This window comes from Dongia deserti (assembly GCF_003574735.1).
GTDB classification, from domain to species: Bacteria; Pseudomonadota; Alphaproteobacteria; order Dongiales; family Dongiaceae; genus Dongia_A; species Dongia_A deserti.
Map to the genome: position 1 here is coordinate 54,897 of NZ_QORW01000008.1, position 54,200 is coordinate 109,096.

A 54,200-nucleotide genomic window follows, 5' to 3' on the forward strand; every position below is an offset into this window, starting at 1 on the left:
GAACGACTGGCGGGCCGACAACGGCAACCGCCAGGTCAACAGCTCGCGCTCCGCGAACAAGGACTGCGTCACGTCGACGATCACCCCCGCCACCAACGTCAAGTCGACGATCGTGGGTGCGATCAATGCGCTTAGTGCCGGAGGCAATACACTGCTTCCGACCGGCGCCGTCTGGGGTTGGCGGATCTTGTCTCCCGAATGGCAAGGCAAATGGGGCGGCACTATGAATGCCAACGGGCTGCCACTCGACTACGAGAACGACCTGATGGACAAGGCCATGGTCTTCATGACCGATGGTAGAAACGAGATGCCTCCGTGCGCGCCAAGCAACAGCGATGGTATTCCTTGGAACCACAGTGTCATCATGACCGCCTATGGCACGCTTTGTCAGGGGAACCTGGGCACGACGAATCAAACAGCGGCAAACAACGTGCTCAATGCGAAGACGGCAGAAATCTGCGCCGCGATGAAAGAAAAGGGCATCATCATCTACACGATCGTGTTTGGCAGTGGGTCGAGCACCGAGGCCAAGGAGCTCATGGAGAACTGCGCGAGCAAGAAAGCCTACTACTATTACGCCGAGTCGGCTGCGGCCCTTGATGGTGCGTTCAGCTCCATCGGTGATTCGTTGTCGAACCTGCGCGTCAGTAAGTAGCGACGGGGCGCACAGTAACTCAGCCAGGCGGCGGCCTTCATCGGCTGCCGCTCTCTACTCACTGCCCCACACGCGCACGCGGTAGCGCAGTTCGAGCGGGTCTTCGGGGCCGGGCTGCACCGTCTGCGGCTGATCGGGAAGGCCGACGAAATCCACCTTGCGCCATGCGCTCCAGCCTTGCTCCGGGTCGGGCTTGGCAGCGAGTTCCGGGCGGAAGAGGCGATCGCGCCCGTCGGGAAAGCGGAACACCAGGAATCTCTGCGACGTGCGGTAATAGAGCTCAACCGTGCCGGACAGCACCTGCCAGTCCTCATCCAGATGCGGCGCCGAGTCATTCCAGATGCCCGGCTGCTGGTTGAGGTCGGTATCGAGCGTGATGTCGATCGCGCTCGCTTCGGGCATGGCAAAGCTCGCCGGTGCGCGCAGTTCGAACTCGAGCGAGGCGCCGGCCTCGTCATACTCCAGCCTGTGCGGAATCGAATAATACTGGATCGCCAGGCCAGCGCCCGCGATCGCCAGAATGGCAAGTAGCGCAATGCCGGCGCGCCTCAGCGTCCGTCCAATCGGCTGTTTGCCGCCGAGCCGGAGGCCAAGCCAAATGCCGCCAATGAGACCGGCAAGCCCGCCGATCGGGCCGAATCCGAAGACGGCCGCCATGCCGCGGCCACCCTCGAAATCGGAGACGCCATACCAGCCCATGACGATGTTCGAGAGAAAGGCTGCAGCGAGATATCCGACGACTGCACCGATGATACCGCCGACAATGGCCCTGAGAATGGACATGGAAGGAGTGGACTACCTCTGATCGAGCTTGATCTCGATGCGGCGGTTCCTGCGGCGGCCTTCTTCGGTGTTGCTGGTGTCGATCGGACTGAACTGGGCAAAGCCGGCCGCCGCCAGGCGGTCGGTCGGGATCCCGCGGCTGGCCAGATACTTCACCACTGACACTGCTCGCGCAGTGGAGAGCTCCCAGTTGGACGGGAATTGGGCTGAGCGGATCGGCCGGTCATCGGTATGGCCGTCGATCCGCAGCACCCAGTCGATGTCCTTCGGAATCTCCGGCAGCAGCAGAATGAGCGTGGTCGCCAGCGCGTCAAGCTTATCGCGGCCTTCCGGGCCGATCTCAGCCGAACCGCTTTCGAAGAAGACCTCGGACTGGAACACGAAGCGGTCGCCGACGATCTGGATGTCTTCGCGACTGCCCAGGATCTCGCGCAGCCGGCCGAAGAACTCGGAGCGATAGCGCGCCAGCTCCTGCACCTTGCTGGCGAGGGCGGTGTTGAGGCGCCGGCCCAGCTCGGCGATCTGGACGCCCTGGTCGCGCGCCTTGGTCTCGGCGATGTCCAGCGCCTCGCTGAGCGCCGCGATCTGCTGCCGCAGGGCCAGGATCTGCTGGTTCAGCAGCTCGACCCGTTTCTGCGCTTCGGCGGTGAGCTCCTCCTTCTCGGTCTCGTAGGTGCCGATCTTCTTCATCAGTTCGTCGCGCAAACTCTCCAAGGCGGCGACATCGGTCAGGAGCGCATTGATCTTCTCCCTGTCGGCCTCGATCGCCTTGTAGGCCTCTTCCAGCTTCTTCTGCGCTTCCGCCGTGAGGGCCTGCTGAGCCGCCGTCTGCTCCTGCGACGATTTCAACTGTCGCTGCAGATCGCCGACCTGCGCCTGCAGGGTATCGCGCTCGCCGATCACGACCACCAGCTGGTTGCGCAGCTCGTCGCGCTCGGCGGTCGATTTGGTCAGGGCGCCGGACAGCTGGTCCACCTGGGTCTTGAGGGCGCCGGTCTCTTGCTCGCGCATCGACAGGATGTCCGACAGCTCGGCGATCTGTCGGTTCAGCCTGGCCAGAGCCTCGTCGCGGCCGCTCAGAGCTTGGCTCAGGAACAGCTGGCCGATGACGAAGATCATCAGCACGAACACGATGACCATCAGCAACGTCGACAGGACGTCGACGTAGCCGGGCCAAGCCTCAACCCCGCGGTGCCGGCTTCTCGAGAGCGCCATCGGCGGTCAGTTCCTTAGTCTAACTACGCTGCTGTTCCATGCCCGCAGCAACGGCGATGGTGCGGGTCAGCAGCTTGATCTCGCTGCGCAGCTCCTGGACCGCGTTGTGGCGGCCGGCTGCGATATCGTCCGCCATGCGCGCGAGCAGGGCGTCAATGTTGCGCAAATGCGTGCGGCTGTTGGGATCGATGCCGAATCCGCCATGCTGCGCCACGTCGGCCAGCTTGGCGATCACGCTGCGCATGTCGGTCTGCGTCTCCATCAGGCGCTGCACCACCTGCTGCTGCGCGCGCAGCTGGTCGGTCAAGGCGATCATGTGGTCGGCGAGCACCTTGAAGTTGTTGCTCGCTGCCAGCCGGTCCGCCTCGGTGCGCGAGATGGTGCGCTGCAGATTATCCAGGCTCTCCGCGGTCTGCTCCAGGAGGGCTTGGATGTAGGCCGGCACCGGTTGGTCGCCTTCGATCAGCGCGCCGCCGCCGGTGAGGCGCGTTTGGCCGGAGAGCCAGTCCTCCACCTCGCCGAAGAAGCGGTTGTTCGCTTGTCCGGCCTGGAGGTCGAGATAGCCCAGCAGCAGCGAGCCCGAAAGGCCGAACAGCGAGGCGGAGAAGGCTGTCCCCATGCCGTCCAGCGGACCCTGCAGACTGTTCTTGAGGTCGTCGAACAGGGCTGCCGGATCGCTGCCCGAAAGATCGAGGCCGTGGATCGCCGCGGCAACTGCGCCGATGGTGCCGAGCAGGCCCCAGAAGGTGCCGAGCAGGCCGAGCAGGATCAGCAGCGTGATGAGATAGCGCGAGATCTCGCGGTGCTCGTCGAGCCGCGCCTGGATGCCGTCCAGCACGGAGCGCAAGGTCGTGGCGGAAAGGTTCAGGCGATTGTGATGTTTGTCCTTGACCATCGCCGACAACGGCGCCAGCAGGCGCGGATGCGCGAAGGATCCGGCGTGGCCGCCGCGCTGGAAGCTCTCGGCCCAGTTGATGTCGGTGGTGAGGCGAGCGACCTGGTAGAACACGAAGATGATGCCGACCAGCAGCACCATCAGGATGCCGCTGTTGAGCGCTGGGTTATGCAGGAACGCGGTGACGATCGGCTCCCGCAGCAGGAACACCACGCCGCCTGCCGCAATCAGGCCGACCACCATCCACAGCAGCTGCGTCGTCGGGCGGCTCATGCGCGTCCTCCCATCCCGACCTTCCCCCATAAGGGCGGAAGGGGATCTTTGAAGGGGGTCGGCACTGTCTGTCGCTCGTGGGCGCAGCCCAACTGCGATTTCCTTGTGTCGTTGTGAAAAATTGACGCGACGCCGGTCACGAATTCGCCGGAACGATGTCGACACGGTCCGCCGGCTGCCCTTCGGACTTCAGGCCGAGCGCGCGCACGTCCATGCGCGTCGTCCTGATGTCCTTCTTGAACAGGTACTGGCGGATGTTGATACAACGCTGCAGCGCCTTGCGCCGCGCCTTGCTCTCCGTCTCCTCGTTGCCGCTGGCATAGCACTTGATCTGGATCCGCATCTCCTCGTCGGCTTGCATCTGAGCCGCCAGATCGTCAAGCGCCGCATTGGCCTCGACCGGCACGTCGTTGAGGTCGACGGGGAACACGATGCGGATGCCGCCCTGCGGAATGGGCGGAGCAGGCTGGCTGTTGTCTGGATCCGGCTCGGGCGCGGCAGCGGTCTCCTCGATCGCCTGATCGTCAGTCTCCGCACTGGCTGCGTCGTTTTCGGCCGGCGGTGTCTCAGCTGGCGGCGTCTCGGCGGGCGGCGTCTCAGCAGCGGCTGTCTCTGCGGGTGGAGTCTCAGCGGGCGGTGTTTCGGCGGGCGGCTCCTGAGCCGCCTGCTCTTGCGCCGGTTGCTCTTCAGCCGGCTGCACGACTGCTTCTTCTGTCACCGGCGGTTCGGACACTGGCGGTTCGGACGCTGCCGTCTCGGCGGGCGGTATCTCTTGCGCCGGCGCCTCGGCGATGTCGGGTGGCGCGGGAGTCTCAACGATCGGCGATTCGGTCGGCGCATTCGCGTTCACGCCCGGCGCCGGCGCGGGCGGCGTCGGATCGGGCATCGGCACCGTCTCGGGCATTTCGGACGGCTCGGTCGGTGGGGTCACGGCCGCCACCTTGCTGCGCGGGGTTCTAGGCTGCATGAGTTGGATCGGGGCGAGCGGCCGACCATCGGGCCCGACGGTCGTCAGCACGCTGGTCGGTGCGCCGGACGGCAGTGCTGCGTAGGGTGCGACAGGTTGCGGGTGGCCATAAGCTCCGTAAGGCGGCAGGGCCGTCGTGACGCCGTAAGCACCGGCGGGCGGTGCATAGCCGGGTATGAATTGCGACTGCGGTTGTCCGGGGGGTAACGCTTGCGCACCATTTGGTGCCGGCTGGCCGGCAAGGGTATTCAGCGCACCATAGTCCACAACGACGTTATTGGAGGCGCCGGAATAGGTCTGGGCCACGGCGTCCGAGCCAGCGGCATCCCATAGCAGGCCCACGGCCGACAGCAGCGCTGCGGACAGAATCGGTAGGCCGCCAGCAGCGTGCCTGCGCCAGTTCCGGTTCATCGTGTAACCCCTGGACATTTATATTTAATTCAGCCTCACCCGAGCCGCAGTGCGACAGCCGACGGACTATACCCGATCAGAAAACGCTCCCACAACCGGCTTTGGTCCCTGGTTTTGGGCGTCAATGCGGCTTCAACAGGCTCTGGATCGGGGCGTGCAGCAGACCATTGGTGGCCAGAATCGAGCGGCCGTGTAGCATGGTCTGCCCGCCCTTCAGGTCGGACACATAGCCACCGGACTCGCGTACCAGCAGGATGCCGGCCGCGACGTCCCAAGCGGCCAACCCTTCTTCCCAGAACGCGTCGTATCGGCCCGCCGCGACATAGGCCAGGTCGAGCGCCGCTGAGCCGAAGCGGCGAACGCCGGCGGTTTCGCGCATGGCGAATTCAAGCTGCCGAGTGAAGATCGCAGGATCGCCATGGCCGCGGAACGGGATGCCGGTCGCCATCAGGCTGTCGCCCAGCGCCTTGCGGCCGGACACGCGCAGGCGCCGGTCGTTCATGAAGGCACCGCCGCCTTTCTCCGCCACGAACATCTCGTCCTTGATCGGATCGTAGATCACGCCCGCGATCACCTCGCCAGCCTTCTCCAGCGCGACCGAGATCGCGAAATGCGGCAGGCCGTGCAGGAAATTGGTGGTGCCATCCAGCGGATCGATCAGCCAGCGATGCTCCGGATCGGTGCCCGCATGGGCGCCGCTCTCCTCGGCCAGGAAGCCGAAGGTCGGACGGGCCTTCGACAGCTCCTCGCGCAGGATGCGCTCGGACTTGTGATCGGCGTTGGAGACGAAATCGGACGGGCCTTTCTGCGAGACCTGCAGCTGCTCGACCTCCCCGAAATCGCGCTTCAGGGCACGTGCCGCCTTGTCGACGGCTTTGGTCATGACGTTGAGAATGGCCGAGCGCGGCGTCATTCGAAGATCCAGTTCAGGCGTTCAAACAGCAGAAAGAAAGGAAAGCGCGTTCAGTCCCCAGGGTTAGTCCTTGGCGCGCTCGACGTATGTGTTATCGGCGGTATTCACCACGATACGCGTGCCGGACTCGATGTGCGGCGGCACCATCACGCGTACGCCGTTCTCCAGCTTCGCCGGCTTGTAGGAGGACGAAGCGGTCTGTCCCTTCACCACCGCATCGGCTTCCACGATGGTCATGGTGACCGTCTCCGGCAGCTCGACCGAGATCGGGGAGCCTTCGTAGCTCTCGAGCGTGACGACCATGCCCTCCTGCAGGAACACCGCCGGATCGCCGATCAGATCCCCATTGAGCGTGATCTGCTCGAACGTGTTCTGGTCCATGAAGGTGTATTCATCGCCCGAAGAGAACAGGAACTGATAGGGATGCTCGTCCAGCCGCACGCGCTCGACCGTCTCGGACGAGCGGAACCGCTCGTTCAGCTTGGTGCCGTCGCGGATGTCCTTGAGCTCGACCTGCAGATAGGCGCCGCCCTTGCCGGGCTGGGTGTGCTGCGTCTTGACCGCGCGCCAGAGCCGGCCCTGGTGCTCGATGATATTGCCGGGCTTAATGGCGTTGCCGTTGATTTTCATGGGATGAACCCGTCGGACCCTTCATGAGTGTGGGAAAAATCGGCGCGGAACCTAGCAAAGCGGCCGGGCAGAGTAAACCCGCTGCCGGTCTGCGGGCCCTTCGGTATGCTGGCTCGGATAGGCTTGTATTGTCAGCGACTTACCAGCCGTATCATGTCGGGTGGGCATTTCGCGCGCCAGCGCCCCCGCAGTTCCGCATGCGGGAGCGTTCGTCTCATCGCGCAGCCCAGCGTAGTAGTCTCGGGCCGATCAGGCCTCCAAGTGCCACGAACAAGGCGGCTGCGCCGAGATTCCAAACCAGGATCATGATGGTCGCGTCGATCTCATGAAACAGCGACAAAGCTGTCGCGGTGATGGCCGCGACTGCCAGACTGCCCATCAGCGCAGTCGCCCCGGGTCGCAGAGGCGCGGCATGCCGCAGCATCATCCCCAGCACTAGCGAGAGAGGTAGGCTGGTCAGCGCGAGCGTGGCAAAGCATCGCGCCGTTTCGCCCAGCGCGATGCCCCCGGGGCCAAGATGGACCCAGTCAGTCAAGCACTGATAGCCGATGGTCGAGAACCAGAGGACCACGGCCGGCGCCGGCAGGAGCGGCCAGAAGCGCGACCGGTCCGGAAGGCTCACCATGAACGCCGAGATCGTCGCCAATATACCGGTCAGCAACGTCGCAGCTATTGCAATCGCGAAGATCGGATCGCGCAGCCGTTCCAGGAGGTCGTTGCGGATGCCCTGACTGACCGCGAGCAGGCCGACCACAAGAGCAGCGACCAGCAGCCAGAAGGCCGCGCGGGTCAGCGGCGGGCGAAGGCGCCGGACGGGCGTCGCGCTTGCGGCGAGCGCGTTGATCAGGTCGGGCGTCGCAATCATGCGTCCTCGCTCCGACCAGCGAGAATCCGGCGCAGGCCTTTGAGCGCCCGGTGGGTTGCCACCTTCAGGGATGCTATCGACGTTCCGCTCACGGCCGCCGCTTCCTTCAAAGACATCTGCTGGAGCTTCAACAGCTTGATGGCTTGGCGCTGCGCCGGAGGGAGGCTCTCGACAGCCGCCCGCAAGGCACGCCTGTCGGAGCTTGCCTCATCGATGTTCGTTGGACGTGCCGGAAAGGTTTCATGCCTTGGCTCCATGGCCGTTTCGCGGGATCTGGTACGCCCTCGGCGACGCAGCCAGTCGACGATCCGCCGATGGGCAATGGCAACCAGCCAAGGCCCAAAGGGCCGGCGTGGATCGTAGGTATCGCGGATCGCATGAATGGTGAGCAATACGTCCTGGACGGCTTCCTCGACGTCGCTTGGATCGCGTGACATCCGCACGGCAAGGGAGCGCACGTAAGGCGCGACTTGCTCCAGGAGCCGCCGGTACGCTCCGCTATCGCCTGCCTGTGCCCGCGCCATGAGGTTGGACCAGTCGCTTTCCTTGGCAGTCGCCTCGGCACCCGAGCCGAACTGGGAGCGCCCTAAATCCTGCCCGGCGGACGGCGGGGATTCTACAAGAGCAAGGGGCGGGGGACGACGACTCCGTTCCGGAGGCATTCACGCAGCTCCTTCTTGCGGAACTGACCTCATTTTCCCACTCCGACGGTCCCTGGGACATCAACAAAGCGTGACATCAATAGTTGGCAGGTCCCGTAACCTTCCTCTTTGCCGTGTCGAAGCTCTGGGAGTCGGTCTCAATTCGAGACGTGTAGCAAGGGAGGAATGTCATGAATCGTCGCGCATTCGCTACGTCCGTACTCTCGACCGCCGTCGGGCTCGCCTTGACCATGCAAGCGCTTCCGGCCCACGCGCAGGAGTCGGGCGATGTGCCACAGGTCGTCAAAGACAACATGGCCCGGATGGAGGCCCAGAACCTCGAAAAGTGCTATGGCATCAACGCGGTCGCAAAGAACGACTGCGCCGAAGGGACGCATTCCTGCGCCGGCCAGTCCACCCAGGCGCGAGACCCCCAATCCTTCGTCCTGCTGCCTGCAGGCACTTGCAGCAAAATCGAGGGCGGCAAGACGTCGGCCAGCTAGGCACGAGAACGCGGTTGGTTGCTCGAGCAGCCATGAGAGACCTGAAACGCAACTCGATTCCCGCCGGGGCGGGGATCGGGTTGCGATTTCAGCACCACCAGGCCGTGCTGAACGACCGGCCAGATGTCGCCTGGTTCTGGCGGAGGACGATTCCGCACACGCCCAAATCGATCTGAGCGCCAGAGCTGTCTGGCTGCTGGTGGAGCGGCTCGTCACAGGCGTCGAGGTCACGCGCATGGAAGAGCCCGCATGGCGCTTCCTATCGGCGCTCTGCGCTGCTCGGCCGCTTGATGACGCGATCAAAGCCACGCGCGGGATCGAAATGAGTGGTGCATTGGCCGAGCATTTGGTTGCCGGGCGCTTCGTCGGCTTCGCGTCGAGCGATCGGGCGTGCACAGTTCATCCATTGGAGGTCACCCCATGAACAACTCGACCGCATCGATATCGCGGCGCTCGTCCCTGCTTGACGCCGGCAGGCGGGTCGTGAACTGGCTCGAAGCCATCCCCTACGCGCTGCTGGCGATCCCGCTGCGCGTGGCCGTTGCGACCGTCTTCTGGAATTCGGGGATGACAAAGCTTCCGAACTGGCACATGACGGTCGCCCTCTTCACGGATGAATACAAGGTTCCGCTGCTGCCGCCGCAGGTGGCGGCCTACATGGCGGCGACGATCGAGTTGACGACCCCCGCCATGCTGGTCCTCGGCCTTTTCACACGACCGGCAGCGGCCGTCCTGTTGGGCATGACCGCTGTCATCCAGATATTCGTCTATCCGATGGCCTGGCCGACACACATTCAATGGGCAGCCATGCTCTTTGTCCTGCTTGCGCGGGGTCCGGGGAAACTGTCGCTTGACTGGCTGATCTGGCGTCACCTGCTTGGGCGCACCTGATGCAGGGCGGTCGCGACCTTTCTGTTACCGGAAATGCGGATCGCGCTGGAGAGGCGGCGTCTCTTCGGACAGCGCGGCCTTGACACCCATCAGCTTGGCAGGCTTGAGCCCGATGCGGCGGCAAATGCCGAGCGTCAAGTCGGCGCGGTTCAGCGTGTAGATGTGGAACTCGTTGATGCCCGAGGCCTGCAGCGCGCGCATCTGCTCTGTCGCCACCATGGCAGCGACCAGGCGGCGGGTGTCTGGATCTTCGTCCAGTCCATCGAACAAATCGGCCAGCCAGTCGGGCACGCCGGCGCCGCACATCGCGGCGAAGCGCGTCATCTGCGCGAACTGCGTCACGGGGAGGATGCCCGGCACGATCGAGCCGTGCACGCCCGCCGCCGCTGCGCGATCCAGGAAATCAAGATAGGTCTGATTATCAAAGAAGAACTGCGTGATGGCGCGATCCGCGCCGGCGTCGAACTTGCGCTTCAGATTCTCGATGTCGGAGTGCGGCGAGTTCGCCTGCGGATGAGTCTCCGGATAGGCCGCGACGCTGATCTCGAAATCCGCGATGCGCTTGATGCCGGCCACCAGCTCCACCGCGTTGGCGAAGCCGTCGGGATGCGGCTCGTAATTTCCACCGGCCGGCGGATCGCCGCGCAGTGCCACGATGTGGCGGATGCCCGCCGCCCAGTAGCGACGCAGCAGATCCTCGATCTCCACCCGGCTCTGGCCGACGCAGGTGAGGTGCGCGGCGGGACGCAGATGGGTCTCCGCAAAGATGCGCGTGACCGTCTCGAAGGTCTTGTCGCGTGTGCTGCCGCCGGCTCCGTAGGTGACCGACACGTAGTCGGGTAGCAAAGGCTCCAAAGCGCGGATCGCCGCCCACAACTGCGCCTCGGCAGCCGGCGTCTTGGGCGGGAAGAACTCGAAGCTGACGGCCGGCCTGGGCGCCCGCGGCGACGTCATTCTGTGCACGGCCTCCGGAACCGTTCAGACTGCGGTCCTAGAAACGGCGAGCTCAAGGAAAAAACCGTCGCTTCCAGGCTGATCGCTTGGTAGCGGAATTAGCAGCCCCTGACAACGCCTAAACCCAGGACCGATGAGCGCCTGAAGGCGACTCAGAATCCTTGGGGTCAGCGGGCAACAGTTCCGATCAACAGCGCCGCCACCTGTCGGGACGGCAAGGGAATCGGCGGCAGTACTGGCCGGCAGCGCGCAGTTCACCGGCGTGGGTTTGTCATCGTCGCCGTGGAGGTCACGTGCTGCATAGCAATGCTGTATTGTTCAACCTAGTGCGATCGATATACCGGAAAGGAATAAGTGCTCTTCCAAGGTCTACAGCCCTATCTAAGGTTATTACTTTGCAGCCCCACCATACTTCAGTATTGGTGCGTAACCATCCGACTATTCAGCGTTCCTTAACATCATCACCACAGACTTCCCCATACGGGACGCGCTTACGTGTTCGCTCCCGAAATGAGGGACCATCATGCACAACATCTCACGTTCAAGCTTGATGATCGGTGGTGCGCTCAGCCTCTGCTGGGTCGCGGGCATGGCGGCAGCGGATACGCAACTCGCCGCGACTGATGCGGCCGGTGGCGATCTCGCCGCGATGAAGAAGCTCTATCAACGGCCGACCGAAATTCCGTTCCCGGCAGACAATCCCTACACGCCTGCGAAGGCGGAGCTTGGCAAAACCTTGTTCTTCGATCCGCGCCTGTCGCGCTCCGGCGTGCAGGCCTGTGTCTCCTGCCACAATCCCAGCTTCGGTTGGGAGGACGGGCATACCACCGCCGTCGGCGAGAACATGCTTGTCCTGGGCCGCAACTCGCCGACCATCATCAATCGCGCCTGGGGCGAGATCTTCTTCTGGGATGGCCGGGCCGCGTCGCTGGAGGAGCAGGCAACGGGTCCGATCACGGCACCGGGCGAGATGAATATGCCGATGGACGTGCTGATCGAGAAGCTGAAGGGTATTGCCGGCTATCAGCGGAAGTTCGGGCAGGTATTCCCGGGCGAGGGCATCACGGAAAGGAACATCGCCGCCTCGATCGCGACGTTCGAGCGCACCGTCGTTTCTGCGGAAGCGCCGTTCGATCGCTGGATCGCAGGTGATGAGAAGGCGATCAGCGAGGATGCGAAGCGCGGATTCATCCTGTTCAACACCAAGGCGAACTGCGCCAGCTGCCACTCCGGCTGGACGTTCACCGACGACAGTTTCCACGACATCGGTTTGCCGGCGACCGACGACATCGGCCGCGCCAAGATCGTGCCGGGCGTGCCGGAACTGGAATACGCGTTCAAGACGCCCGGCCTGCGCAACATCGATCAGCGCGCGCCTTACATGCATGACGGATCGATGACGACGCTGGAAGAGGTTGTCCAACACTATGTCGATGGCGGCATCCAACGCCCGAGCCTCGACCCCGATATGAGGCCGATCGCGCTGAGCGATCAAGAGGTCAAGGAGCTGGTCGCCTTCATGCACACCCTGACCGGGCAGGATCGGCCGATGACCCTGCCAGTGCTGCCGTAAACCACACCAAGAAGACAGAGGATGAGCCTCATATGAGACTGACCGCCATCATACTCGCTGCTCAGGCCGCGCTGTGCGCCACCGCGATCCAAGCGTCGGCGGAGGAAGTCGCCGTCGGGCAGGCCGGCAAGATGTTCAATCCCGACACCTTGCAGATCAAGGCCGGAGACAGCGTGAAGTTCACCAACGACGACAAGGTCGCGCACGCGGTCCTGGTCGAGGGACCCGTCGTCACCAATGTCGGCCAGATCAAGATCGGCGAGGCGAAGTCGGTCAGCTTCAGCCAAGCCGGCACCTATGAAGTGAAGTGCGCCATCCATCCGAAGATGAAGTTGACCATCACCGTGCAATAGGTCGAAGCACGAAAGGCGTCGCCATGTCCATCCGCATCAAACTGCTGATTGCCTGCCTTGTCCTGCTCGGCGTGTTCGTCGGGAAAGGCTTCTATGCGCAGCAGACGGTCAATTCCCTCGGCAACCTCGCCGCCGACATGTATGACGGGCCGGTCATGTCGGTGAACTATGTCCAGCTCGCCGCGCGCGGGTTCGAGGCCGCCAGCGATTTCCTGAAGACGACCACGCAATTCGACAACCGCGTCGATTGGCAGCAGGCGGCGCCGCAATTCAACACCCGGATCAACGAGCTGCTGGAGAATCTCTCCGTAGTGAGGGAACGAGCCGTCTCGGCAGAGTCGCGCATCAAGGTCGACGAAGCGACCGGCATCATCAGCCAGTGGCGCGACGCCGCGATCGCCCGCCTTGGCGGAGAGGGGAACGGCACCACCAAGATCCTCGACGATAATCATATGGCTGCGCTGCAGGACAAGGCGACGGCGACGCTCGATGAGCTGACGGAGATGATCCTGGCCGATGGCTATTCCGCGCGCGAAGCCGCAACGAACACCGTTGCGCTCGCGGCCCGAGAGGAATGGATGATCACCGGTGGCATTGCGGTGGCGATCCTCGCTGTGTCGTGGCTGCTGGCGGCGATGATCCTGCGGCCCCTGAAGAAGGCCATGGATGCCGCTAAGACGATTGCGGCGGGCAACCTCGACACGGAGATCAAAGCCCGCCTCAACGATGAATTCGGCGCGCTCCTGAATGCGCTCGAGGCAATGCGGGCCGAATTGCGCAAGCAGCGTGACCAGGAAACCGAAGCCGCGCACCGGCAGGCCACCGACGCTGCCGCCAAGGCCGAGCGCCAGCAGCGCATCGACAGCATGAGCGCCACCTTCGCTGAGCGCGTCGAGCAACTGATGCAGGGCGTTTCCAAGGCTTGCACCATGCTCAACGAGACGTCGCAGCAGATGGACGGATTGGCGAGCCGCACCAGTACCATCGCAGTCGACGCCAAGCAGAATGCAGAGCAGGCGAGCGGCAGCGTCGAAGTCATTTCCAACGCGACCGAACAGCTCTCCGGCTCGATCGACCAGATCGCCGATCTGGTCGGCAAATCCGCCAACATCAGCAACGAGGCGGTGTCCCGGATGAACGAGACCTCGAAGACCGTGAGCGCGCTCAATGATATGTCCCTGAAGGTCGGCGAGGTGGTCGTCCTCATCCGCTCGATCGCAGAGCAGACCAACCTACTGGCGCTCAATGCGACGATCGAGGCGGCACGCGCCGGCGAGGCGGGACGGGGCTTTGCCGTGGTGGCGCAGGAAGTGAAGGCGCTGGCGACCCAGACCGCGCGGGCGACCGAAGAGATCGAGGCGCAGGTCCAATCAATGCAGGCCGCCTCCGGCAGCACCAACCAGGCGTTCCAGAACTTTGTCGAGATCGTGGGGAAGATCAGCGCGATGGCAGGCGATGTGTCCCGCGCCGTCAGCGAGCAGAGCCAGTCGACCCGCGAGATCTCGCAGAACGCCACCACGACCGCGAGTGGCGCCAACCAGCTGTCCGCCACCATCAGCGATCTGGGCGAGGCCTCCCAGCAGACCGGTCAGGCCTCGTCCCGCGTCATGAGTGCGACGCGCGAAGTGTCCGAGCAAACGCGCCTGATCAACGACGAGATCATGCGCTATGTGCGCGAGATGCGGTCGGCTTAGGACGCAGCACCGACCTTCGGGACTCCCTGTTCGTCATGGTTGTGCATGGCACGACCATCCACGAGTTTGCTTCAATTTGCTGGGTTCTTCCCCACAAAACCTCGTGATGGTCGGACCAAGTCCGACCATGGCGGTTTAATCTAGGATGCCGGCGGCGAAATAAAGTCCGCGTACGCTCGCAGCCGCTCAGCCTCGATCGGCGCACCCATCAGCGCGACGATCGGCGTCGTCATCATCTCGAACCACCAGCCCAGCAGGCCCTCGGCCGCTTCGAGATTGTCGGCGCCGACGTGCACGGCGACGTAGTCGGCACCGTCCTCCGCCGCCACCATGCAGGCGTGGCGCTCGAGCGGACACTCGGCGCCGAGCACCAGACCGTCCCCCAGTTTCGCGCGCGCGGCCCGCACGCGCGCGGCATCGGTCAAATGCACGCCGTCGGCTTGCAAGGCTGCGCGACGGTCTACGTCATCGATGATGAGAGCCGGGCGATCCGCAGCCTGGATGCGCTGGACCGCGGACCGGGCGATCGCGTCAGGCAAGCCGGCGGGCAGCAACAGGCTCGCTGTCTCCGGATCCCTGAGCGCGCTCATGAGCGCATCCTCGAATCCAGGTCCCGCCGGCAAGCGGACGAACAGACGGCACTTGTGAGGCTCGCTCAATCCTTGCTCTGATAGATCTTGATCAGGCCGTCGAGCAGCTTCAGCGCTTCGCCGCGCGGGCGCTGGAAGGTGTTGCGGCCGATGATCGAGCCGTTGCCGCCGCCATCGCGGATGGCGCGCGCCTCTTCGAAGATGCCTTCCTCGCCCTTGGCGGCACCGCCGGAGAAGACGACAATGCGCCGCCCATTGAAGCAGGCCTGCACGACGTGGCGGATGCGGGCCGCGGCGCTCGCAATGTCGATGCGCTCCTTTTCATAGATTTTTTTCGCTTCCGGCTGCTCCAGGAAGTCCGTCGGCGGCTTCACCTTGATGATGTGGGCGCCGAGCAGTGCCGCCATATGCGCGGCATAGGCGCAGATGTCCATCGCCGTCTCGCCTTCCTTGGACAGGGCTTCGCCGCGCGGGTAGGACCAGATCACCACGGCGAGGCCGACGGACTTCGCTTCCTCGGCCAGCTCGCGGATCTCCTGCATCATCTCGAAGGCATATTCGGAGCCTGGATAGATCGTGAAGCCGATCGCCGAGCAGCCGAGGCGCAGCGCATCGCCGACTGAGCCGGTGATCGCCTGGTCCTTCGCCTTGGCGAGGGAATTGGAGGAATTGACCTTGAGGATGGTCGGGATCTGCCCCGCATAGGTACCGGCGCCGGCTTCTATCATGCCGAGCGGCGCGGCATAAGCATTAAGGCCCGCTTCGATCGCCAGCTCAAAATGATAGTGCGGATCATAGGCCGGCGGATTGGGCGCAAAGCTGCGCGCAGGCCCATGCTCGAATCCCTGGTCGACCGGCAGGATGACCAGCTTGCCCGTGCCGCCGAGGCGCCCCTGCATCAGGATGCGGGCGAGGTTGGCCTTGGTGCCGGGGTTGTCGCTCTCATAGTGCGAGAGAATTTTCTGAACTGCGGGGGTGAGCTTCATGAAGGATTCCTCGTAAGGCCAAAGGCGGATCTAGGGCGTATCCGGGGCATATCAACGCTCGAAGTGCGGAAAGGGTTCATACCGCACCCGCGGATGGCTTTTCAATGCAGCCTTGCAGCGCCCCAAAGCTCTTGCCAGGATGCGGGCGCGCTGCGGCCAGTCGCACGCAAAACGTTGGGGAAAAAGGAAATATTTCCATGACGCGTGCGATTCGCGTGGGGCTCGTGCTGGGCTGCCTGCTTGTGACAATTGTGACATCCGTTGCGGCGCGCGCGGACGATGCAGTCCTGCTTTTCACGGGCAAAGTGCCGGGCGGCGAGGTAACGCTGACACGCGATGACATCGCCAAGCTTCCCCAGCGCACGCTGACGGAGCAACCGACCAGCTTTCCCGAGCCCATCGCGTTCAAGGGTCCCTCGCTCGCCGATGTGCTAGCTCTGGCCGGGGCGACCGGCGGATACATCACGCTGACGGCCGCTGACGATTACCAGGTGGACATTACCGCCGACGAGATGAAGACGTTCAATCCCATCCTGGCCATCGAGAAAGAGGGAGTCCGAATGGCGCCGGACGATTTCGGTCCGTTCTTCGTAATGTGGCCGTTCAAGGAGAAGCCGGAGATCGACAACGAAGCGTTCCAGGCCAAGGCGATCTGGAGCGTAGTAAAGGTCGAGATCAAATGAACGATCAAAGCTGGCGTTGGATCTGGCTGCCGGACCTGGGCGAAGGGGTGGAGCAGTTCACGTTTCACTCGAGTCCTGTGGGATACGATGCGCGCGGGAGTGTTGCTGCGACGCTGGAGGGTGCGGCGCTCAACGCCAGATATCTGGTTGAGACCGATGTGGCATGGCGCACACGCCGCGTTCGCGTTGCCATAAAAGGCGGGAGGCTGCTCGAAATATTCTCCGACGGCGCGGGGGATTGGTCCCGGGGAGATGGCGAAGCGTTGCCGGAGCTCGATGGCTGCCTAGATCCGGACATCTCGATGACGCCTTTCACCAACACGCTGGCGATCCGCCGCCTGGGGCTAAAGATTGGTGAGTCGGCGGAGATCGAGGTCGCCTACATCCTCGTCCCTGAACTAGGCTTGCGCGCCGCGCCGCAGCGCTACACCCGCGTCGCCGACCGGCTATGGCGGTTCGAAGGGCTCGACATCGACTTCACAGCGGATATCGCCGTGGACGAAAGCGGGTTCGTGGTGGATTACCCTGGGCTATTCAAGCGCAGCGTATGACCGCAGCCGAAAGGGAAACCTAGCGCCCATCAAGGCCTGGGTTGCGCTTCGCCTTTGCCCGGCTGCCCTCAACAGTTTAAAAAGGAATATAAGCGCGCCGCATGTCGCGGCCGGCTTGGGGGCACAGTGGTCATTTCAATGGTAAAGCCTAGCGCGCCGATCAGAGCGTGGATTGCCCCAGTGGGCATCGTGATTATCGGTGGGCTGCTGTCCTGCCTGGCTTTCTGGTTCGCCGACCGGGCCGAAGATCGGCGCGTCATGGCCATGCTGGAGTTCCGCGCCGATTGGCGGGCGCGCGATCTGGAGGCCAAGGTGCGGCTAGCCGGAAACCCGGTCGAGAATATCGCGATCGTGATGGCCGCGAACCCGGTGATAGGCCCCGACGAGTTCAAGCGCGTCGCGGTCCGCGCGCGGCATGACCTGGAGCATGTGAATTCTTTGCAATGGGCACCGCGCGTCGAACGGGAGAGGATCCCGTCGTTCGAATTGGAGGCGCGCGCGCTCGGTCTTTTGGATTATCGCGTCTTCGACGTCACACCGGATTTTCAGCCGGAGCCTATCTCGGACCGTCCAGAATATTTCCCGGTGCTGTTCGATGAGCGGTTCCAGGGCAGCCGGCACGTGCTTGGCCTGGCGCTTGGCAAGCACGCAGGCCGGCGCATCCCGATGGAAAAGGCACGCGATGAAGGGCGCCCGATCGCGACCTTGCCGGTTCGACCCGTGGGGCCCATGTCCGACAAGCTTGTGTATCTGATCTTCTGGCCCGTCTACGACGGCATCACCGTGCCCACGACCGTCGAGGAGCGTCGCGTCAATCTGCGCGGCTACGCGATCGGGAACTATGATCTGGTTGCCTTCCTGACCGCAGCCCTGGACAACACGCCGGCCCTGATCGCCGATCTGCATTTCGTTCTGCAGGGTGAACACCGGCACGGGGCTCCGGAGGAGGCGTCGGCCCACTATTCGATCAACCAGGGAAAGATCACACTGGGCGCGGGAGAAAGTCCGCCGGAGCCTGCGGTGCGGTTGGTGCGGGAGTTCACGGTGCTCGACCAGCACTGGGATATCATCTTCGATTTCGCGCCCTCTACCGTTTCAAATCTCCGTTCCGCGGACCCCTTCGGCTGGTTGCTTGCGGGACTGCTGCTGACCGCCTCCGCGGCATTCTACGTCGCGCGCGAGAAGAACCGCAGGCAGGTGATCGAGGAGCTGGTGGCACAGCGCACCGCCGAACTGCAGCGTACCAGCGAGCAATTGCACCAAGCGCAAAAGATGGAGGCCATCGGCAACCTGACCGGTGGGATGGCCCACGACTTCAATAACCTGCTGGCAATCGTGATCGGGAATCTCGATCTGCTGCAAGACCGTGTGAAAAATAACCCGGAGGCGATGGCGCTTTCCGAGGCTGCGCTGCAGGCCAGCCTGCGCGGCGAGGAGCTCACGCGCCAGCTGCTCGCTTTTGCGCGGCGCCAGCCGCTTGAGCCGCGCGTCACGGACGTCAACCAACTGGTCCTCGGGATGACGCGCCTGCTCGAGCGGATACTCGAGGAGAACATTGAAGTCGTAGTCACGACGACACCGGATGTCTGGCCAGTCCTCATCGATGCCGCGCAGCTCAACGCCGCGATCGCCAACCTGGCGACCAACGCGCGCGATGCGATGCCCAAGGGTGGCCGCCTGACCATCGAGACGAAGAGCGCTCACTTGGATGAGGACTATGTCGCCCTCAACCCAGACGTCCAGCCTGGTGATTATGTCTTGATCGAGGTCTCGGACACCGGCGTCGGCATGTCACCTGAGACCCTGTCCCAGGCTTTCGAACCCTTCTTCACCACTAAGCCAGCGGGGCATGGCACTGGCCTGGGACTGAGCATGGTGTTCGGCTTCGTGAAGCAGTCCCGCGGGCACGTCAAGATCTACAGCGAACCGGGGCAGGGAACGACCGTGCGGCTCTATCTGCCGCGAGCCGAAGGCAGTCCTGCGGTCGCCCAGGCGCCGGCGCCTGAGCCGGCGACCCAGTCGGAGAGGCGCGAAACCATCCTGGTCGTCGAGGACGACGCCGACGTTAGGCGCGTCGTAATCCGCCAGGTGTCCGAACTCGGCTACGCCGTTCTCGAGGCGGCCAACGCGCAGGCGGCGCTGGCGATCCTGGGAGACCAGGACAAGGTCGTCGACCTGCTCTTCACCGACCTAGTCATGCCGGGCGGAATGAACGGGGTTGAGCTCGCGCAAGCAGCGAAGGCACTTCGGCCAGGCCTTCGGGTGCTCTTTACCTCGGGCTACACCGGCAACACGCTGCGCAGCAGCGACCGGATTCCGGACGATGCGCCATTCCTGAGCAAGCCCTACCGGAAGCACGAGTTGGCAGAGAAACTCCGACAGGTGCTGCCGGCTTGAGGTGCGTTATCCGAGGGCACCAGCTTTGCGGATGACATTGTTTCCCCTAATTGGCCGTGAGCTCGGCACCGACCTGTTGCGCAATGTCGCGGAGCGCTTTCGCAGATTCAGGATGGCCGCTGAAGCGGATGCGCTGGACCCCTTCGACCAAGGCGGCGTGTGCCAGGTCGGCGCGCGAACCGCAGTCCAGCGTGAGCGTGAAGGCAACGCCGGGAAATTCCGCCTTGAGGGTGCGATTCAGCTCGGCGAACCACAGCACGCCATAAATGCTTGCGGCGTCGGGCGGGCTTTCCAGCTCCACCACGACGCCGCTTGATCTTGCCGCTTCGAGGGCGGCGCGTGCTTCGGGCAAGGATGCGATGACGATGGAAGTCATCGCATCCCCGTTGCTTATCCGAGCTTGCCCATCGCGACGGCCGTGTCGGCCATGCGGTTGGAGAAGCCCCACTCGTTGTCGTACCAGGACATCACGCGCACGAAGGTGCCGTCGATCACCTGGGTCTGCAGCAGGTCGAAAGTCGAGCTGCTGGGATTGTGGTTGAAGTCGCTGGAGACCAGCGGTTGGTCGTTGGTGGCGAGGATGCCCTTGAGCGGGCCGTTGGCCGCCTCGACGATCGCCGCGTTGACCGCTTCCTTGGTCACGCTCTTCTTCGGCACGAACTTGAAATCGACCAGCGAGACGTTCGGCGTCGGCACGCGGATGGAGGTGCCGTCCAGCTTGCCCTTGAGCTCCGGGATCACGAGGCCGATCGCCTTGGCCGCGCCGGTGGTGGTGGGGATCATGTTGAGCGCCGCGCCGCGGGCGCGATAGAGATCTTTGTGCAGCGTATCCAAGGTCGGCTGGTCGCCCGTGTAGGAGTGGATCGTCGTCATGTAGCCATGCTCGATCCCGAAGGCGTTGTGCAGCACGTGGACGACCGGCGCCAGGCAGTTGGTGGTGCAGGACGCGTTGGAGACGACGGTGTGGCCCTTCTCCAGCTTCTGGTGGTTGACACCATAGACGACAGTGAGGTCGACCTCCGTGCCGGGCGCGGAGATCAGCACACGCTTGGCGCCGGCAGCGAGATGCGCGGCGGCCTTGTCCTTGCTGGTGAAGAGGCCGGTGCATTCCAGCGCGATGTCAACGCCGAGATCTTTCCACGGCAGCTTGGAGGGATCGCGCTCGGCGGTCACCTTCATGAAACCGCGGCCGACATCCATCTGCTCGCCCTTGGTCTTGACCTCGCCGGGGAAGCGTCCATGCACGGTGTCGTAGCGGAAGAGATGCGCGTTGGTCTCGACCGGACCGAGGTCGTTGATGGCGAGCACGTCAATATCCTTGCGGCCGCTTTCGATGATCGCGCGCAGAACCAGGCGACCGATGCGGCCGAAACCGTTGATGGCGACTTTGACTGTCATGCCTTCCTTCTCCTGATTTGGCCTAGAGCTTCGCCTTGACGGCGTCGACAATTGCTCCAGCGGTAATTCCGAAATGCTTGTAAAGTTCCGCCGCCGGTGCTGAGGCACCGAAGCCGGTCATACCGATGAAAATGCCAGCGCTGCCGATATAACGCTCCCAGCCGAAGGAGGCCGCCGCCTCGATGCCGACACGCAAGCCGTCGCCCAGCACCTCGCGGCGATAGCTCTCCGGCTGCTCCTCGAACAACTCCCAGCAGGGCAGGGAGACGACGGCGGTGCCGATGCCCTGCGCTTCCGCCATTTCGCGCGCCTCCACCGCGACCGACACTTCCGAGCCGGTGGCGATCAGCGTCACCTTGCGTGCGTTCTTCGCTGGGCGGATGACGTAGCCGCCGCGCGCGCAATGATTAGCGACAGCGGCGTCGGCGCGCAGATGGGGCAACGCCTGGCGCGTCAAGGCGAGGATCGAGGGGCGATTCTTCTGGCTCAGCGCCAGGGCCCAGCATTCAGCCGTCTCCATCGTATCCGCCGGGCGGAACACCAGCAGGTTCGGCATCGCGCGCAAGGCGGCGAGATGCTCGATCGGCTGGTGCGTCGGCCCGTCTTCGCCGAGGCCGATCGAGTCATGAGTCATCACGTAGATGACGCGCTGATGCATGATCGCGGCGAGCCGGATCGACGGCCGGCAATAGTCGGTGAAGACGAGGAACGTGCCGCCGAACGGAATAATGCCGCCATGCAGCGCGAGGCCGTTCATGGCCGCCGCCATCTCGTGCTCGCGGATGCCGTAGTAGATGTAGCTGCCGCCGTAGGCGCCGGCCTTGATCGGCGCCGCGCTCTTGGCCTTGGTGTTGTTGGAGCCGGTCAAGTCCGCCGAGCCGCCGATCAGCTCCGGCATAATTGGCACCAGAGCCTCGATTACCTTCTGGGAGGATTGGCGGGTGGCGATCTTCGGCGCTTCCGCCGCGATCGCGGTCTTCAGCTCATTGACCGTGCTCGCGAAATTCGCGGGCAGTTCGCCCGTGATGACGCGATCGAACTCGGTGCGATGCGCGCTCGCATCGTGGCGCTTGGTCCAGGCAGCATAATCGGCGGCGCCGCGCTGGCCGGCCTTGGCCCAGGCCGCGCGGATCGCATCCGGCACCACGAATGCCTCATGCGGCCAGTCGAGCTTCTGCCGCGCGCCCGCAACCTCGTCCTTGCCGAGTGGCGAGCCGTGGGTCGCAGCGGTGCCGGCCTTGGCCGGCGCGCCGTAGCCGATGGTGGTCTTGCAGGCGATCATGGTCGGCCGGTCGTGGGTCTTGGCCGCAGCCAGTGCCGCGGCGACGGCGTCCGTGTCGTGGCCGTCCACCTGCAGGGTCGCCCAGCCGGCGGCCTGGAAGCGGGCGATGTGGTTCTCCGAGGTGGAGAGCGAGGTCGGTCCGTCGATCGAGATCGAGTTGTCGTCCCACAGCACGATGAGCTTGTTGAGCTTCAGGTGCCCGGCGAGGGAGATCGCTTCCTGGCTGATGCCTTCCATCAGGCAGCCGTCGCCCGCCAGCACATAGGTGTAGTGATCGACCAGATCGTTTTCGAAGCGGGCGTTCAGAATGCGCTCCGCCAGCGCAAAGCCGACCGAATTGCCCAAGCCCTGGCCCAGCGGACCGGTGGTGGTTTCGATGCCGGCGGCAAAGCCGTATTCCGGATGGCCTGCCGTCTTGCTGCCGAGCTGGCGGAAACGCTTCAGCTCATCCAGCGTCACTTCCCGATAGCCGGTCAGATGCAGCAGGGAATAGAGCAGCATCGAGCCGTGGCCGGCCGACAGGATGAACCGGTCGCGGTCCGGCCAGTGGGGATGCTGCGGATCATATTTCAGGAATTGTGTGAAAAGGACGGTCGCCACATCCGCCATGCCCATCGGCATGCCGGGATGGCCGGAGGCGGCCTTTTCCACCGCGTCCATGGAGAGGGCGCGGATGGCATTCGCCATATCCCGCAGCGATACCTCGGATTGCACCGAACTTGTAGCGGTGGCAGCGTCCATTTTGGATCCCAAAAGCTGGCGAAAGTGCGGCGCACCATGCCGCCCAGCCGTTCCCTGGTCAACAGCAGAAACCCCTGCGAGTCCCCGCTGCGCTGACATGACGCGAATCCAAGGATTTGGCGCCTTCCATTGACGTTCTGCGTGATCGCGGGTTTAATTTCCCCAAAGCGTGCCGGGATACCAGGTCGAGTCTGGCTAACCGGCATTTCACACAGGGACATGAAAGAGGCCGGCACGATGAGCCAGCTCGATCTCGCAATCAACCGCCTGGACGCCGCCATGGCGCGGCTCGATGCGGCAGTGGCCGAAAGCGCGGCGCGCGGCGCCAAGGACAAGGAGCTGCTGGAGCACGAACTCGCCATCTTGCGCCAGACCTATGACCTGCTGCAGACCGAGGCGCGCATCGTTGCCGATCAGCTGGACGACGTGATCGATCGGTTGGGCGATGTGGCCCAGGTCGAAGCCGTCGGCCAGAGCTAAGCCATTCGAGGTGGAATCCATGCCGACTGTCACCATCCTGCTGAACGGCCGAAATTACGACATCGCCTGCGGCCCCGGCGAAGAGGCGCGGGTACAGGAAGTCGCGGAGCGGCTGCGCGACCGGATGGAGGGTATTTCCCGCTCGCTTGGAAATGCCCAGGAGAATTTCCTGTTCGCGGTGACCGCCCTCCTGCTAGCAGACGAGCTGGAGCAGCGGGAGAAGGAGCTGAACACTGCCCGCGAGCAGCTCAGGGACGCCGCCCAGCACCGCGAGATCAACCTGGCCAGCACGCTGGAGCGTCTGGCCGGCCGGATCGAGGCTATTGCCGCCCGGCTGGAAGCCGCCTAAATAAACCCCGGGCGGATTGCTGCCGGGTGCGACAGGACCAAGTATCCCTGGGGCCATACGTCACCTCTAGGGAGCTGTCCCTACCGAGATCGTGGTCTCGGCACACGGCACCCACCTGCTGAGTGCAGGCCTTAGAGGATCATGCGTGCCATCGGCCCATGTGGCACCGCCCACCCAACCCGGACTGTCAGGACTTTCTCGATTGATCGATGCCGCGGAGACCCAAGCGCTGAAGGCCAACCTCCGGCGCGAGGCAGCGGCACGCAGGAAGCAGGCGCACGTCGCGCATCCCCAGGCCGGCCTCGCTCTGATGCAGCATTTCAAGACGTCGATCGACGTGCCGACTGGGGCGGTGGTCTCCGGCTTCTGGCCGATGGCCGAGGAGATCGACGTGAAGCCGCTGCTGGCGCAACTGCATGCTTCGGGGCATTTGATCGGCTTGCCGGTTGTGGTGAAGAAAGGCGAGCCGCTGATCTTCCGCCAATGGCATCCGGGCATGGCGCTGGTGGGCGGCGGGTTCGGCACGGAAGTTCCGCCGCCGAGTGCACCGGAGGTGGAACCGGGGGTGCTGATCGTGCCCCTGCTGGCATTCGACGGAGAAGGCTACCGCCTCGGCTATGGCGGGGGCTTCTATGACCGTACGCTCGACAAGCTGCGGACGGGCAGCGCGGCCGATCCGCTGGCCGTTGGCGTCGCCTTTTCCGCGCAGCACGTCGTGCGGGTGCCGCGCGATGAATACGATCAGCCGTTGGACTGGATCGTAACAGAAAGGGCCGCGCATCATTTCGCGAGCATTCCTGCAGAGATGATCGCCGCCATGAACCGGGTGTACTAGCGCCATGCGACTGCTTTTCTGCGGCGACATTGTGGGCAGGGCGGGGCGCGACGTCGTCATCGAGCGCTTGCCGGGCATCAGGCGCGACCACGCGATCGACTTCGTCGTCGCGAATGGCGAGAACGCGGCCGGCGGCTTCGGCATCACCAAGAAGATCTGCGACGATCTCTACGCGGCCGGCGTCGATTGCATCACCACCGGCAATCACGTCTGGGACCAGAAGGAGACGGTCGGCTTCATCGGCAACGATCCGCGCCTGCTCAGGCCGTTCAATTTCCCCGCCGGCACGCCTGGCAAGGGTGCCGGCATCTTCCCCACGCCCAAGGGCAAGAAGGTCGGTGTCATCAATCTCATGGGCAGGCTTTTCATGGACCCGCTGGACGATCCGTTCCAACAGATCGAGCAGCTCTTGAACGGCCATCGCCTGGGTGGCAATTGCGATGCCATCATCCTCGACTTCCACGGCGAAGCGACCAGCGAGAAGATGGCCATGGGCCACGTGGTCGATGGCCGCGTATCGCTCTGCGTCGGCACGCATACGCATGTCCCGACCGCCGACCACATGATCCTGCCCAAGGGCACGGCCTACCAAACTGATGCCGGCATGTGCGGCGACTACGATTCGGTTATCGGCATGGACAAAGCGATGCCGATCGCCCGCTTCACCCGCAAGATGCCGACCGAGCGTTTGTCCGCCGCGAATGGGCCGGGCACCCTGTGCGCGGTGCTGGTGGAGACGGACGACGGCACGGGGCTGGCGAAGAGCGTGCAGCCGGTGCGGCTGGGAGGGAAGTTGAGTCAAACAAGCGTCGTTACCAGCTGACCACCACCCGTCATCACCAGGCGAGGAGCGTAGCGACGAGAACCGGTGATCCAAATTTCTCTGCGGCGATGAACTTGGATTGCCGGATCATCCGCTTCGCGGCTGTCCGGCAATGACGGAAAGGGTGTGCTTCACTCATCCATGCTTCACGCGCGAATCCTTGGGTGCCTCCGCTCTGCTCTCCATGCCATAGTCGCGCAGCACGCTCGCGACGCGCAGGCGGTAGTTGGCGAAAATCCCGCCGCGGCCCTTGGCCTGGGCGGCGCGGTGCTGTTCGAGGTTGCGCCAGTGCGCCACCGCCGCTTCGTCGCGCCAGAAGGAGAGGGAGAGGATCTTGCCCTTCTCTGTCAGGCTCTCGAACCGCTCGACCGAGATGAAGCCGTCGATCTCCTGCAGATGCGGGCCCAGTTCGGCGGCAATGTCGAAATAATCGTTGCGATGATCGGCTTGCGGCCAGACCTCGAAAATGACGGCGATCATGCGGCGCCTCCGAACAGGGGAATGCGGCTGTTGACGGATCGGCGATATTCTACCGGACTGGCGAGGGAAGCGACATCCAGGCCATGGGTCAGCAGCGCCTGAATGCCGGCTGCCGTTATGCCGATGGCGATCGTCTGTCCGGTGCAGGCATGTGGCCCGGCGCCGAAGGTGAAGCTGCTGCGGTCGGGCCTGTCGGGATCGAATACGTGGGCGCGGGCGCAATGCGTCGGATCGCGGTTGGCGGCGGCGAGCACCACCAGGATCTGATCGCCCGCCCTCATCGCTTCGCCCGCAACCATACCGTCCTGCGCAACGAAACGACGCGTGTTGTGGATCGGCGGATCGTAGCGCGCGACCTCCTCGATCATGCGACGCAGCAGCGCGTCATCCCCGGCCGCGCGGGGACACAGCGCGGCATCGCGTGCCAGGGCCAGCAACGTATTGCCGATCAGGCCGGCGGTCGCCTCGTAGGTCTGGGACATGAAGCCGATGAGATTGGCGAGAACAGCGTCCAGGTCATCGATGCCCAAGCTTTGCAGCCGTTCGGCATGCATCGCGAGGCCGCCGTGCTGCGGCCGTCGCAGCTCGTCCCGCAGCACCTGCAGTAACGCGGCTGCCGCCTCGTTGCTGCGCTCGATCTCGGCGGGGCTGCTGAGTGGCGAGAGGCAGCGCACGAAATCGCCGGTCAGCGTTGCGCAGCGGGCCGCGATGTCGGGCGGCAGCCCGGTCATCTGCGCGATCACCTGCACCGGCAGAGTGAAGTTGAACCGGTCGAGGCTATTTCGCTCCGCACTGATCAGATCGCGCGCCAGCGCAGCGGCCTCGCGGCGCGCGACGGCAGTCAGATGCGCCAGGTCGAATCCAGCAAGGCAGGCGCTGACCGCCGGCTTCGCCTTGGCATGGAAAGGCCCGTCGTTCATCCGCACCAGGCGCTTGAAGACATTGCCGGCCGGCGCGCCCGCGATAGCGGCCGGCACCGGCTCTGCCACCGGCCGCACGCGGCACAGCGCGCTCGACAGGACTTCCGAAACCGCCTGGGCGCCGAGCGCGACCCACAGATTGAGCCTATGCTCGCGATAGATCGGACGATAGGCCAGCAGCGCCGCGTAGTACGGATATGGGTCCGGATGCGCGGCGGCAGTCAGGACGCTCTCGGGAAACTGGGGTGACTCGGATGGCGTGAACATGATGCGGCTCGTCGGTGATGGCACGACGCATTGTCGCCGCATCCTGGCGCGCGGTCACGGAAGGACAGTTTGGTCCCGGCAAAACTATTGCAGAGACTCAGTGAGGAGCGATCTTCAGCTCCTTCAGATCATTGGGCGAGAGCCCGACCGATTCCAGCTGGTTCAAAGTCTGCCAGCCTTCTCCGAAATCCACCACGCAGCTCATTCCCTTCGGCGTCGTCTTGATCACCGTGAAAGTGCCGGTGGGCGAGAGGAAGATCTCCACCAATGTGCCGTCGCTGGAGACGCCGCGGCCCAGCACCTTCTCGCCGAACTCCGCGCGCAGCTTGTCATCTGCGCTGTCGTGCGGCAGGCAGCTTCGGGCCTCTCCGGTTCCCACAGCGGGCGGTGCGGTTTCACCCGGTCGCTGGGTCAGTTGCACGGGCGGGTCCGCAACAGCAGCGCCCAAGCCCATGATGTAAAAGAAAGCTGGCGCCACAATCACGCCACAAGTCTTTGCAGGGATGCTCCGCATCGGCACCTCCACGACATTTGCTCCCGGATAAAAACGCCGGGGCCGCGGAAAGAGTTCCGGCCTGGAAACGAGTTTCCAGCATGCCCTGCGCTCGGCGCATGCCTCACTTGATACGGTTCGATCTCCTGCCATAGTTTGGCGCGGAGCGAACTATGATCTCTTGTTCCTGACAGGATGAGTTTCTAGGCTCTGGTCATGACAAAACTGGAATCCGGCGAAGCGGGCCTCGAGAGCTTCGCGAAGATCATCGGCGACGCGACGCGCATCCGCATGCTGCAGCTGCTGATGGAAGGCCGCGCGCTGACCGCGAAGGAACTCGCCTACGGCGCGCGCGTGGAGCCTGCGACCGCCACGCAGCATCTGCGTCGCCTGCAGGAAGGCGGGCTGGTTTCCATGAAGGCGCAGGGGCGGCACAAATATTTCAAGCTGGCCTCCGCTCAGGTCGCGGAGCTGATGGAATTGCTCATGGTGTTGGCGCCAGCCCGTAATGGCCGATCGGTCGAGCCGCGCATCGAGGAGCCGTTGCGCCGCGGTCGCATGTGCTACGACCATCTGGCGGGAGAACTCGGCATCGGCATCACTGAAGCGCTGGTGAAACAGGGCGTCCTGCGCCAGGAGACGGATGCTTTCGTCCTCACCAGGCGCGGCGGCGCCTGGTTCGCCGCGCTCGGCATCGATGTGGAAGCCGCCCGCGCGTTGCGCCGCAAGTTCGCGACCTCGTGCCTCGATTGGAGCGAACGCCGCGATCACCTGGGCGGCGCGCTCGGCGCAGCCTTGGCCGAGCGCCTGGTCGACCTCGGCTGGATCGCCCGCAAGCGCAACAGCCGCGCCGTGACCGTGACGGAAGCGGGGTGGCGCAAGCTCGCGGAGCACTTCCCGAACGCGTTTGACGCCTAAGGCCTCGCGCACAGCGCTGCATCCTTGACAAGCAACTATATGGTTGCCTATTATGCTGGCGCATGGGCATGGACCTGGTGTTCAAGGCGCTGGCGGATCCGTCGCGGCGCAAGTTGCTCGACCGATTGCGGGCGAGGAATGGCCAGACCTTGAGCGAGCTTGGGTCCGGGCTCGATATGACGCGGCAAGCGGTCGCCAAGCATCTGGCCCTGCTGGAGGCGGCCAACCTGATCGCCACCCGAAAAAGGGGCCGCGAGAAACTGCATTACCTCAACCCGGTGCCGATCCAAGGGATCTACGAGCGCTGGATCGGAAAATTCGAGCGCAATCGCCTGCGGGCGTTGAGCGATCTCAAGAAGGCACTGGAACAGGGCGACGATTGACTCTCGCCAAGCGGAGACAGCGATGGCCAAGCATGAGAAGCCGAGCTTTGTCTATGTGACCTACATCGCGACGACGCCGGAAAAGCTGTGGAAGGCGCTGACCGACAGCACGTTGACGCGGCAATACTGGTATGGCCGGCGCGTCGCGTCCGATTGGAAGGTCGGATCGCCGGTGACGTTCTGGTACGAGGCGGACGGCGGCGAGGCGGTCAGCGATCGCGGCATCGTGCTGGAGAGCGATCCGCCGCGGCGCCTCTCCTATACCTGGCATGTCGAGTTCGCAGAGGAACTGCGCGACGAGCACCCATCGCGCGTGACGTTCGAGATCGAGCCGACCGGCAAGGAGGTCAAGCTCACCTTGATCCACGACGACTTCGCGCCCGGCAGCAAGATTCTCGAAGGCGTGCGCTCCGGCTGGCCGGCCATTCTGGCAAGCCTCAAGACCATGCTCGAGACCGGCAAGCCGCTGACCGGCACATCCGCGGAAGCCGCGGCGGCCGCTCAGGCAGAGGTAGCAGCAAGGACCAGGAAGGCCTAGCCCCTCGCGCGCCAAAAAGTCACATCTAACAGGCTGTGGAATCGAACACCTTGCACTTGCCCATGGGCAGAGCCGATGTCTCGGCCCTTCGTCCCGCGCTTAATTGTTCGCGCAGATGATCTGCTCGAATACCTTGCACTTCTTCTTGCTGCAGAATTTCCCGTCGAGGGTCTCGGCCTTTACGTTCTTGCTGTCGACCTTGACGTGGCCCGCGCCGTGGAAGCCTTCCTTTTCGCAGAAGGCGTCGGCGATGGTCTGGTAGTCGAGCTTGCCGCAATCGTCGCCGTTCAGCTTCTCGCACGCGAACAGGCGGTTGCCGCTCATGGTCAACGGCGGCTTGTAGGGCTTGGAGTCCTGGGTCGTTGTGCCGGAATCCGTGCTCACCACCGTCATGCCAGGCTGTGGGGTCACACGATCGGGCGGCAGTTGCCTTGTGGGTGGCGGAAACACGTGCAGAGTGTTGCCCGCAATTGCATAGACATGGCCCTTCGGGCCGATCGCGGGCTGCGATACGCCGCCGCCGGTCCAGAGCACGCGCGAAACCTCCGAGAGCGTGGCCGGGTCGAAGGTCTGGAACGCAGATGCGGTCCAAACAAAGATGTGCGTTCGTGACGCCGACACGGACGTGTACGAACGGTCGAACAGAGAGAGATTCTTGACGACGTTGCGGCCATCGAGCACGACCATCTCGGGCTTCGTCATACTCTGGAGCAATACTGTCCGCCCGTCGGCCAGCCGCGTCGGCGTGTGTGAGATCGCTTGCAGGCCGGTGACCGGCGCCAGCTTGTTCATGTTGGGACCGGAAAACACCACACCGCCCCTGCCGGTACCCTGGGGTCCATAAGTGCTGTCCCGCTTGACATCCTGAGTGCCGATGATCGTGTGCCGGTCGGGGAGGATGGCCGGCGCCGACCGCATGAAGCGGTTTTCATCATGGACTCGGAACAGCTCGATGAATGAGCCGGCGGACAGCACGAAGCCAACCAAGTCGTAGCGGTAGTCGGACAGCAGAATGGTGGGTGTTCCGCCGAGCGGGTTGGTGTAGATGCCAACCGGCGGGAGCGGTGGTGCCTCATCCCGCCTCGGCTGATACCCGCCAGATGCCGGAAAGTCCCACGGAGGTCAACACGTCACGGTTGGATGTGTTGGAAGCCATAATACAGCTGTGGTGGTTACCAATGCAAGTCGTGCGCGTGGAAATCGCTGATTTTGCAACCGAAGGTGCATTCGCGCAAACAAAAAGCCCGCCCCAACCGGGGCGGGCCAGCGAGGAGGCTGGAGATGCGAAACTAGTGGCGCTGGCCGCGGGCGACCTTCATGAAGCGGTCGATCTCGCCCTGCATGATGCTAGCGCGGGCCAAGACGTGGTTGGCGATGTCGCGGACCCGGTCGGGGGTCTCCATCGTCCGGTCGGCCGCAACCGCTAGGGCAGAGCCGATGCCCTCCAGCGCCGCCTGACGCGTCGCCTCGCAGACCATGTCGGCCATGCGGGCCACCTCGGCCTGCAACTCGGCGACGTCCCGGTTACGCTCTAACTTCAATGCCTCGGACATGACAGTTCCCCAACGCTCTAGCCTGTTAGCACCGTGCTAGCTTGCGCCGGGAGCCGTAAACGAATGGTTAACCCGGTCGCTGTATGACACTGGCAAGTGCTTGGCGGGCCTAGGATTTGTGCTATATGGGCGCCCAATTCCTGCCATATTCGCGGCCTAACTTGGTCAACTGGTCCTGGCCGGACCCGCTAAATATGGTAGGTTTTCCCGCAACGTTCTCAAAGGTTTGGGTCCCGGAGTCTGGGTCATGGCCGGTCATTCGCAGTTCAAGAACATCATGTATCGCAAGGGCGCGCAGGACGCGAAGCGCGCCAAGATCTTCACCAAAATCATCCGCGAGCTGACGGTCGCGGCCAAGACCGGCTTGGCCGATCCGGCCGCCAATCCGCGCCTGCGAGCGGCCGTGATCGCCGCACGCGAAGCCAACATGCCCAAGGATACGATGGAGCGCGCTATCAAGCGCGGCGCAGGCGGCGGCGACGACACGGCCTTTGAGGAAGTGCGCTACGAAGGTTATGGCCCGGGCGGGGTCGCGCTCATCATCGAAGCGCTGACCGACAATCGCAACCGGACCGCCGGCGAGATCCGCACCGCCTTGACCAAGCATGGCGGGAATCTAGGCGAGACCAATTCCGTGTCCTTCATGTTCGAGCGCAAGGGCGTGATTCTCTACCCGGCAAAGGCCGCGAGCGCGGAAGCCATGTTCGAGGCCGCGCTTGAAGCCGGCGCGGACAATGTCGAGAGCGACGCCAATGGCCATGAGATCACGACCGCGCCGGAAGATTTCGCGGGCGTGCGCGACGCGCTGGAGGACAAGTTCGGCCCGGCGCGCGAAGCGAAGCTGCAATGGCGGCCGCTGAACATAGTGCCAGTAGAGGGCGATGCGGCGGGTTCGCTGCTGAAGCTGATCGATGTCCTGGAAGACAATGATGACGTCCAGGTCGTCAGCGCGAACTTCGAGATGTCCGACGACACGCTCGCCAAATTGACGGCGTGATCCTCGATGAGACTGCTGGGCCTCGATCCCGGACTGCAACATACCGGATGGGGTGTGATCGAAGCGGAGGGTTCGCGCCTCAGCTTCGTCGCGGCGGGCACGATCCATTCGAGCAGAACCCGCGCGCTGGCCGAACGGCTGGTGGAGATCCACGACGGCTTGCGCGAGGTGATCGATCACTATCAGCCGGCCGAGGCCGCGGTGGAGGAGACCTTCGTCAACAAGAACCCGACTTCGACTTTGAAGCTGGGTTTGGCGCGCGGCGTGGTGCTGCTGACGCCGGCCCTGTTCGGGCTCAAGGTGGCGGAATATCCGGCGAACCTCATCAAGAAGTCGGTGGTCGGCGCCGGCCACGCGGCGAAGGAACAGGTGCAGATGATGGTGCGTGTGCTGCTGCCCGCGGCCAGTACGGAGACGGCCGATGCTGCCGACGCGCTCGCAGTGGCGATCTGCCATGCGCATCACCGCGCGTCGCTCGCCAAGTGGGGCGCCAGGGACTTCCGCGAGGTATTGCGGTGATCGGAAAGCTGACCGGCACGTTGGATTCGATTTCGAGCGACGCGGCTTTGATCGACGTCAACGGCGTCGGCTACGTCGTGCATGCCGCCAGCCGCACCTTGTCGAAGCTTGGGCCGAACGGCGCGCCGGTCAGCTTGCTGATCGAGACGCATGTGCGCGAGGATGCGATCAACCTCTACGGCTTCTGGGACGCGACCGAGCGCGATTGGTTCCGCTTGCTGACGACGGTGCAAGGCGTTGGTGCGAAGGTGGCGCTGGCGATCCTTAGCGTGCTGGCGCCGGACGATCTCTCCCTGGCGATTGCGGCACAGGACAAGGCGATCATCACCCGCGCGCCCGGCGTCGGCCCGAAGCTGGCGCAGCGCATCGTCTCGGAACTCAAGGACAAGGCCGGCGACATCGCCCTCGGCGCCGGCGCCGTCACGCCCGCTGTTGCGGTGAACGGCAGCGGCAAGGCATCGGGCGGACCGGCGGAGGATGCGATCTCCGCCCTGGTCAATCTCGGTTACCGCCGGGCAGAGGCCTATGGCGCCGTTGCGAAAGCAGCGCGCGATCTGGGCGAGAAGGCAAGCCTCGATGCGCTGATCCGCGCCGGGCTTAAGGAGCTCAGCCAGTGAACCAGCAGCCGTTCGATCCGGCACAGCGCATCACCGACGCGGTGCGGCAGCCCGACGACGCGAACGAGCAGTCGCTGCGTCCGCTGGTGCTCACCGATTTCATCGGCCAGCAGAAGCTGCGCGAGAACCTCGCCGTTTTCATCGAAGCTGCGCGCGGCCGCGACGAAGCGATGGACCACGTGCTGTTCTACGGCCCGCCCGGCCTCGGCAAGACGACGCTGGCACAGATCGTGGCGCGCGAGCTTGGCGTCGGGTTCCGCGCAACCTCCGGTCCCGTCATCACGCGGGCAGGGGATCTCGCCGCGCTGCTTACCAACCTGCAGCCGCGCGATGTCCTCTTCATCGACGAGATCCATCGCTTGAGCCCGGCGGTCGAGGAAGTGCTCTATCCCGCGATGGAGGATTTCCAGCTGGATCTTATCATCGGCGAAGGGCCAGCCGCGCGCTCAGTGCGCATCGACCTGCCCAAGTTCACGCTCGTCGGTGCTACCACGCGGCTCGGCCTCATCACCACACCGTTGCGCGAGCGCTTCGGGATTCCACTGCGCCTCAATTTCTATGAGCCGAATGAGCTCGATCTCATCGTGCGGCGCGGTGCGCGCGTCGTGGGTCTCAATCTCGACGATAGCGGCGCGATGGAGATCGCGCGCCGCTCGCGCGGGACGCCGCGCGTGGCCGGACGCCTGCTGCGCCGCGTGCGCGATTTCGCCAGTGTCGCGAAGACGAAGGTCGTGGACAGCGGGGCGGCGGACGCGATGTTGAAGCGCCTGGACGTCGACGACATCGGGCTCGATGCGATGGATCGCCGTTATCTGCGCCTGATCGCAGATCACTATGGCGGCGGGCCGGTCGGCGTCGAGACGCTGGCGGCCGCCCTCTCCGAGCAGCGCGATACCATCGAGGATGCGATCGAGCCTTATCTCATCCAGCAGGGCCTGCTGCAGCGCAGCCCACGCGGCCGCATGCTGACCCTCACCGGTTATCGCCATCTCGGCCTGACACCACCGCGCAACCAGGCGCAGCTCGACCTGTTGGCGACGCAGGCCAACGAGGGCGCTGATGAATGACATAGGGAGAATGGCGATGCCGCAGGCGCCGATGGCGACCCACCGGCAGACGATCCGCGTCTATTTCGAGGATACCGATGCGGCGGGCATCGTCTATTACGCCAATTATCTGAAGTTCGCGGAACGGGCGCGCACCGACATGCTGCGCGACCTCGGCATCTCCCATGCGGAGATGATGAAGCGCGACGGCCATGTGCTGGTCGTGCGTCGCTGCGAGATCGATTATCTCAAGCCCGCCAAGCTCGATGATCTCCTGACCGTCGAGACGGTAGCAATGAAGCTCGGCGGTGCCTCCGTCGAGCTCCGGCAGCGCGTGCTGCGCGATGGCGACGTTCTGGCGGAACTGAAGGTGCTGGTGGTGTGCATCGGCAACGATGGCCGGCCCGCCCGCATCCCCGATTACGTGCGCGGTGCAATTCCGCGCGCCAACCAATCCGAATGACACAGGTGTAGAGAGATGGAGCAACAAGCACCCCAGGCACTGCCGGTCGCGCCGGTCGATCCCGGCCAGGCGATGGAGCAACTGCAGGGCGCGGCCGCCACGACCGGCCCCGGCATCGGTGTCGCCGCCCACGACCTTTCGGTCTATGGCCTGTTCATGCAGGCCGACTGGATTGTGAAGGCGGTGATGATCCTGCTGCTGCTGGCTTCGATCTGGAGCTGGGCGATCATCATCCACAAGCTGATCCGCCTGCGCAGCCTGCGCACCCAGGCCAAGCAGTTCGAGGATGCGTTTTGGTCCGGCGGCTCGCTGGAGGAATTGTTCGACCGCATCTCCAACCGGCCGACCGATCCGATGGCATCGATCTTCGTGGCGGCGATGCGCGAATGGCGCCGCTCCGCCGCCAGGGGACTGCTCGGCAACGAGGCGCTGCGCGAGAGCCTGCGCGACCGCATCGAGCGCGTGATGAACATTGCGTTGGGGCGCGAGATGGATCAGCTCGAGCGCTACATGACGTTCCTGGCTTCGGTCGGCTCCGCAGCGCCGTTCGTCGGACTGTTCGGCACGGTCTGGGGCATCATGAACTCGTTCGCTGCGATCGCGGGCTCGAAGAATACGTCGCTTGCCGTCGTGGCGCCCGGCATCGCCGAGGCCCTGTTCGCGACCGCGCTCGGCCTCGTCGCGGCCATTCCCGCGGTGCTCGCCTTCAACAAGCTGAACAGCGACATCACACGCTACAGCAACCGGCTGGAGGCGTTCGCGGGCGAGTTCGGCGCCATCCTGTCGCGGCAGCTTGAGGAGAAGCACTGACTATGGCGATCCGGCTCGGCGCGCGACCGCAACGCGGCATCCACCGCCGCAGAACGCATCCGATTTCGGACATCAACGTGACGCCGATGGTGGACGTCATGCTGGTACTGCTGGTCATTTTCATGATCACGGCACCGCTGCTGACGGTCGGCGTCCCGATCGATTTGCCGAAGACCAAGGCCGAGGCGATCCAGGATCCGGACGAGCCGCTGGTGGTCACCATCAACAAGGAAGGCAAGATTTTCCTTCAGGAATCAGAGCTTAGCGCCGAGCAACTTGGCCCAAGAGTCGCCGCAATCTCGAATAACAATCCGGAGGTGAAGATTTTCATCCGCGGAGACCAGGCGGTGAATTACGGCAAGATCGCCGAAGTGCTGGGCCAGCTGGTCTCGGCCGGCTTCCGGCACCTGGCGCTGATTTCGGACTCGGCAGCGCCAGCGAACGCTCCGGCCCCTGCGGGCGAAACCGAACAGCAGGCGCAGTGAGAGAGTGCGAGCGAAGAGAGCGTGACCCCTTATTCGCAACATGTCGGCTCGAAGCAGGGCGAGCCACCATTCGCCAACGGGAGCTCCGGTAACGGAAGCACGGGCGCATCCCTCGGCGCCGGCGTCCTGCTGAGCGTCGCGCTGCATGCGGCCCTGGTGGGTTTCGTGATTTTCGGCCTGCCGATCTTCTGGCACCCCGAGCCGCTGCCGGAGGCGATCGGCATCGAGCTTGCGCAGCTCTCCGACATCACCGCTGCGCCCAAAGTGCAAAAGGAAGGCAAGCCCAACAAGCAGCCCGAACCGCAGCCCGAGGTGCAGAAGCAAGCGTCGAAAGAGGAGACACCGCCGCCACCGCCCAACCCGCCGGCCGCCGCCGCGCCGCCACCACCGCCGCCGCCCGAGGAGGAAGAGGTCGTCGAACCGATCCCCGATCCGGAGGCTGAGAAAAAGAAGGAAGAGGAACTGAAGAAGAAGGCGGAAGAGGAGAAGAAGAAGAAAACCGAAGAGGAAAAGAAGAAGAAAGAAGCGGAGCGGAAGAAGAAGGAAGAGGAGTTCAAGAAGCAGCAGAAGAAGGACGACAAGGCCCTCGACACGCTGCTCGCCAACGTGCTTCAGCAGAAGCCGGCGCCGGAGCCTGAGAAGAAGCCTGCGAAGAAGGCCGAAGCCAAGCCGGTCGAGCCGAGCACGGGCCCGCAGACCGAGAATGTCTCCGAAATCCCGCTCACCGCATCGGAGGAGGGCATGATCAAAGGGCAGATCGAGCGCAACTGGAACCTGGGTAGCTTGGCGGGCGCGTCAGATCTAAGCATGATCATCGAAGTTCGCATTACGCTCCAGCCAGATGGCACCGTCACGCGCGCGCAGGTCGTCAATTCCGGCACTAGTCCTTTGTTCAGGCAGGCATCAGAGGGGGCAGTTCGCGCCGTGATGCTGTCGAGCCCGTTGAAGCTACCGCCCGGCAAGACGTACAGCACTATGCTCCTCCGCTTCGATCCGGCCCAGGTGGTGCAGTAGCCGTGAGACAAACGAGGGAGTTTGTGCTGTGCGTACTGTGTTGCGCCGCTTTGACCAGCTGCGAAACCTCAGGGACAGCGTCCACCGATGGTGCGAGGCAGGAACTCGTTTCCGAGATTCCGATGAGCGAATCCGAAGAGAAGGGCATTCGCAATCAGGTCGAGCGAAACCGGAATCTAGGTAGCCTCGCCGGTTCGCCTAATCTCGAAAACATGGTCATCAAGCTGCGTATTGAACTGCTGCCGGATGGAACCGTCACTAGAACCGAACTTCTGAATAGCCAACCCAGCACCCCTGATTTTCGTAAGGCGGCCGAAAGCGCGATCCGCGCTGTGATGATCTCCAGTCCGCTGAAGCTGGTGCCTGGCAAAACCTACGAGTCCATGATCTTGACGTTCCATCCGGGCGAGGTGGTGCAGTAGCTAGCCCAATAATTGCCATGATCTTGCGGCAGGAACCTGTCTGAGCTTTGTTCATTCCTGCCACAGGTCCGGTAGGCAAGGCTGCAGGGGACCAGTATAAATCTCCGATTCGGCGAGTTCTAAGAACGAAATCCAAGAACTGAGGCATGATGATGATTTGGACGGTACGGAGTGCTGTAACCGCAGTCCTGGCGGTCACGATCCTGGGCGCGAGCGTGGGGATGGGTTCGCTGCCCGCACGATCCGAGCCGGTCATCGACATCACCAAGGGCGTGGTCGAGCCGATGCCGATCGCGGTTCCGACCTTCGGCGGGGCCAACCCGGCGGACGACCAGCTGGGTGCCCAGATCGCGCGCGTGATCGCCGCCGATCTCGAGCGGTCCGGCCTGTTCGCGCCGATCGACGAGCGCGCCTTCATCCAGCGGGACGTCACGTCCGACACGCTGCCGCGATTCCAGGATTGGCGCCTGATCAACGCCCAGGCACTGGTGGCCGGCTCGATCAAGGCGGGAGCCGGCGGCAAATACAGCGTCGAGTTCCGATTGTGGGACGTGTTCGGCGGCTCGGAGATGTTCGCCCAGTCCTACAATTTCACCCAGGACATCTGGCGCCGCGCCGCCCATATCGTCGCCGACGACATCTACAAGCGGATCACGGGCGAGGAGGGCTATTTCGACACGCGCATCGTCTACATCGCCGAATCCGGCCCGAAGGATAACCGGCAAAAGCGCCTGGCGATCATGGACCAGGATGGGGAGAACCATCAGTTTCTCACTAACGGCGCGGACCTGGTGCTGACCCCCCGGTTCTCGCCCGCGGCCCAGGACATCACATACATGTCCTATTACGGGAACAAACCGCGCGTTTACCTCTTTAGCATCAGCACGGGGCAGCAGGAGGTGCTGGGGGACTTCCCGGGTATGACCTTCGCACCGCGCTACTCGCCGGACGGGAACAGCGTCATCATGAGCTTGGCGCAAAGCGGCAACACCGACATCTACGTGATGGACGTTCGCACCCGGCGGTCCAAGCGCCTGACGGACCATCCCGCCATCGATACCTCGCCGTCCTACTCCCCGGATGGAACGCGCATCGTCTTTAACTCGGATCGGGGCGGGGAGCAGCAACTCTACGTCATGAACGCCGATGGTTCGGGCGTGGCCCGCATCAGTAAGGGCCCGGGGCGCTATGCCACGCCCGTCTGGTCTCCGCGCGGCGATCTCATCGCCTTCACCCGAATCTACCAGGGCAGCTTCTATATCGGGGTTATGCGCCCGGACGGGTCAGGCGAGCGCATGTTGTCCCAAGGCTGGCTGGTGGAGGGGCCGACCTGGGCCCCGAACGGGCGGGTCATCGCCTTCTATACCCAGGACCAGAGAGGCCGTACACAGCTCCATTCCATCGATCTCACAGGGCACAATGAGAGGGTCCTGAAGACCCCCATGGATGGCTCTGATCCGGCTTGGTCTCCCTTGCTGAGTAAGCAATAATGCTCTATGTTCCGCGCGATTCCGGGGGTTCTGAGGGCCCGGCGACGAGCCAAACCATCAGTTGCGGAATTTCCGAACAAGCCGGCGTCCTTAGTACCTTGGTAGCGGGGCTGGGGGCTGCGCACGGTTTGAGACAAACAAAGAGGATGAGAGGACAAAATGCGTCTTAAGATGATCTCGGCGATGGCTGCAGCGCTGCTGCTTGCAGCTTGCGCCTCTGATGAAGCCGCCACGACCGGTGGTGCCAGTGCGGGTGGCGGGACGACCGATACCGGCGGTATTACTCAGGGCGCCGTGACGCCGGGTTCGGCAGAGGACTTCCAGCAAAATGTCGGCGATCGCGTGTTCTTCGGTTTCGATCGCTACGATCTGACCGGTGAAGCCCAATCGCAGCTCCAGAGGCAGGCCGCTTGGCTTGCGCAGTATCCGGCCGTGACCGTCACCATCGAAGGTCATGCCGACGAGCGCGGCACCCGCGAGTACAACCTCGCGCTCGGCGAGCGCCGCGCGAACGCGGTGGCCAACTACCTGACCGCTCTCGGCGTTGATGCCGGCCGCATCTCCGTGATCTCCTACGGCAAGGAGCGTCCGGAGTGCACCGAGTCCAACGAGAGCTGCTGGGCGCAGAACCGCCGCGGCGTGACCACGGTCAATCGGTAATCAGGGATCAGAGGTCAGAAGTCAGAGGTCAGACGGCTTCTAGCGACTTTAGACCCAGCTCTAGCGAGCCGAGCCCCTCCTCTGGCGCTACCCGGAGGAGGGGCTTTTGTTTCGGTGGTCCGTTATCTTCTGACCTCTCACCTCTGATACCTGACCTCTGGATTGCCATCAAATCTCCGTGAGGCGGCCACGCCAGCGCCGCCAAGCAGCCACACGTATGAGCGAGGCTTCCCCGTCCGTCTCTCCCGGCGCTAACCCGTCCTTCCTGTGCGCCGGGCGGACCGTTCAACGCAACTTGGGGAAAAGACATGTCGCACCTTCATTCCGCGTCCGGCCGCATGACCATCGCGTCGGCGGCCCTGTTGTCGCTTGCCTTGCTGGCTGGGTGTCAGAGCAAAACGGGCAACCAGGGTACTGAGAGTGCAGATACGGACTTGGCAAATGCCAACGGCCCCGGCACTGCGACCAGTGATCCCGTACCATCCGACCTCTCTAAACAGCTGATCAGGGTCGGCGATCGCGTGCATTTCTCGCTCGACCGGTACGACCTCGCGCCGCAAGCGGAGGCAACGCTGCAGCAACAGGCAACACTGTTGCAGCAGCACCCGCAGGTTGCCGTCACGATCCAGGGCCATGCTGACGAGCGCGGCACTCGTGAATACAACCTGGCGCTTGGCGAGCGCCGCGCCGACACGGTGCGAAACTACCTCATCGCGCTTGGCATCCCGGCTGAGCGGATCTCGGTGATTTCCTTCGGCAAGGAGCGCCCGGAATGCGCCGAAGCCGCCGACCCCTGCTGGGCCCAGAACCGGCGCGGCGTGACGGTCGTTAATCAGTAGCCAGGGGTCAGATGGCAGATGTCAGGAGGACCCTCCTTCTGACATCTGATCTCCGACATCTGAAATCTGACCCGGCTTGAAGCCAGGGCACCCCTCTGGCATCTTCCGCTCACTATTTTGTGGCGGAATCGCCGGACCTTGAGCCATGTTTTCGCCTCATTGACGGCCGACGATCCGGCTATGTCCAAGGCTCCGCCGGGGCGGAGCCCAGCACACGAGGATGATGAAATGGTGGGTCATGCCACACGGGGGCTGTTGAACCGGGGCGGCCGGCTAGTCGCCGGAAGCCTTGCGCTCGTTCTGGCAATCGGAATCGCAGGCGCTGCCCATGCCGACGAAGTCGATGATCTGCGGCGCGAGGTGCAGCAGCTGAAGCAGCAGGTGCTCTACCTGCAGAACCAGATTCCTGGAGTCAGCGCCGGCACATCAAGTGGCGGCGGCGGCAACCTTGCCGCGCAGCAGCAGGTGCAGGCACAGGAATTCCAGCGTCAGCTGACGGGCCTCACCGGCCACATCGAGCGCGTGGAGCTGAAACTGAACGAAGTCGCCGCGCAACTCGAACGCATGCAGAAGGATACCGAATACCGGCTTGGCATTCTGGAAGGCGGCGGTGGCGCGATGGGCACCACCACGGGCGCGGCGACGCCGGGCGCAGATGCCGGGCAGGGTGGCGCGGTGACGGCCGAGCCGATCCCGCCCAACACCCATGTCACGGTCGACCGGCCGCAATCTCCCCCAGCGCCGGCGGGGCAGCCTGGTGTGCTGGGTACGCTCTCCTCCTCGCAGGCAGCGAACCTGCCGCAAGCGCCTGCAGGTGCCGCCGAAGCCGCGGCACAAAGGGCAGGGGAGCAGACCGCGATGCAGTCGGGTCAGGCAGGCGCTGGCGCGCTGCCTGGCGCTACACCGCGCGAGCAGTACGAGTATGCCACCAACCTGATCCAGCGCGGGGCCTACGACCAAGCGGAGACCGCACTCAAGGCCTTCGTCGAGCAGCATCCCAAGGATCCGCTCACGGGCAATGCGCAATATTGGCTGGGCGAGACCTATTACGTGCGCAACGACTTCAAGAATGCCGCAATCGCTTTCGCCGAGGGCTATCAGAAGTATCCCGACAGCCAGAAGGCGCCGGACAACCTGCTGAAGCTCGCCATGGCGCTTGGCCAGCAGGGGCAGAAGGAGAATGCCTGCGTCGCGCTGCGGCAGCTCGAGAAGCGCTATCCCGACGCATCGGCGAACGTGAAGGACCGCGCCACCCGCGCGAAGAAGAACTATAGCTGCAGCTGAGGCGCGCGGCCGAGGCGCCGCGTCGATGCCCGATATCGACATCGCAAGCTTGATGGCCCCGCTCGGTCCGTTCGAGCGCGCACCAACCATCGCTGTCGCGGTGTCGGGTGGATCCGACTCCCTCGGTCTTGGCCTGCTGCTGGCGGACTGGGTGAAGGAGCGCGGCGGGCGGCTCGCTGTGCTCAGCGTCGATCACGGGCTGCGGCCGGAATCCGCCGGCGAGTGCGCGCGCGTCGCGGAGATCTTTGCCGCAGTTCCAAACTGCTCGGCGCACGTCTTGCGGTGGGAGGGCGACAAGCCGGCGCATGGGCTTCAGGCCGCGGCGCGGGCCGCGCGCCACGGACTGCTGACGGATTGGTGCCGCGCCGGCGGTGCGCTGCATCTGGCGATCGCCCACACGGCAGAGGATCAGGCCGAGACCGTGGCGATGCGCCGCAACCACGGCAGCGGGCGCCGGGGCCTCGCCGGCATGGCAGCGGTGCGGCCTGAGAACGGCGTGCGTCTGCTGCGACCGCTGCTCCCGGTCTCGCGCGCGGCGATCCGGGACTGGCTGCGCGCGAAAGGGCAGGGCTGGATCGAGGATCCCAGCAACGCGCTGACGAAGTTCGAGCGCGTCCGTGTGCGGCAGAGGCTGGCTTCGGACGAGGCAGCAGCCTTGCTGGAAGAAGCGCGGCAGTCCGGCAAAACGCGCGATCGGCTGGAGCGTGCCGCAGCGCGACTGCTGGCGGAAGCAGGAGAGGTAAAGGAGGTCGGTTACGTATCGATCGGCCTCCGGCCGCTGCTGGACGCGACGCCGGATGTTCGGGAAACAGCATTGTGGCAAATGATCCTGGCTGTGAGCGGCGCGAATTACACCCCTGATCTTGAAGATCTTTTAGTGGCATTGGAGGCTGGAGGGGTGCCGAAGACGGTCACCCTGGGCGGCTGCCTCGTGCAGGGCCTGCGGGAGCGCCTCTACATTTTCCGGGAGGCGGCTGGCATTGGCGGCCCTGTGCCTGTAAGCGCGGGCTGGGTGGGCTGCTGGGATAGGCGGTTTGGCCTAGAGGTGGCCGGAAGCCTGCCTCCCGGGCTGGGCTGGGCCATTGGGCATCTGGGCGAACAGGGGCTGCGCCAGGCCGTGGAAAGGTTTGGAACCCGCCTGAAGCGCCATCCGATCCCGCTGCCGGCACGGCTGGCCCTGCCGGCCTTGTGGCAAGGGGAACACTTGGTCTGCCAGCCGCATTTGCATTTAGGAGAAGGGCTTGCGGCGAGGCCGAGGCCCCGGCATACCGTGACAACATGCGGCTTTACAGTTGCGGCCGGGCGGCCGCACACTATCTATTCATCAACGCTGTGCTAGATTGGAATTATTGCAAAATCGGGGGGTAAATCCCTTGGAGAGGCGCCCAAACCAGCCGGCCTACTTAGCTTAACGAGGATCAATCGGTGAATTTCGGCAGGAATCTCTGGATTTGGGCGGCGGTCATCGTGCTGCTGTTCGTGCTGTTCGAGATGTTCCAGGGCAGCGCCAATACCGGCAACGCGTCGGAACTGCCTTATTCAGAGTTCCTGAATAAGGTGAACGCGGGCGAGGTCAACAACGTCACGATCAAGGGTCCGGAGATCACGCTCCAGACCGGCAGCGGCACCTATACCACCTATGCGCCGGACGACCCGAAGCTGATCGAGACCCTGACCGCGAAGGGCGTCGCGATCAAGGCCGGCCCGCAGGAAGAGAAGAATCTGCTGTTCATCGCGCTCGTGCAATGGGCGCCGATCATCCTCATCGTCGCGTTCTGGATCTTCATGCTGCGCCAGATGCAGTCCAACGGCGGCAAGGCCATGGGCTTCGGCAAGTCGCGCGCGCGGCTGCTGACCGAGCGCCAGGGCCGCGTCACCTTCGACGACGTCGCCGGCATCGAGGAAGCCAAGACCGAGCTCGAAGAGATTGTCGACTTCCTCAAGGACCCGCAGAAATTCCAGCGCCTGGGCGGCAAGATCCCAAAGGGCTGCTTGCTGGTCGGCCCTCCGGGCACCGGTAAGACGCTGCTGGCACGCGCCATCGCGGGCGAAGCCAACGTGCCGTTCTTCACCATCTCCGGCTCCGACTTCGTCGAGATGTTCGTCGGTGTCGGCGCGAGCCGTGTGCGCGACATGTTCGAGCAGGGCAAGAAGAACGCACCCTGCATCATCTTCATCGACGAAATCGATGCGGTCGGCCGCCATCGTGGCGCCGGCCTTGGCGGCGGCAATGACGAGCGCGAGCAGACGCTGAACCAGTTGCTCGTCGAGATGGACGGCTTCGAAGCGAACGAGGGCGTCATCCTGATCGCGGCGACCAACCGGCCCGACGTGCTCGACCCCGCGCTGCTGCGCCCCGGCCGCTTTGACCGGCAGATCGTAGTGCCGAACCCGGACATCAGCGGCCGCGAGCAGATCCTGAAGGTGCATATGCGCAAGGTGCCGCTGGCGCCTGACGTCGATGCGCGCACGATCGCGCGCGGCACGCCCGGCTTCTCCGGCGCCGACCTTGCCAATCTGGTGAATGAAGCTGCGTTGCTGGCCGCCCGCGCAGGTAAGCGCGTGGTGACCATGTTCGATTTCGAGCAGGCCAAAGACAAGGTGATGATGGGCGCGGAGCGGCGCTCCATGGTCATGACGGAAGAGGAAAAGACCATGACCGCCTATCACGAAGGCGGCCATGCCATCGTCAACATCCACATGCCGGGCAACGACCCGCTGCACAAAGTGACGATCATCCCGCGCGGCCGCGCGCTGGGCGTGACCTGGGCGCTGCCGGAGAAGGATCGCCTCAGCGTCACCAAGGAGTTCCTGGAGGCGAAGATCGCGATGTGCTTCGGCGGGCGTATCGCCGAGCAGCTGATCTATGGCGATAATCACCTCAATTCCGGCGCTTCCAACGACATCAAGCAGGCCACCGACATCGCGCGTGCCATGGTCACCGAATACGGCATGAGCGATAAGCTGGGACCGCTGCGCTACAACGACAACGAGGGAGAGGTATTCCTCGGCCACTCGGTGGCCCAGCGCAAGAACGTATCCGACGCGACCGCTGCGATGATCGACCAGGAAGTGCGGCGTATCGTCGAGGCGGGCGAGACGAAGGCGCGCGAAATTCTGACCGCGCATCTGGACGACTTGCACGCCCTCGCCAAAGGCCTGCTGGAATACGAGACGCTGAACGCGGACGAGGTGAGGGACCTGCTCGCCGGCCGGCCGATCCGGCAGGGCGGCGATCATTCCGGCCCGCACAAGCCGCGCTCCTCGATCCCCACCACCGGTACGGCGCCGAAGCCGACACCGGGCGGGTTCGAGCCCAAGCCCGCCGGGCGCTAAGCAAGAAGGCGCAAGTGGTAGTCCTCCGGCCGGCGCGCCCTGTTGGTGCGCCGGCCGGTTCGCTTTTGGGGTCTACTCACGGGGCGGAGTCGGCAGCCCATGCATGCTCTTCCGGAGGTGCGTTCCAGTGGCCATGGCGGACCGCTGCCGCCAGAAAGTGCTGGATTCGGTCCTGCGATGGTGGACCGGCAGGTCGTCCTTTCGCAGGTTCTCCGACCTCGCGGAAGAAATGGCCCAGTCTTTGAGTCGTGACAACCATCACTACCGCCGGACGATCCGATCGGTTCCAGAAGGCATGTTTGGCATCGGCGGGAACGTGCAAGACGTCCTGCGGCGCAATCCGGATCCAAGCAAACGTCCAAGAGCTTTCTTCTACAAGAGCTTCCATTTTGCCCTCGATCGCCAGATAGGTCTCGGGATCGGGATGGCTATGCAACGGGATCACCGTACCTGGCGGAATGGTGCCTCGCATGACAGGGCACGTCATCGCGCGCACCTGCTGGAGTCAGCATGGTCAGCGTCGGGCCAAGCACGTCCAACGTTTCCGCAGCATCCAGGTCGACCAAGTGCGCATGTGCCATGAGAGCATCCTCTATCGGTCAAGTTGACATGCCCGTCCATGCGCCGATCAAGGGCCGGAGGCGCCAGGCAGGCATTGCTTGTGCTTTGGTGCGCAGCCGCTCCGCAAGCGTGTCGACAATGATCTCCGCCGCTACGCGTGGCGATTGTGCCACGAGCCTCAGTGCAGCACTGTGAACTGGTTCACCGATGAAAGATGAAAGGAGAGAGTCAGCCTTGGCCACCGCAGCGCCGAAGCCGACGCCTGGCTGTATGCGGACTGGTATCATTCAGAGGCCCCGCAGAACTGGCCGGGCCATTCGTCGAACCCGCCACAGAAACTGGAGGCGAATGCCACTATGACTGTGAACGACGGCACTCAAGGATGATGTTGCCGAAGTGTCGTTTCTGCAGGAACGCCGCCTGAGCTTCTTTAGCTCTTGAAAGGGGAAAGGTCGCCGCCCGAAGCGGTTTCAGCTGCTTTGCCTCGATGGCTGCAACGAGTTCCGCGAATTCAGATGTAGTGCCATAGGAAGACCCTATGAGCTCGAGATGCTTGAGGTACAAAGTCCGAAGGTCCAGCGTGACGACAGGGCCGGCAATAGCCCCGCATGTCACGTAGCGACCGCCAGGGCGCAGCACCGAGAGCAGCTGCACGAAGTTCGGTCCGCCGGCGACATCGACCACGACATCAACTGGCCTGTCGCGCAGGACGTCGCGAATTGCCTTGTTCATCGCCGCAGCAGTTCGCGATACCGTATGTTCCGCACCGAGTGAAAGTGCGGAATTCTCCTTGCCATCGCCAACGATCGCGACTGTGCGTGCATCGCGAAGTGCAGCCCATTGCAGTACGGCTGAACCAACCCCGCCGGAAGCACCGGTTACAACGACCGTTTCCCCGCATGCTACCCTCGCTCGGTTGAGCATATGAAGCGCAGTCAAATAGGCGATCGGAAATGTCGCCAGGTCTTCAAAGGCCAAGTCAGTCTCGATCCTGTGCGCATTTGCGGATGGCACGACGCAATATTCGGCGTAGCCACCGTCCCGCTCCGAGCCGAGATAGTCCACATCCGTGGGATCCTCGGGGCCGAGGTTATAGAGCGTCGGATTGACGAGCACGCGGTGGCCGCGACGGGCGATGTCTACATCCGAGCCGACCGCGACGATGGTGCCCGCAATATCGGAACCTTGGATGCGAGGCAATCCTGGAGGCTGCCTCTTCCAGCCTGTCGCGGAGGCCGGGTCATCTTCGCTGCCGTAACCGCCGATGCGACGCATGATGTCCGAGTTATTGAGTCCGCAGGCACCGACCTGCACCAGCACTTCTTTCGGCCCAGGGCGAGGAACCGGCACCTGGACCAGTTCGAGTTGGTCAAGGTCGCCAACTCCGATTTGCCGAACGGCAAGCATCGTCTCCGGGATTGTCATCGGCGAGGCTCCCGTACGAAATGGTTCACGAGATCAGCAACGGTTTCGGGTGCGTCCTCCATAAGGAAGTGCCCGGCGTCCGGTACCAGATGCAAGCGTGCGCCAGGGATATCCTTGGCCAGGCGGTGCGCCCAGGAAACAGGTTGCCAGCGATCCTCCATTCCCCAGATAATTTGGACCGGGACATTGATGGCACCAAGACGGCCTGAAATTTCCTCCGTGTAGCGCGAGTCATAGTGGCTGACTTGATGCAGAAAGAAGGATGGTTGGCCAATCGCCCCGGTTATTGGCTCCAGATAGGCTTCGAGAACCTCACCCGACATTCGGCTTTCGTCATGAACCGCCATCTTGAGCTGCCGTGTCAGCAGCTCGCGCATCTCTCCAGCAGGCACAGCCGCGAATTTCTCGAGATGATCGGAGATGATCTTGCGCCAGGTTTCTGAGGGCCAGGAATCGTAGCTCACCGTATCAATGAGAGTTAGGCTCAACAGCCGTTCAGGGCGCGTCACCGCATAGCGGAGCGCAACCGCACCACCGATATCGTGCGCCACGAGATGCACGGTTTTCAGGTCCCAGCGGTCGAGCAGCGCCTCGAGCACGCGCCCCTGCGCAGCCACGGACGTGCCGTAAGCGGTGGGGCGCTCCGACTTTCCGTAACCCAGCAGGTCAAAGAGATGGACTTGACAGCCCGCTTCAACAAGGCGAGGCGTCACAGCTCGCCAGATCACCGCGTGGGCTGGCGTGCCGTGAATCAAGACCACGGGTGTTCCTTGGCCGTGGCGTCCAGTCGCGATCCGATGGCCGTCAACGACGACATGGTCATTCAAAACATTCTTCATTCGTGCCTCCAACGTTTCGAAGGAGCATGCCATCGGATATGCCATGACAGAAATGACATGTATTGGACAGCTGCATCGAGTTCTGTCATGATGACCCAATGAGACTGGATGTGGAATCGCTGCGGACGTTTCGAGCGGTCGTAGAAGCCGGCGGCGTGACGCGCGCAGCACAGCGCCTGAATCTCAGTCAATCTGCAGTGAGCTGGAAGCTCAAGCGCCTGGAGGAGCGGGTCGGTCGACCATTGACGGTGATTGACGCGCGGAAGATCGCCTTGACCGAAGATGGTCAAGCGCTTCTCAATCACGCCGTCAGGATCGTTGATGCTCATGATGAAGCAGTCGCGCGCTTCCAAGCCGCTGACCTCGCAGGTGAAGTGCGGGTCGGGATCACGGAAGACATGGCCGTCGATGGCATTGCGAAGGTAATTGGGCGCTTCTCGCGGCACTACCCGCATCTCGTTCTCAGTATGAGAATAGAGCAGAGTAGAAACCTTGCGCGCTGGCTGGCCGACGGAGAGATCGATGCCGCCATCATCCAGTTACGGGCCGATGAAGTGAGGAGTTCGGACATCGTCCTCACGAGAGACAAGCTGGTTTGGGTCGCCGCCAATGATGACTTGGGTCAAGCCAACCCGTTACCGCTGGTGACCTTCGGGCCGGATTGTTTCTACCGACCGTTCATGGTCAGAGCATTGCAACACGTGCGGCGATCAAACCGGATCGTGGTGCAGGCACCGAGTACGGCGGCGGTCAAAGCGGCGCTGTTGGCCGGGCTTGGCGTGGGGGTGCTCCGGAAACGGCAGCTCGTCGAGGTGCCGGATCTCCAGCCGCTCGGTAGCCTGACTGCGCCGCTGCCAGCGGTAGCGCAGGTCTTGCGATTTTCCGGGGACCTTCCTCGTCGCCTGGCTGGGCCGCTTAGGTCGGTCATCACTGAGCCAGCGCTGCTCGCCCATCTAACCTAGACCGAGCCCTTCGCCTGGGCGCTCTATGGCCCAATACAACGATAAGGCGCGCTGCAGAGGCAAAGTATCCAACAGGCGCCCGCCGCTTCGCTGGAACTGGCGGGGCTTGCTTTTTTCTGTTCAGGTCCGCGGTGCGAACGTCGATGGATCGACGGGCACCCGATCTGCATTCGCTGCGGCAAACGCCGGCCCTGGCACGATGGCGCATGGGCCTATATCGTGCGCCGGTGATGACACGGTATCTCATCCCGCGGGGATTGATCTCCGGCCCTGCCGCTGCGCGCGCGGTCGAGGCAGGCGTGGCGCTGCCATTGGCAGGCGGTCCGCTTGCTTTTGCCGCGGCTGAGACGATCGAGCGCCAGCAGGGCGAGAAAGGGCGCCGACGCCCGGTCGATCTGGCGATGGCCCGCGCGTTCGCGCCTGAGCTGGCTGAAGCCTTCACTGCGCCGCGCGCGCCCTGGGCCGGGTTCGATCTCAAGCGGCCGCTGATCATGGGCGTCATCAACGTGACGCCGGACAGCTTTTCCGACGGCGGCGACTTTGCGGAAGCGTCGAGTGCCATCGACCATGGGCGCGCCGTGCTGGCGGCCGGCGCCGACATCATCGACGTGGGCGGCGAATCTACGCGGCCGGGCGCGAAGCCGGTTGCACCGGGGGAAGAGGCCGCGCGCGTCCTGCCGGTCGTGCGTACGCTCGCCCATGCCGGCGCCGTGGTTTCGATCGATACGCGCCATGCCGCGGTGATGGATCAGGCCGTGCAGGCCGGCGCCTGGATCATCAATGACGTCACGGCCTTGACCGGCGATCCGGACAGCGCGCGGATCGCCGCCAAGTCAGGTGCCGCGATCGCGCTCATGCACATGCTGGGCGATCCGCAGACCATGCAGCAGGATCCACGCTATGCTGATGTGACGTGCGACCTGCTCGACTATTTCGCGGCACGGCTTTCGGCGCTCGAACAGCTCGGCATCGACCGCGCACGCATAGCGGTCGATCCCGGCATCGGGTTCGGCAAGAAGGACCACCACAACCTGAGGTTGCTGGACGAGCTGTCTGCGTTCCACATGTTCGGGTGCCCGGTCCTGCTCGGGACTTCGCGCAAGAGCTTCATCGGCCGCCTCAGCAAAGGTGAGCCGCCCAAGCAGCGCGTCGCCGGCACGCTCGCCGGGCACCAGATAGGCTTCGAGCGCGGTGTCCAGATCATCCGTGTGCACGATGTTGCGGAGGCGTTCCAGGCGCGCGCGATCTGGGCGGCGGCGGCAGGGCTGCACCCATGACCCCCGCGTTCTCCGTCGTGCTAGCGGCCTACAACCGTGGCCATCACATCGTCCCCACGATGAGATCCGTCCTCGATCAGAGCTTCCAGGACTTCGAGCTGATCGTTGTCGGTGATTGCTGCACGGATGACACTGAACGCGTGATCGGAGCATTCCGCTCGGAGCGCGTCACGTGGCTGAATCTTCCGCAACGATCGGGCAGTCAGGCCGGCCCCAACAATGCCGGCATCGAGCTCGCGCGTGGTCGCTATGTGGTCTATATCGGTCACGATGATGTCTGGGCACCCGACCACTTGGCGACCCTGCATCGCTGCTTCCTGGAGAATCCCGACGCGGCATTCGTGATCGCCGGATGCATCTACCATGGGCCGCCGGGCAGCGGCTTCTACATTGTAACCGGGATGTTCGAACCCCTTGACGACCAGGCCCCTCGCAAGCACTTCTTTCCGCCGTCATCGATTGCTCATCGGAGGGAGATCACGGCACGAATTGGTCCGTGGCGAAAGCCGGAGCAGGAGCGTGCACCGGTCGACGCGGAATTCTCGCTGCGCGCTTTCAGCGCTGGGCTGCGCTTCCATCCGACCGGTCAAATTACGGTCCACAAGTTCGCAGGCGGTCATCGCTATCTTTCCTACCTGCAGATGGACTCAAGCGAGCAGGTTCAGCTGCTGCGCATGATGTCCGAACCAAGCTTTCCGGCATTCGTTCGCGACATCGTGCAGCGATCGCGCGAGAGTGGCCGATACATGGTTGCGGCGCATCCCGACTATGCGCGCTATGCACCCGGCCAAATCACCGAAGCCAATCGCAAGAGCAAGGGGATTCTGCGTCCACCACTGCAAGCGCTGACTGCTGCGGCGCATCTTGAGCAGATGGATAATCCCGCCGCCATTGATTGGCAGCCGCTCAAGACGGACCGGCACCAGCCGTACCGGTGGTCCGGCCCGAATCCGCGGCCGAAACTGCTGCTGCCCTTCACCTCGCCGCGCAGGGTGGATATTCGCTTCGATATTCTCGGCATGAACGAAGATGCTTTGAATTGCCTTCATGTGCGGATGAATGACCGGCCAGTCAAGTTTGAGATGACGAGGCGTCCCGGCATGCCTGGTGCGTCGGTGATATGCTGCAGAACCCGGCTTCGCCGCGATGACTATTCGATCGTCGAGTTCGACCTGACCGGTGGAATGGCGCTCGATGTTCTCGTAAGGAACGTAACGGGGGTGCCGCCCCGCATGGCGCTCGGCTCGGTGTCGCTTGCCCCCGTAAGCTGGATCTCAGCGATTTGGCCGAACCGACCGCCACAGCGTGGCGCGATCTCGCAATCTGCGTAGGCGAGCGCGGAGGTGATGTAATATGCAAGGATCGGTGGGCTAACCAAACATTAAGCTTGTAGATCTTGAATGATGCGATTGACGGGAGCGGCTCGTGGCATTCCTTTATCTTGCATTTGTAGCAATCATAGCGATGGGCGGCCTTGCACTTCTCCGCAGGCGCCGACCGTCGGCGCCGCAGGTTGATACCGATTCCGCCGAATACTTTCGCGAGCAGTGCCAGCGCCTGCTCGAGACCAACAAGCTGGATGAGCTGATCGCCTACGCGCGCGAACGCATCGCCAAGCGGCCGAACCACACCTATGCGCACTGGTATCTCGCCCGCGCCCTCTATCTGCAGCAGAAGTGGACCGAGGCGCTGCGCGCCTTCAACGAGGTCGCCCGCCTCGACCCGAGTTGGATCGAGGACAGCGTGACCCCCTATGTGCGCGCCATCGAGGCCAAGCTGCGCCCCCGGGAGATGCCTATCAGCTCCGACACACCGGAGCAGCCACGCACGTTGCATTGATTGCGTGGGAGGGCGGACTATCAGTAGGGAAGCATCGCGGGAGACAAGGCGGGGTGTTGGATAACGTCGCGGAGCCTGCAACAACGGCAGCAGAGCTATCGAACATTCGGTTGCTGCTGATCGCGATTCTCATTGTGGTGGTTCTTTCTGCGTGCCTAGGCGTCCTCAGATTTGCCGCTCACAGTCTGAGACCTCTGTTCTCGATGTGGGAAGATTTCTTCCAGCACGAAGCGAAGCGTCTGCTCGATAGCGACGATATTGGTGAATTGATTCGCTTTGCCCAGGACAAACTGAACAGGCGGCCGAATCACGTCTATGCACACTGGTATCTCGCCCGCGCATATTACTTGCAGGAGAAGTGGGCTGAATCGCTGGCTGAGTTTCGCGAGGTAGCGCGGCTCGATCCGACCTGGATCGAGGATCACGTGAAGCCCTACGTCAGCGCTATCGAACGCAAGACCGCCGACGAGACGATCCACTAGGCGCCGCTTGCAATCTCGCCGACCAGACTGCCGACGGCGGCCATCATGCCCTCGGACGCGGCGAATCCGGTCGCACCCAGCTTGCCAAGCGCCCTGGTTTCTGAAGGCGAAAGCTCTGTCCACGGCATCGCCTTTTGCTGCAGCCGGATCGCAGATGATGCGGGACCGAGCGGCTGCTCCAGTTGCTGGCGCAGCGTCGCGAGTTCGCGGTCCCTGATGCTCCTCAGGCGATCCAGAACCTGCTCCGTTGCCCACAGCTGCGAACGGTCGTCCAGCTCCGAGGGGCCGCCTTCGTTGGCGAAGACCTCGTCGCACTGCGCATGATAGCGCGCCCAGATTTCGTTTTCGCAGGTGGCCTTGGCCGTGTGTTGTGTGGGCGACGCATGACGCTCATCTTCCAGCGCTCCGTCGAGAGCGTCCGCAGCCGCCAGCTTGATCATCGCATCCAGCGCGGCATTGATCTCCGGCCAGGTCATCTGCCCGGTTCCGACGAGGGCCGCCAGCTTCACCGCGTCGTCGAACGGTAGGCGCGCCAGGAGGTCGGTGCTGGTGCGCGGCAGGCCGGTTTCCGTCCATTCCAGGTAGCGCCTCCGCCAGGCAATCGCCGCATTCGGGCCGGCAAAATCTGCCGCGCCAGGAAGGCTGGATCTCGACGCGCGCGGGTCCGCGCCCACTTCCTTTCGCCTCGTTTCTGTTGACTGAAATCCTACTTTTTCAATGCTTTGTAGGAATAGCCTTCGCATGCTGTCTGGAGCGGACGCGAGTTGGAGCGGGCTGCATCCTGGCATTTTTGTTCCCCTTTTATGCGATCCTCAGGAGCATCGGCGCAAGGAACATGCCAGTGGAGCGGGCGCTTGGCGTGGTGCCGCAATTCCGCCATAACGGCCCTTAGAATCGAACCTGTCACAGGGGAGTCGCGAAAGCCACATGGCGCGCAAATTGTTCGGGACGGACGGGGTCAGGGGGCAGGCCAACAGCGAGCCGATCACGGCGGTTACGGCGCTGAAGCTGGCGCTGGCGGCTGGCGCGCACTTCCGGCGCGGCGATCATCGCCACCGCGTCATCATCGGCAAGGATACGCGCCTCTCCGGCTACATGCTGGAGACGGCGCTCACCTCGGGCTTCCTCTCCATGGGCATGGATGTGATGCTGCTCGGGCCGCTGCCGACGCCGGCCATCGCCATGCTGACGCGCGTCATGCGCGGCGATCTCGGCGTCATGATCTCCGCATCGCACAATCCGTACGAGGACAACGGCATCAAGCTGTTCGGGCCCGACGGCTACAAGCTCTCGGATGCGATCGAGCTGGAGATCGAGCGGCGCATGGAGAGCAACGATTTCTCGAAGACGCTCTCGCCGTCCTCCGAGCTCGGCCGCGCCAAGCGCATCGACGACGCGCAGGGCCGCTACATCGAGTTCGTTAAATCATCCTTCCCGAAGGGACGCGATCTCAGCGGCCTCAAGATCGTGGTCGATTGCGCCAACGGCGCCGCCTACAAGGTCGCACCGACCGTCCTGTGGGAGTTGGGGGCCGAGGTCGTCGCCGTCGCGTGCGAGCCGAACGGCATCAACATCAACAAGCAGTGCGGCGCCGTCCATCCGCAGACCATGCAGAGCCAGGTGGTGGCGCATGGCGCGGACCTCGGCATCGCGCTTGACGGCGATGCCGATCGCCTGATCATCGCCGACGAGAAGGGCGAGGTCCTGGACGGCGACCAGCTGATGGCGTTGATCGCGCTCTCCTGGCACGCGAGTGAGCGGCTGAAGGCCGGAGGGATCTGCGCGACGGTGATGTCCAATCTCGGGCTCGAGCGCGTGCTGGCGGGGCAGGGGCTGAAGCTCTGGCGCGCGCCCGTTGGCGACCGCTACGTGCTCGAAGAGATGCGCAAGACCGGCTGCAACGTCGGCGGCGAGCAATCGGGCCACATCATTCTCAGTGATTTTGCCACG

61 protein-coding genes and 1 other RNA gene (2 of these 62 cut by a window edge) are annotated in these 54,200 nt (G+C 63.8%); 39 read left to right on the top strand and 23 right to left on the bottom strand.

Features of this window, described 5'->3' with window-relative positions; translation table 11 throughout:
* Positions 1–655: the end of a pilus assembly protein TadG-related protein gene (locus DTX69_RS13865; RefSeq protein WP_119302140.1), read on the top strand. Its footprint begins 995 nt before the window's first position; 655 of the gene's 1,650 nt are visible here — the last part of the coding sequence; its start codon lies beyond the left edge, outside the window; it ends in the stop codon at positions 653–655.
* Between the two features lie 54 nt (positions 656–709).
* Here the strand turns inward: DTX69_RS13865 and DTX69_RS13870 are convergent, their stop codons facing one another.
* The 8 genes from DTX69_RS13870 to DTX69_RS13905 form a co-directional block, all read right to left on the bottom strand.
* On the bottom strand, positions 710–1,438 hold the full coding sequence (locus tag DTX69_RS13870; protein WP_119302141.1) for a hypothetical protein: 729 nt from the start codon (positions 1,436–1,438) through the stop codon (positions 710–712).
* Between the two features lie 12 nt (positions 1,439–1,450).
* Positions 1,451–2,653, bottom strand: a complete 1,203-nt coding sequence (locus DTX69_RS13875; RefSeq protein WP_119302142.1) for a peptidoglycan -binding protein — start codon at positions 2,651–2,653, stop codon at positions 1,451–1,453.
* Positions 2,654–2,672: 19 nt separating this feature from the next.
* On the bottom strand, positions 2,673–3,821 hold the full coding sequence (locus DTX69_RS13880; protein WP_119302143.1) for a flagellar motor protein MotA: 1,149 nt from the start codon (positions 3,819–3,821) through the stop codon (positions 2,673–2,675).
* A gap of 136 nt (positions 3,822–3,957) precedes the next feature.
* Positions 3,958–5,199, bottom strand: a complete 1,242-nt coding sequence (locus tag DTX69_RS13885; protein WP_119302144.1) for a hypothetical protein — start codon at positions 5,197–5,199, stop codon at positions 3,958–3,960.
* Positions 5,200–5,320: 121 nt separating this feature from the next.
* Positions 5,321–6,112, bottom strand: coding sequence for an inositol monophosphatase family protein (locus DTX69_RS13890; RefSeq protein ID WP_119302145.1), 792 nt, complete (start codon positions 6,110–6,112; stop codon positions 5,321–5,323).
* A gap of 63 nt (positions 6,113–6,175) precedes the next feature.
* Positions 6,176–6,742 carry an elongation factor P gene (gene efp, locus DTX69_RS13895; protein ID WP_119302146.1) on the bottom strand — a complete coding sequence of 189 codons (567 nt, stop codon included), beginning with the start codon at positions 6,740–6,742 and terminating at the stop codon, positions 6,176–6,178.
* 214 nt (positions 6,743–6,956) lie between these two features.
* A complete protein-coding gene (locus DTX69_RS13900; protein ID WP_119302147.1) occupies positions 6,957–7,607 on the bottom strand; it encodes an NrsF family protein in 651 nt (216 codons plus the stop codon).
* Positions 7,604–8,269, bottom strand: coding sequence for an RNA polymerase sigma factor (locus tag DTX69_RS13905; RefSeq protein ID WP_119302148.1), 666 nt, complete (start codon positions 8,267–8,269; stop codon positions 7,604–7,606). Before DTX69_RS13905 ends, DTX69_RS13900 begins: the two co-directional genes overlap by 4 nt.
* 170 nt (positions 8,270–8,439) lie before the next feature.
* Between DTX69_RS13905 and DTX69_RS13910 the strand changes: the two genes are divergently transcribed.
* The 3 genes from DTX69_RS13910 to DTX69_RS13920 all read left to right on the top strand — a co-directional run bounded on the left by DTX69_RS13910 (position 8,440) and on the right by DTX69_RS13920 (position 9,642).
* The gene (locus DTX69_RS13910) at positions 8,440–8,751 is read left to right on the top strand and encodes a BufA1 family periplasmic bufferin-type metallophore (protein ID WP_119302149.1); all 312 of its coding nucleotides are present in this window, start codon (positions 8,440–8,442) and stop codon (positions 8,749–8,751) included.
* Between the two features lie 235 nt (positions 8,752–8,986).
* A complete protein-coding gene (locus DTX69_RS13915; RefSeq protein WP_162917159.1) occupies positions 8,987–9,175 on the top strand; it encodes a hypothetical protein in 189 nt (62 codons plus the stop codon).
* Positions 9,172–9,642 (top strand): DoxX family protein, encoded by a 471-nt coding sequence (locus tag DTX69_RS13920; RefSeq protein WP_119302151.1) that lies wholly within the window; start codon positions 9,172–9,174, stop codon positions 9,640–9,642. Before DTX69_RS13915 ends, DTX69_RS13920 begins: the two co-directional genes overlap by 4 nt.
* Positions 9,643–9,666: 24 nt before the next feature.
* On the opposite strand, the gene metF is transcribed toward DTX69_RS13920, so the two are convergent.
* Entirely contained in the window at positions 9,667–10,596 is a 930-nt protein-coding gene (gene metF, locus DTX69_RS13925; RefSeq protein ID WP_119302152.1) for a methylenetetrahydrofolate reductase [NAD(P)H], read from the bottom strand.
* A 523-nt stretch (positions 10,597–11,119) separates the two neighbouring features.
* On the opposite strand from metF, the gene DTX69_RS13930 reads away from it, so the two are divergent.
* From DTX69_RS13930 to DTX69_RS13940, 3 genes are read left to right on the top strand one after another with little or no spacing between them, the layout of a single operon-like run.
* A complete protein-coding gene (locus DTX69_RS13930) occupies positions 11,120–12,169 on the top strand; it encodes a cytochrome-c peroxidase (RefSeq protein ID WP_119302153.1) in 1,050 nt (349 codons plus the stop codon).
* 32 nt (positions 12,170–12,201) lie between these two features.
* Positions 12,202–12,522 carry a cupredoxin domain-containing protein gene (locus DTX69_RS13935; RefSeq protein WP_119302154.1) on the top strand — a complete coding sequence of 107 codons (321 nt, stop codon included), beginning with the start codon at positions 12,202–12,204 and terminating at the stop codon, positions 12,520–12,522.
* 23 nt (positions 12,523–12,545) lie between these two features.
* The gene (locus tag DTX69_RS13940; protein ID WP_119302155.1) at positions 12,546–14,216 is read left to right on the top strand and encodes a methyl-accepting chemotaxis protein; all 1,671 of its coding nucleotides are present in this window, start codon (positions 12,546–12,548) and stop codon (positions 14,214–14,216) included.
* 140 nt (positions 14,217–14,356) lie between these two features.
* Here DTX69_RS13940 and DTX69_RS13945 read toward each other — a convergent pair whose 3' ends face one another.
* Both DTX69_RS13945 and DTX69_RS13950 read right to left on the bottom strand, forming a co-directional pair.
* Positions 14,357–14,806, bottom strand: coding sequence for a thiamine phosphate synthase (locus DTX69_RS13945; RefSeq protein ID WP_119302341.1), 450 nt, complete (start codon positions 14,804–14,806; stop codon positions 14,357–14,359).
* Between the two features lie 65 nt (positions 14,807–14,871).
* Positions 14,872–15,792: a class I fructose-bisphosphate aldolase gene (locus DTX69_RS13950; protein ID WP_119302156.1), complete on the bottom strand. Its 921-nt coding sequence runs from the start codon at positions 15,790–15,792 to the stop codon at positions 14,872–14,874.
* A 197-nt stretch (positions 15,793–15,989) separates the two neighbouring features.
* Between DTX69_RS13950 and DTX69_RS13955 the strand changes: the two genes are divergently transcribed.
* The 3 genes from DTX69_RS13955 (at position 15,990) to DTX69_RS13965 (ending at position 19,423) form a co-directional block, all read left to right on the top strand.
* The gene (locus DTX69_RS13955; protein ID WP_119302157.1) at positions 15,990–16,475 is read left to right on the top strand and encodes a hypothetical protein; all 486 of its coding nucleotides are present in this window, start codon (positions 15,990–15,992) and stop codon (positions 16,473–16,475) included.
* Positions 16,472–17,026 carry a putative glycolipid-binding domain-containing protein gene (locus tag DTX69_RS13960; RefSeq protein WP_119302158.1) on the top strand — a complete coding sequence of 185 codons (555 nt, stop codon included), beginning with the start codon at positions 16,472–16,474 and terminating at the stop codon, positions 17,024–17,026. The genes DTX69_RS13955 and DTX69_RS13960 overlap by 4 nt, the downstream gene beginning before the upstream one ends.
* Before the next feature lie 180 nt (positions 17,027–17,206).
* On the top strand, positions 17,207–19,423 hold the full coding sequence (locus DTX69_RS13965) for a CHASE domain-containing protein (RefSeq protein ID WP_162917160.1): 2,217 nt from the start codon (positions 17,207–17,209) through the stop codon (positions 19,421–19,423).
* Positions 19,424–19,469: 46 nt separating this feature from the next.
* On the opposite strand, the gene DTX69_RS13970 is transcribed toward DTX69_RS13965, so the two are convergent.
* The 3 genes from DTX69_RS13970 to tkt are packed head-to-tail and all read right to left on the bottom strand — an operon-like array spanning position 19,470 to position 22,844.
* A complete protein-coding gene (locus DTX69_RS13970) occupies positions 19,470–19,799 on the bottom strand; it encodes a hypothetical protein (protein ID WP_119302160.1) in 330 nt (109 codons plus the stop codon).
* Positions 19,800–19,813: 14 nt separating this feature from the next.
* A complete protein-coding gene (gene gap, locus DTX69_RS13975; protein WP_119302161.1) occupies positions 19,814–20,821 on the bottom strand; it encodes a type I glyceraldehyde-3-phosphate dehydrogenase in 1,008 nt (335 codons plus the stop codon).
* 22 nt (positions 20,822–20,843) lie between these two features.
* The gene (tkt, locus tag DTX69_RS13980; protein WP_284735762.1) at positions 20,844–22,844 is read right to left on the bottom strand and encodes a transketolase; all 2,001 of its coding nucleotides are present in this window, start codon (positions 22,842–22,844) and stop codon (positions 20,844–20,846) included.
* Between the two features lie 237 nt (positions 22,845–23,081).
* Here tkt and DTX69_RS13985 point away from each other — a divergent pair, with 237 nt between their 5' ends.
* The 5 genes from DTX69_RS13985 (at position 23,082) to DTX69_RS14005 (ending at position 25,331) form a co-directional block, all read left to right on the top strand.
* Positions 23,082–23,324 carry a hypothetical protein gene (locus tag DTX69_RS13985; RefSeq protein ID WP_162917161.1) on the top strand — a complete coding sequence of 81 codons (243 nt, stop codon included), beginning with the start codon at positions 23,082–23,084 and terminating at the stop codon, positions 23,322–23,324.
* A gap of 19 nt (positions 23,325–23,343) precedes the next feature.
* Entirely contained in the window at positions 23,344–23,673 is a 330-nt protein-coding gene (locus tag DTX69_RS13990) for a cell division protein ZapA (protein ID WP_162917162.1), read from the top strand.
* Positions 23,674–23,686: 13 nt separating this feature from the next.
* A non-coding RNA gene (ssrS, locus tag DTX69_RS13995) (6S RNA) lies at positions 23,687–23,844 on the top strand.
* Between the two features lie 31 nt (positions 23,845–23,875).
* Positions 23,876–24,508, top strand: coding sequence for a 5-formyltetrahydrofolate cyclo-ligase (locus DTX69_RS14000; RefSeq protein WP_119302165.1), 633 nt, complete (start codon positions 23,876–23,878; stop codon positions 24,506–24,508).
* A gap of 4 nt (positions 24,509–24,512) precedes the next feature.
* Complete coding sequence (locus DTX69_RS14005; protein WP_119302166.1) at positions 24,513–25,331, top strand: TIGR00282 family metallophosphoesterase; 819 nt, start codon at positions 24,513–24,515, stop codon at positions 25,329–25,331.
* A 135-nt stretch (positions 25,332–25,466) separates the two neighbouring features.
* On the opposite strand, the gene DTX69_RS14010 is transcribed toward DTX69_RS14005, so the two are convergent.
* The 3 genes from DTX69_RS14010 to DTX69_RS14020 form a co-directional block, all read right to left on the bottom strand.
* A complete protein-coding gene (locus tag DTX69_RS14010; protein WP_119302167.1) occupies positions 25,467–25,811 on the bottom strand; it encodes an antibiotic biosynthesis monooxygenase family protein in 345 nt (114 codons plus the stop codon).
* On the bottom strand, positions 25,808–26,998 hold the full coding sequence (locus tag DTX69_RS14015; protein WP_162917163.1) for a cytochrome P450: 1,191 nt from the start codon (positions 26,996–26,998) through the stop codon (positions 25,808–25,810). The genes DTX69_RS14010 and DTX69_RS14015 overlap by 4 nt, the downstream gene beginning before the upstream one ends.
* A 97-nt stretch (positions 26,999–27,095) precedes the next feature.
* The gene (locus tag DTX69_RS14020; protein ID WP_162917164.1) at positions 27,096–27,512 is read right to left on the bottom strand and encodes a hypothetical protein; all 417 of its coding nucleotides are present in this window, start codon (positions 27,510–27,512) and stop codon (positions 27,096–27,098) included.
* Between the two features lie 195 nt (positions 27,513–27,707).
* On the opposite strand from DTX69_RS14020, the gene DTX69_RS14025 reads away from it, so the two are divergent.
* The 3 genes from DTX69_RS14025 (at position 27,708) to DTX69_RS14035 (ending at position 29,330) form a co-directional block, all read left to right on the top strand.
* Entirely contained in the window at positions 27,708–28,409 is a 702-nt protein-coding gene (locus DTX69_RS14025) for an ArsR/SmtB family transcription factor (RefSeq protein WP_119302170.1), read from the top strand.
* Between the two features lie 68 nt (positions 28,410–28,477).
* Positions 28,478–28,792 (top strand): ArsR/SmtB family transcription factor, encoded by a 315-nt coding sequence (locus tag DTX69_RS14030; RefSeq protein WP_119302342.1) that lies wholly within the window; start codon positions 28,478–28,480, stop codon positions 28,790–28,792.
* A 22-nt stretch (positions 28,793–28,814) separates the two neighbouring features.
* Positions 28,815–29,330, top strand: a complete 516-nt coding sequence (locus tag DTX69_RS14035; protein ID WP_119302171.1) for an SRPBCC family protein — start codon at positions 28,815–28,817, stop codon at positions 29,328–29,330.
* Positions 29,331–29,429: 99 nt separating this feature from the next.
* Here the strand turns inward: DTX69_RS14035 and DTX69_RS14040 are convergent, their stop codons facing one another.
* Together DTX69_RS14040 and DTX69_RS14045 are read right to left on the bottom strand one after the other, a co-directional pair.
* Positions 29,430–30,248, bottom strand: a complete 819-nt coding sequence (locus DTX69_RS14040) for a hypothetical protein (protein ID WP_162917165.1) — start codon at positions 30,246–30,248, stop codon at positions 29,430–29,432.
* Between the two features lie 371 nt (positions 30,249–30,619).
* Positions 30,620–30,883: a hypothetical protein gene (locus DTX69_RS14045; RefSeq protein ID WP_119302173.1), complete on the bottom strand. Its 264-nt coding sequence runs from the start codon at positions 30,881–30,883 to the stop codon at positions 30,620–30,622.
* Positions 30,884–31,130: 247 nt separating this feature from the next.
* Here DTX69_RS14045 and DTX69_RS14050 point away from each other — a divergent pair, with 247 nt between their 5' ends.
* The 15 genes from DTX69_RS14050 to ftsH all read left to right on the top strand — a co-directional run bounded on the left by DTX69_RS14050 (position 31,131) and on the right by ftsH (position 44,865).
* Positions 31,131–31,880, top strand: a complete 750-nt coding sequence (locus tag DTX69_RS14050; protein ID WP_119302174.1) for a YebC/PmpR family DNA-binding transcriptional regulator — start codon at positions 31,131–31,133, stop codon at positions 31,878–31,880.
* Positions 31,881–31,886: 6 nt separating this feature from the next.
* Positions 31,887–32,399 (top strand): crossover junction endodeoxyribonuclease RuvC, encoded by a 513-nt coding sequence (gene ruvC / locus DTX69_RS14055; protein ID WP_119302175.1) that lies wholly within the window; start codon positions 31,887–31,889, stop codon positions 32,397–32,399.
* Entirely contained in the window at positions 32,396–33,016 is a 621-nt protein-coding gene (gene ruvA, locus DTX69_RS14060; RefSeq protein ID WP_119302176.1) for a Holliday junction branch migration protein RuvA, read from the top strand. Before ruvC ends, ruvA begins: the two co-directional genes overlap by 4 nt.
* A gap of 29 nt (positions 33,017–33,045) precedes the next feature.
* On the top strand, positions 33,046–34,083 hold the full coding sequence (gene ruvB, locus DTX69_RS14065) for a Holliday junction branch migration DNA helicase RuvB (RefSeq protein WP_119302343.1): 1,038 nt from the start codon (positions 33,046–33,048) through the stop codon (positions 34,081–34,083).
* Between the two features lie 16 nt (positions 34,084–34,099).
* Positions 34,100–34,525, top strand: a complete 426-nt coding sequence (gene ybgC, locus DTX69_RS14070; RefSeq protein WP_284735764.1) for a tol-pal system-associated acyl-CoA thioesterase — start codon at positions 34,100–34,102, stop codon at positions 34,523–34,525.
* A 72-nt stretch (positions 34,526–34,597) separates the two neighbouring features.
* Entirely contained in the window at positions 34,598–35,335 is a 738-nt protein-coding gene (gene tolQ / locus DTX69_RS14075) for a protein TolQ (RefSeq protein ID WP_119302345.1), read from the top strand.
* Between the two features lie 2 nt (positions 35,336–35,337).
* A complete protein-coding gene (tolR, locus tag DTX69_RS14080; RefSeq protein WP_119302177.1) occupies positions 35,338–35,820 on the top strand; it encodes a protein TolR in 483 nt (160 codons plus the stop codon).
* A 21-nt stretch (positions 35,821–35,841) separates the two neighbouring features.
* Positions 35,842–36,834: a cell envelope integrity protein TolA gene (locus DTX69_RS14085; protein WP_119302178.1), complete on the top strand. Its 993-nt coding sequence runs from the start codon at positions 35,842–35,844 to the stop codon at positions 36,832–36,834.
* Between the two features lie 122 nt (positions 36,835–36,956).
* Complete coding sequence (locus DTX69_RS14090; protein ID WP_119302179.1) at positions 36,957–37,256, top strand: cell envelope integrity protein TolA; 300 nt, start codon at positions 36,957–36,959, stop codon at positions 37,254–37,256.
* Positions 37,257–37,402: 146 nt separating this feature from the next.
* On the top strand, positions 37,403–38,746 hold the full coding sequence (tolB, locus tag DTX69_RS14095; protein ID WP_119302180.1) for a Tol-Pal system beta propeller repeat protein TolB: 1,344 nt from the start codon (positions 37,403–37,405) through the stop codon (positions 38,744–38,746).
* 159 nt (positions 38,747–38,905) lie between these two features.
* A complete protein-coding gene (gene pal / locus DTX69_RS14100) occupies positions 38,906–39,406 on the top strand; it encodes a peptidoglycan-associated lipoprotein Pal (protein ID WP_119302181.1) in 501 nt (166 codons plus the stop codon).
* A 338-nt stretch (positions 39,407–39,744) separates the two neighbouring features.
* Positions 39,745–40,245: a peptidoglycan-associated lipoprotein Pal gene (gene pal / locus DTX69_RS14105; RefSeq protein WP_119302182.1), complete on the top strand. Its 501-nt coding sequence runs from the start codon at positions 39,745–39,747 to the stop codon at positions 40,243–40,245.
* Positions 40,246–40,473: 228 nt separating this feature from the next.
* Positions 40,474–41,529, top strand: a complete 1,056-nt coding sequence (gene ybgF, locus DTX69_RS14110; RefSeq protein ID WP_162917166.1) for a tol-pal system protein YbgF — start codon at positions 40,474–40,476, stop codon at positions 41,527–41,529.
* A gap of 25 nt (positions 41,530–41,554) precedes the next feature.
* Positions 41,555–42,868: a tRNA lysidine(34) synthetase TilS gene (gene tilS, locus DTX69_RS14115; protein WP_119302184.1), complete on the top strand. Its 1,314-nt coding sequence runs from the start codon at positions 41,555–41,557 to the stop codon at positions 42,866–42,868.
* An 86-nt stretch (positions 42,869–42,954) separates the two neighbouring features.
* Positions 42,955–44,865, top strand: a complete 1,911-nt coding sequence (gene ftsH / locus DTX69_RS14120; RefSeq protein WP_119302185.1) for an ATP-dependent zinc metalloprotease FtsH — start codon at positions 42,955–42,957, stop codon at positions 44,863–44,865.
* 76 nt (positions 44,866–44,941) lie between these two features.
* Here ftsH and DTX69_RS14125 read toward each other — a convergent pair whose 3' ends face one another.
* From DTX69_RS14125 to DTX69_RS14135, 3 genes are all read right to left on the bottom strand, one after another.
* The gene (locus DTX69_RS14125) at positions 44,942–45,337 is read right to left on the bottom strand and encodes a cupin domain-containing protein (protein WP_162917167.1); all 396 of its coding nucleotides are present in this window, start codon (positions 45,335–45,337) and stop codon (positions 44,942–44,944) included.
* 443 nt (positions 45,338–45,780) lie between these two features.
* Positions 45,781–46,851: a zinc-binding dehydrogenase gene (locus DTX69_RS14130; protein ID WP_119302187.1), complete on the bottom strand. Its 1,071-nt coding sequence runs from the start codon at positions 46,849–46,851 to the stop codon at positions 45,781–45,783.
* Positions 46,848–47,690 carry an alpha/beta fold hydrolase gene (locus DTX69_RS14135; RefSeq protein ID WP_119302346.1) on the bottom strand — a complete coding sequence of 281 codons (843 nt, stop codon included), beginning with the start codon at positions 47,688–47,690 and terminating at the stop codon, positions 46,848–46,850. The genes DTX69_RS14130 and DTX69_RS14135 overlap by 4 nt, the downstream gene beginning before the upstream one ends.
* A gap of 98 nt (positions 47,691–47,788) precedes the next feature.
* On the opposite strand from DTX69_RS14135, the gene DTX69_RS14140 reads away from it, so the two are divergent.
* From DTX69_RS14140 to DTX69_RS14160, 5 genes are all read left to right on the top strand, one after another.
* Entirely contained in the window at positions 47,789–48,652 is an 864-nt protein-coding gene (locus DTX69_RS14140; protein ID WP_119302188.1) for a LysR family transcriptional regulator, read from the top strand.
* A gap of 143 nt (positions 48,653–48,795) precedes the next feature.
* Positions 48,796–49,929 (top strand): dihydropteroate synthase, encoded by a 1,134-nt coding sequence (gene folP / locus DTX69_RS14145; RefSeq protein ID WP_284735765.1) that lies wholly within the window; start codon positions 48,796–48,798, stop codon positions 49,927–49,929.
* A gap of 59 nt (positions 49,930–49,988) precedes the next feature.
* On the top strand, positions 49,989–51,260 hold the full coding sequence (locus DTX69_RS14150) for a glycosyltransferase family 2 protein (RefSeq protein WP_284735793.1): 1,272 nt from the start codon (positions 49,989–49,991) through the stop codon (positions 51,258–51,260).
* Positions 51,261–51,354: 94 nt separating this feature from the next.
* Positions 51,355–51,768 carry a tetratricopeptide repeat protein gene (locus DTX69_RS14155; RefSeq protein WP_162917168.1) on the top strand — a complete coding sequence of 138 codons (414 nt, stop codon included), beginning with the start codon at positions 51,355–51,357 and terminating at the stop codon, positions 51,766–51,768.
* 53 nt (positions 51,769–51,821) lie between these two features.
* Complete coding sequence (locus tag DTX69_RS14160; protein ID WP_162917169.1) at positions 51,822–52,250, top strand: tetratricopeptide repeat protein; 429 nt, start codon at positions 51,822–51,824, stop codon at positions 52,248–52,250.
* Here the strand turns inward: DTX69_RS14160 and DTX69_RS14165 are convergent.
* Positions 52,247–52,924 (bottom strand): hypothetical protein, encoded by a 678-nt coding sequence (locus DTX69_RS14165; protein ID WP_119302192.1) that lies wholly within the window; start codon positions 52,922–52,924, stop codon positions 52,247–52,249. The two genes, DTX69_RS14160 and DTX69_RS14165, sit on opposite strands and share 4 nt — an antisense overlap.
* Before the next feature lie 253 nt (positions 52,925–53,177).
* On the opposite strand from DTX69_RS14165, the gene glmM reads away from it, so the two are divergent.
* On the top strand, positions 53,178–54,200 hold the 5' portion of the coding sequence (gene glmM, locus DTX69_RS14170) for a phosphoglucosamine mutase (protein ID WP_119302193.1). It continues 330 nt past the right edge of the window; the window shows 1,023 of its 1,353 coding nt (coding positions 1–1,023); the start codon lies at positions 53,178–53,180; its stop codon lies beyond the right edge, outside the window.

What these genes read in the sequence shown, in the direction of transcription:
- DTX69_RS13870 (WP_119302141.1), bottom strand. Translation starts at nt 1,438, where the DNA reads ATGTCCATTCTCAGGGCCATTGTCGGCGGTATCATCGGTGCAGTCGTC.
- DTX69_RS14025 (WP_119302170.1), top strand. Translation starts at nt 27,708, where the DNA reads ATGACAAAACTGGAATCCGGCGAAGCGGGCCTCGAGAGCTTCGCGAAG.
- DTX69_RS14125 (WP_162917167.1), bottom strand. Translation starts at nt 45,337, where the DNA reads ATGCGAGGCACCATTCCGCCAGGTACGGTGATCCCGTTGCATAGCCAT.
- DTX69_RS14020 (WP_162917164.1), bottom strand. Translation starts at nt 27,512, where the DNA reads ATGCGGAGCATCCCTGCAAAGACTTGTGGCGTGATTGTGGCGCCAGCT.
- tkt (WP_284735762.1), bottom strand. Translation starts at nt 22,844, where the DNA reads ATGGACGCTGCCACCGCTACAAGTTCGGTGCAATCCGAGGTATCGCTG.
- pal (WP_119302181.1), top strand. Translation starts at nt 38,906, where the DNA reads ATGCGTCTTAAGATGATCTCGGCGATGGCTGCAGCGCTGCTGCTTGCA.
- DTX69_RS13945 (WP_119302341.1), bottom strand. Translation starts at nt 14,806, where the DNA reads ATGAGCGCGCTCAGGGATCCGGAGACAGCGAGCCTGTTGCTGCCCGCC.
- folP (WP_284735765.1), top strand. Translation starts at nt 48,796, where the DNA reads ATGGATCGACGGGCACCCGATCTGCATTCGCTGCGGCAAACGCCGGCC.
- DTX69_RS13950 (WP_119302156.1), bottom strand. Translation starts at nt 15,792, where the DNA reads ATGAAGCTCACCCCCGCAGTTCAGAAAATTCTCTCGCACTATGAGAGC.
- DTX69_RS14035 (WP_119302171.1), top strand. Translation starts at nt 28,815, where the DNA reads ATGGCCAAGCATGAGAAGCCGAGCTTTGTCTATGTGACCTACATCGCG.
- DTX69_RS13955 (WP_119302157.1), top strand. Translation starts at nt 15,990, where the DNA reads ATGACGCGTGCGATTCGCGTGGGGCTCGTGCTGGGCTGCCTGCTTGTG.
- DTX69_RS14135 (WP_119302346.1), bottom strand. Translation starts at nt 47,690, where the DNA reads ATGAAGAATGTTTTGAATGACCATGTCGTCGTTGACGGCCATCGGATC.
- efp (WP_119302146.1), bottom strand. Translation starts at nt 6,742, where the DNA reads ATGAAAATCAACGGCAACGCCATTAAGCCCGGCAATATCATCGAGCAC.
- tolR (WP_119302177.1), top strand. Translation starts at nt 35,338, where the DNA reads ATGGCGATCCGGCTCGGCGCGCGACCGCAACGCGGCATCCACCGCCGC.
- DTX69_RS14050 (WP_119302174.1), top strand. Translation starts at nt 31,131, where the DNA reads ATGGCCGGTCATTCGCAGTTCAAGAACATCATGTATCGCAAGGGCGCG.
- DTX69_RS13880 (WP_119302143.1), bottom strand. Translation starts at nt 3,821, where the DNA reads ATGAGCCGCCCGACGACGCAGCTGCTGTGGATGGTGGTCGGCCTGATT.
- metF (WP_119302152.1), bottom strand. Translation starts at nt 10,596, where the DNA reads ATGACGTCGCCGCGGGCGCCCAGGCCGGCCGTCAGCTTCGAGTTCTTC.
- tilS (WP_119302184.1), top strand. Translation starts at nt 41,555, where the DNA reads ATGCCCGATATCGACATCGCAAGCTTGATGGCCCCGCTCGGTCCGTTC.
- DTX69_RS13940 (WP_119302155.1), top strand. Translation starts at nt 12,546, where the DNA reads ATGTCCATCCGCATCAAACTGCTGATTGCCTGCCTTGTCCTGCTCGGC.
- DTX69_RS14140 (WP_119302188.1), top strand. Translation starts at nt 47,789, where the DNA reads ATGAGACTGGATGTGGAATCGCTGCGGACGTTTCGAGCGGTCGTAGAA.
- DTX69_RS14045 (WP_119302173.1), bottom strand. Translation starts at nt 30,883, where the DNA reads ATGTCCGAGGCATTGAAGTTAGAGCGTAACCGGGACGTCGCCGAGTTG.
- ruvC (WP_119302175.1), top strand. Translation starts at nt 31,887, where the DNA reads ATGAGACTGCTGGGCCTCGATCCCGGACTGCAACATACCGGATGGGGT.
- DTX69_RS13910 (WP_119302149.1), top strand. Translation starts at nt 8,440, where the DNA reads ATGAATCGTCGCGCATTCGCTACGTCCGTACTCTCGACCGCCGTCGGG.
- DTX69_RS13935 (WP_119302154.1), top strand. Translation starts at nt 12,202, where the DNA reads ATGAGACTGACCGCCATCATACTCGCTGCTCAGGCCGCGCTGTGCGCC.
- ybgC (WP_284735764.1), top strand. Translation starts at nt 34,100, where the DNA reads ATGCCGCAGGCGCCGATGGCGACCCACCGGCAGACGATCCGCGTCTAT.
- DTX69_RS13905 (WP_119302148.1), bottom strand. Translation starts at nt 8,269, where the DNA reads ATGCCTCCGGAACGGAGTCGTCGTCCCCCGCCCCTTGCTCTTGTAGAA.
- DTX69_RS13960 (WP_119302158.1), top strand. Translation starts at nt 16,472, where the DNA reads ATGAACGATCAAAGCTGGCGTTGGATCTGGCTGCCGGACCTGGGCGAA.
- DTX69_RS13915 (WP_162917159.1), top strand. Translation starts at nt 8,987, where the DNA reads ATGGAAGAGCCCGCATGGCGCTTCCTATCGGCGCTCTGCGCTGCTCGG.
- DTX69_RS14150 (WP_284735793.1), top strand. Translation starts at nt 49,989, where the DNA reads ATGAGATCCGTCCTCGATCAGAGCTTCCAGGACTTCGAGCTGATCGTT.
- pal (WP_119302182.1), top strand. Translation starts at nt 39,745, where the DNA reads ATGACCATCGCGTCGGCGGCCCTGTTGTCGCTTGCCTTGCTGGCTGGG.
- tolQ (WP_119302345.1), top strand. Translation starts at nt 34,598, where the DNA reads ATGGAGCAACTGCAGGGCGCGGCCGCCACGACCGGCCCCGGCATCGGT.
- DTX69_RS13885 (WP_119302144.1), bottom strand. Translation starts at nt 5,199, where the DNA reads ATGAACCGGAACTGGCGCAGGCACGCTGCTGGCGGCCTACCGATTCTG.
- DTX69_RS14005 (WP_119302166.1), top strand. Translation starts at nt 24,513, where the DNA reads ATGCGACTGCTTTTCTGCGGCGACATTGTGGGCAGGGCGGGGCGCGAC.
- DTX69_RS14015 (WP_162917163.1), bottom strand. Translation starts at nt 26,998, where the DNA reads ATGTTCACGCCATCCGAGTCACCCCAGTTTCCCGAGAGCGTCCTGACT.
- DTX69_RS13985 (WP_162917161.1), top strand. Translation starts at nt 23,082, where the DNA reads ATGAGCCAGCTCGATCTCGCAATCAACCGCCTGGACGCCGCCATGGCG.
- DTX69_RS14130 (WP_119302187.1), bottom strand. Translation starts at nt 46,851, where the DNA reads ATGACAATCCCGGAGACGATGCTTGCCGTTCGGCAAATCGGAGTTGGC.
- DTX69_RS14030 (WP_119302342.1), top strand. Translation starts at nt 28,478, where the DNA reads ATGGACCTGGTGTTCAAGGCGCTGGCGGATCCGTCGCGGCGCAAGTTG.
- DTX69_RS13970 (WP_119302160.1), bottom strand. Translation starts at nt 19,799, where the DNA reads ATGACTTCCATCGTCATCGCATCCTTGCCCGAAGCACGCGCCGCCCTC.
- DTX69_RS13900 (WP_119302147.1), bottom strand. Translation starts at nt 7,607, where the DNA reads ATGATTGCGACGCCCGACCTGATCAACGCGCTCGCCGCAAGCGCGACG.
- DTX69_RS14040 (WP_162917165.1), bottom strand. Translation starts at nt 30,248, where the DNA reads ATGCGGTCGGCGCCGGCCATCCTCCCCGACCGGCACACGATCATCGGC.
- DTX69_RS13930 (WP_119302153.1), top strand. Translation starts at nt 11,120, where the DNA reads ATGCACAACATCTCACGTTCAAGCTTGATGATCGGTGGTGCGCTCAGC.
- DTX69_RS14090 (WP_119302179.1), top strand. Translation starts at nt 36,957, where the DNA reads ATGAGCGAATCCGAAGAGAAGGGCATTCGCAATCAGGTCGAGCGAAAC.
- tolB (WP_119302180.1), top strand. Translation starts at nt 37,403, where the DNA reads ATGATGATGATTTGGACGGTACGGAGTGCTGTAACCGCAGTCCTGGCG.
- DTX69_RS13920 (WP_119302151.1), top strand. Translation starts at nt 9,172, where the DNA reads ATGAACAACTCGACCGCATCGATATCGCGGCGCTCGTCCCTGCTTGAC.
- DTX69_RS13990 (WP_162917162.1), top strand. Translation starts at nt 23,344, where the DNA reads ATGCCGACTGTCACCATCCTGCTGAACGGCCGAAATTACGACATCGCC.
- DTX69_RS13890 (WP_119302145.1), bottom strand. Translation starts at nt 6,112, where the DNA reads ATGACGCCGCGCTCGGCCATTCTCAACGTCATGACCAAAGCCGTCGAC.
- DTX69_RS13875 (WP_119302142.1), bottom strand. Translation starts at nt 2,653, where the DNA reads ATGGCGCTCTCGAGAAGCCGGCACCGCGGGGTTGAGGCTTGGCCCGGC.
- gap (WP_119302161.1), bottom strand. Translation starts at nt 20,821, where the DNA reads ATGACAGTCAAAGTCGCCATCAACGGTTTCGGCCGCATCGGTCGCCTG.
- DTX69_RS14010 (WP_119302167.1), bottom strand. Translation starts at nt 25,811, where the DNA reads ATGATCGCCGTCATTTTCGAGGTCTGGCCGCAAGCCGATCATCGCAAC.
- ybgF (WP_162917166.1), top strand. Translation starts at nt 40,474, where the DNA reads ATGGTGGGTCATGCCACACGGGGGCTGTTGAACCGGGGCGGCCGGCTA.